Origin of the sequence: Sphingomonas phyllosphaerae (genome assembly GCA_036946405.1) — a bacterium.
GTDB lineage: Bacteria > Pseudomonadota > Alphaproteobacteria > Sphingomonadales > Sphingomonadaceae > Sphingomonas > Sphingomonas phyllosphaerae_D.
The window spans coordinates 3,245,873-3,303,543 of sequence record JAQIJC010000001.1 but is presented as its reverse complement, the minus strand read 5'-3'; the positions used below and the strand labels follow the sequence as shown (position 1 = coordinate 3,303,543).

At 69.0% G+C, this 57,671-nt stretch carries 48 protein-coding genes (1 of these 48 cut by a window edge); 18 read left to right on the top strand and 30 right to left on the bottom strand.

All coding sequences use genetic code 11. From position 1 onward, the window contains the following. Positions 1-1,620: the 5' portion of a TonB-dependent receptor gene (locus tag PGN12_15430; GenBank protein MEH3105277.1), read on the bottom strand. 1,173 nt of this gene lie to the left of the window's left edge; only the first 1,620 of its 2,793 coding nucleotides appear in the window; its start codon is at positions 1,618-1,620; its stop codon lies off the left edge, out of view. A gap of 334 nt (positions 1,621-1,954) precedes the next feature. Between PGN12_15430 and PGN12_15425 the strand changes: the two genes are divergently transcribed. Beyond that, on the top strand, positions 1,955-2,692 hold the full coding sequence (locus PGN12_15425) for a GntR family transcriptional regulator (protein ID MEH3105276.1): 738 nt from the start codon (positions 1,955-1,957) through the stop codon (positions 2,690-2,692). A gap of 281 nt (positions 2,693-2,973) precedes the next feature. On the opposite strand, the gene nagE is transcribed toward PGN12_15425, so the two are convergent. The 7 genes from nagE to PGN12_15390 form a co-directional block, all read right to left on the bottom strand. Further along, the gene (nagE, locus tag PGN12_15420; protein MEH3105275.1) at positions 2,974-4,680 is read right to left on the bottom strand and encodes an N-acetylglucosamine-specific PTS transporter subunit IIBC; all 1,707 of its coding nucleotides are present in this window, start codon (positions 4,678-4,680) and stop codon (positions 2,974-2,976) included. Beyond that, the gene (gene ptsP, locus PGN12_15415; protein MEH3105274.1) at positions 4,677-7,154 is read right to left on the bottom strand and encodes a phosphoenolpyruvate--protein phosphotransferase; all 2,478 of its coding nucleotides are present in this window, start codon (positions 7,152-7,154) and stop codon (positions 4,677-4,679) included. The genes nagE and ptsP overlap by 4 nt, the downstream gene beginning before the upstream one ends. Before the next feature lie 24 nt (positions 7,155-7,178). Then, positions 7,179-8,309 (bottom strand): N-acetylglucosamine-6-phosphate deacetylase, encoded by a 1,131-nt coding sequence (gene nagA, locus PGN12_15410; GenBank protein ID MEH3105273.1) that lies wholly within the window; start codon positions 8,307-8,309, stop codon positions 7,179-7,181. Next, positions 8,306-9,340, bottom strand: a complete 1,035-nt coding sequence (locus PGN12_15405; GenBank protein MEH3105272.1) for an SIS domain-containing protein — start codon at positions 9,338-9,340, stop codon at positions 8,306-8,308. Before PGN12_15405 ends, nagA begins: the two co-directional genes overlap by 4 nt. An 83-nt stretch (positions 9,341-9,423) precedes the next feature. Continuing rightward, the gene (locus PGN12_15400; protein MEH3105271.1) at positions 9,424-10,176 is read right to left on the bottom strand and encodes a copper homeostasis protein CutC; all 753 of its coding nucleotides are present in this window, start codon (positions 10,174-10,176) and stop codon (positions 9,424-9,426) included. Beyond that, positions 10,173-11,156 (bottom strand): N(4)-(beta-N-acetylglucosaminyl)-L-asparaginase, encoded by a 984-nt coding sequence (locus PGN12_15395; protein ID MEH3105270.1) that lies wholly within the window; start codon positions 11,154-11,156, stop codon positions 10,173-10,175. Before PGN12_15395 ends, PGN12_15400 begins: the two co-directional genes overlap by 4 nt. A 462-nt stretch (positions 11,157-11,618) precedes the next feature. Further along, positions 11,619-11,891 (bottom strand): DUF1488 family protein, encoded by a 273-nt coding sequence (locus PGN12_15390; protein ID MEH3105269.1) that lies wholly within the window; start codon positions 11,889-11,891, stop codon positions 11,619-11,621. A 212-nt stretch (positions 11,892-12,103) separates the two neighbouring features. Between PGN12_15390 and PGN12_15385 the strand changes: the two genes are divergently transcribed. Beyond that, a complete protein-coding gene (locus PGN12_15385) occupies positions 12,104-12,355 on the top strand; it encodes a hypothetical protein (GenBank protein ID MEH3105268.1) in 252 nt (83 codons plus the stop codon). Positions 12,356-12,522: 167 nt separating this feature from the next. Further along, positions 12,523-13,785, top strand: coding sequence for a L,D-transpeptidase family protein (locus tag PGN12_15380; GenBank protein MEH3105267.1), 1,263 nt, complete (start codon positions 12,523-12,525; stop codon positions 13,783-13,785). Between the two features lie 18 nt (positions 13,786-13,803). On the opposite strand, the gene PGN12_15375 is transcribed toward PGN12_15380, so the two are convergent. Both PGN12_15375 and PGN12_15370 read right to left on the bottom strand, forming a co-directional pair. Continuing rightward, a complete protein-coding gene (locus PGN12_15375) occupies positions 13,804-14,343 on the bottom strand; it encodes a (2Fe-2S)-binding protein (protein MEH3105266.1) in 540 nt (179 codons plus the stop codon). Between the two features lie 69 nt (positions 14,344-14,412). Continuing rightward, on the bottom strand, positions 14,413-14,769 hold the full coding sequence (locus PGN12_15370; protein MEH3105265.1) for a PilZ domain-containing protein: 357 nt from the start codon (positions 14,767-14,769) through the stop codon (positions 14,413-14,415). Between the two features lie 139 nt (positions 14,770-14,908). Between PGN12_15370 and PGN12_15365 the strand changes: the two genes are divergently transcribed. Further along, positions 14,909-17,041 carry a GAF domain-containing protein gene (locus PGN12_15365; GenBank protein MEH3105264.1) on the top strand — a complete coding sequence of 711 codons (2,133 nt, stop codon included), beginning with the start codon at positions 14,909-14,911 and terminating at the stop codon, positions 17,039-17,041. 36 nt (positions 17,042-17,077) lie between these two features. Here PGN12_15365 and PGN12_15360 read toward each other — a convergent pair whose 3' ends face one another. Genes PGN12_15360 through PGN12_15345 form a run of 4 tightly spaced genes read right to left on the bottom strand, consistent with a single transcriptional unit; the run spans position 17,078 to position 20,007 of the window. Further along, positions 17,078-17,596, bottom strand: a complete 519-nt coding sequence (locus PGN12_15360) for a biliverdin-producing heme oxygenase (GenBank protein ID MEH3105263.1) — start codon at positions 17,594-17,596, stop codon at positions 17,078-17,080. Between the two features lie 5 nt (positions 17,597-17,601). After that, complete coding sequence (locus PGN12_15355) at positions 17,602-18,834, bottom strand: M20 family metallopeptidase (protein ID MEH3105262.1); 1,233 nt, start codon at positions 18,832-18,834, stop codon at positions 17,602-17,604. Between the two features lie 52 nt (positions 18,835-18,886). Next, positions 18,887-19,489, bottom strand: a complete 603-nt coding sequence (locus tag PGN12_15350; GenBank protein MEH3105261.1) for a peptidylprolyl isomerase — start codon at positions 19,487-19,489, stop codon at positions 18,887-18,889. Next, positions 19,486-20,007 carry a hypothetical protein gene (locus tag PGN12_15345; protein ID MEH3105260.1) on the bottom strand — a complete coding sequence of 174 codons (522 nt, stop codon included), beginning with the start codon at positions 20,005-20,007 and terminating at the stop codon, positions 19,486-19,488. The genes PGN12_15350 and PGN12_15345 overlap by 4 nt, the downstream gene beginning before the upstream one ends. Before the next feature lie 143 nt (positions 20,008-20,150). Between PGN12_15345 and PGN12_15340 the strand changes: the two genes are divergently transcribed. Then, positions 20,151-20,489 (top strand): phasin family protein, encoded by a 339-nt coding sequence (locus PGN12_15340; GenBank protein MEH3105259.1) that lies wholly within the window; start codon positions 20,151-20,153, stop codon positions 20,487-20,489. 117 nt (positions 20,490-20,606) lie between these two features. Here PGN12_15340 and PGN12_15335 read toward each other — a convergent pair whose 3' ends face one another. From PGN12_15335 to PGN12_15315, 5 genes are all read right to left on the bottom strand, one after another. Further along, positions 20,607-22,175: an efflux transporter outer membrane subunit gene (locus PGN12_15335; GenBank protein MEH3105258.1), complete on the bottom strand. Its 1,569-nt coding sequence runs from the start codon at positions 22,173-22,175 to the stop codon at positions 20,607-20,609. Next, positions 22,175-25,480: an efflux RND transporter permease subunit gene (locus PGN12_15330; protein MEH3105257.1), complete on the bottom strand. Its 3,306-nt coding sequence runs from the start codon at positions 25,478-25,480 to the stop codon at positions 22,175-22,177. Before PGN12_15330 ends, PGN12_15335 begins: the two co-directional genes overlap by 1 nt. A gap of 6 nt (positions 25,481-25,486) precedes the next feature. After that, complete coding sequence (locus PGN12_15325; GenBank protein MEH3105256.1) at positions 25,487-26,704, bottom strand: efflux RND transporter periplasmic adaptor subunit; 1,218 nt, start codon at positions 26,702-26,704, stop codon at positions 25,487-25,489. 110 nt (positions 26,705-26,814) lie between these two features. Further along, on the bottom strand, positions 26,815-27,582 hold the full coding sequence (locus PGN12_15320; GenBank protein MEH3105255.1) for an enoyl-CoA hydratase/isomerase family protein: 768 nt from the start codon (positions 27,580-27,582) through the stop codon (positions 26,815-26,817). Continuing rightward, positions 27,579-28,745: an acyl-CoA dehydrogenase family protein gene (locus tag PGN12_15315; protein MEH3105254.1), complete on the bottom strand. Its 1,167-nt coding sequence runs from the start codon at positions 28,743-28,745 to the stop codon at positions 27,579-27,581. The genes PGN12_15320 and PGN12_15315 overlap by 4 nt, the downstream gene beginning before the upstream one ends. A gap of 293 nt (positions 28,746-29,038) precedes the next feature. Here PGN12_15315 and PGN12_15310 point away from each other — a divergent pair, with 293 nt between their 5' ends. The 5 genes from PGN12_15310 to PGN12_15290 all read left to right on the top strand — a co-directional run bounded on the left by PGN12_15310 (position 29,039) and on the right by PGN12_15290 (position 40,442). Further along, positions 29,039-31,243 carry a BamA/TamA family outer membrane protein gene (locus PGN12_15310; protein MEH3105253.1) on the top strand — a complete coding sequence of 735 codons (2,205 nt, stop codon included), beginning with the start codon at positions 29,039-29,041 and terminating at the stop codon, positions 31,241-31,243. Next, a complete protein-coding gene (locus PGN12_15305; GenBank protein MEH3105252.1) occupies positions 31,243-35,472 on the top strand; it encodes a translocation/assembly module TamB domain-containing protein in 4,230 nt (1,409 codons plus the stop codon). The genes PGN12_15310 and PGN12_15305 overlap by 1 nt, the downstream gene beginning before the upstream one ends. An 840-nt stretch (positions 35,473-36,312) precedes the next feature. Further along, positions 36,313-37,620 (top strand): EAL domain-containing protein, encoded by a 1,308-nt coding sequence (locus PGN12_15300; GenBank protein ID MEH3105251.1) that lies wholly within the window; start codon positions 36,313-36,315, stop codon positions 37,618-37,620. Then, positions 37,620-39,992, top strand: a complete 2,373-nt coding sequence (locus PGN12_15295; GenBank protein ID MEH3105250.1) for an ATP-binding protein — start codon at positions 37,620-37,622, stop codon at positions 39,990-39,992. The genes PGN12_15300 and PGN12_15295 overlap by 1 nt, the downstream gene beginning before the upstream one ends. 63 nt (positions 39,993-40,055) lie before the next feature. Further along, positions 40,056-40,442 carry a response regulator gene (locus PGN12_15290; protein ID MEH3105249.1) on the top strand — a complete coding sequence of 129 codons (387 nt, stop codon included), beginning with the start codon at positions 40,056-40,058 and terminating at the stop codon, positions 40,440-40,442. A gap of 6 nt (positions 40,443-40,448) precedes the next feature. Here PGN12_15290 and PGN12_15285 read toward each other — a convergent pair whose 3' ends face one another. After that, positions 40,449-41,285, bottom strand: coding sequence for a methyltransferase domain-containing protein (locus tag PGN12_15285; protein ID MEH3105248.1), 837 nt, complete (start codon positions 41,283-41,285; stop codon positions 40,449-40,451). Positions 41,286-41,333: 48 nt separating this feature from the next. On the opposite strand from PGN12_15285, the gene PGN12_15280 reads away from it, so the two are divergent. From PGN12_15280 to PGN12_15270, 3 genes are read left to right on the top strand one after another with little or no spacing between them, the layout of a single operon-like run. Then, entirely contained in the window at positions 41,334-42,062 is a 729-nt protein-coding gene (locus PGN12_15280) for a ComF family protein (GenBank protein ID MEH3105247.1), read from the top strand. Positions 42,063-42,093: 31 nt separating this feature from the next. Beyond that, on the top strand, positions 42,094-42,351 hold the full coding sequence (grxC, locus tag PGN12_15275; GenBank protein MEH3105246.1) for a glutaredoxin 3: 258 nt from the start codon (positions 42,094-42,096) through the stop codon (positions 42,349-42,351). Between the two features lie 7 nt (positions 42,352-42,358). Further along, the gene (locus PGN12_15270; protein ID MEH3105245.1) at positions 42,359-42,784 is read left to right on the top strand and encodes a DUF1178 family protein; all 426 of its coding nucleotides are present in this window, start codon (positions 42,359-42,361) and stop codon (positions 42,782-42,784) included. 286 nt (positions 42,785-43,070) lie between these two features. On the opposite strand, the gene PGN12_15265 is transcribed toward PGN12_15270, so the two are convergent. Both PGN12_15265 and leuA read right to left on the bottom strand, forming a co-directional pair. Continuing rightward, positions 43,071-43,730, bottom strand: a complete 660-nt coding sequence (locus PGN12_15265) for an HAD-IA family hydrolase (protein ID MEH3105244.1) — start codon at positions 43,728-43,730, stop codon at positions 43,071-43,073. After that, positions 43,727-45,385, bottom strand: a complete 1,659-nt coding sequence (gene leuA, locus PGN12_15260; GenBank protein MEH3105243.1) for a 2-isopropylmalate synthase — start codon at positions 45,383-45,385, stop codon at positions 43,727-43,729. The genes PGN12_15265 and leuA overlap by 4 nt, the downstream gene beginning before the upstream one ends. A gap of 239 nt (positions 45,386-45,624) precedes the next feature. On the opposite strand from leuA, the gene PGN12_15255 reads away from it, so the two are divergent. Continuing rightward, positions 45,625-46,014: a BLUF domain-containing protein gene (locus tag PGN12_15255; protein MEH3105242.1), complete on the top strand. Its 390-nt coding sequence runs from the start codon at positions 45,625-45,627 to the stop codon at positions 46,012-46,014. Positions 46,015-46,083: 69 nt separating this feature from the next. After that, positions 46,084-46,449 (top strand): hypothetical protein, encoded by a 366-nt coding sequence (locus tag PGN12_15250; GenBank protein MEH3105241.1) that lies wholly within the window; start codon positions 46,084-46,086, stop codon positions 46,447-46,449. A gap of 36 nt (positions 46,450-46,485) precedes the next feature. On the opposite strand, the gene PGN12_15245 is transcribed toward PGN12_15250, so the two are convergent. The 6 genes from PGN12_15245 to miaA all read right to left on the bottom strand — a co-directional run bounded on the left by PGN12_15245 (position 46,486) and on the right by miaA (position 52,930). After that, positions 46,486-47,103, bottom strand: a complete 618-nt coding sequence (locus PGN12_15245) for a YceI family protein (protein MEH3105240.1) — start codon at positions 47,101-47,103, stop codon at positions 46,486-46,488. 93 nt (positions 47,104-47,196) lie between these two features. Beyond that, positions 47,197-47,922: a hypothetical protein gene (locus PGN12_15240; GenBank protein MEH3105239.1), complete on the bottom strand. Its 726-nt coding sequence runs from the start codon at positions 47,920-47,922 to the stop codon at positions 47,197-47,199. Positions 47,923-48,319: 397 nt separating this feature from the next. Next, the gene (gene ilvC, locus PGN12_15235; protein MEH3105238.1) at positions 48,320-49,339 is read right to left on the bottom strand and encodes a ketol-acid reductoisomerase; all 1,020 of its coding nucleotides are present in this window, start codon (positions 49,337-49,339) and stop codon (positions 48,320-48,322) included. Positions 49,340-49,474: 135 nt separating this feature from the next. Further along, positions 49,475-49,990 carry an acetolactate synthase small subunit gene (gene ilvN / locus PGN12_15230; GenBank protein ID MEH3105237.1) on the bottom strand — a complete coding sequence of 172 codons (516 nt, stop codon included), beginning with the start codon at positions 49,988-49,990 and terminating at the stop codon, positions 49,475-49,477. Positions 49,991-50,175: 185 nt separating this feature from the next. Then, positions 50,176-51,951 (bottom strand): acetolactate synthase 3 large subunit, encoded by a 1,776-nt coding sequence (locus tag PGN12_15225; GenBank protein MEH3105236.1) that lies wholly within the window; start codon positions 51,949-51,951, stop codon positions 50,176-50,178. 64 nt (positions 51,952-52,015) lie between these two features. Beyond that, positions 52,016-52,930, bottom strand: coding sequence for a tRNA (adenosine(37)-N6)-dimethylallyltransferase MiaA (miaA, locus tag PGN12_15220; protein MEH3105235.1), 915 nt, complete (start codon positions 52,928-52,930; stop codon positions 52,016-52,018). On the opposite strand from miaA, the gene serB reads away from it, so the two are divergent. The 3 genes from serB to PGN12_15205 all read left to right on the top strand — a co-directional run bounded on the left by serB (position 52,929) and on the right by PGN12_15205 (position 55,354). Further along, positions 52,929-53,810 (top strand): phosphoserine phosphatase SerB, encoded by an 882-nt coding sequence (gene serB, locus PGN12_15215; GenBank protein ID MEH3105234.1) that lies wholly within the window; start codon positions 52,929-52,931, stop codon positions 53,808-53,810. The genes miaA and serB overlap by 2 nt on opposite strands. 78 nt (positions 53,811-53,888) lie before the next feature. Further along, positions 53,889-54,605, top strand: coding sequence for a ParA family protein (locus tag PGN12_15210; GenBank protein MEH3105233.1), 717 nt, complete (start codon positions 53,889-53,891; stop codon positions 54,603-54,605). Next, entirely contained in the window at positions 54,605-55,354 is a 750-nt protein-coding gene (locus PGN12_15205) for a hypothetical protein (GenBank protein ID MEH3105232.1), read from the top strand. The genes PGN12_15210 and PGN12_15205 overlap by 1 nt, the downstream gene beginning before the upstream one ends. On the opposite strand, the gene PGN12_15200 is transcribed toward PGN12_15205, so the two are convergent. Together PGN12_15200 and PGN12_15195 are read right to left on the bottom strand one after the other, a co-directional pair. Further along, complete coding sequence (locus PGN12_15200) at positions 55,351-56,571, bottom strand: dihydroorotase (protein MEH3105231.1); 1,221 nt, start codon at positions 56,569-56,571, stop codon at positions 55,351-55,353. The genes PGN12_15205 and PGN12_15200 overlap by 4 nt on opposite strands. Next, positions 56,568-57,557 carry an aspartate carbamoyltransferase catalytic subunit gene (locus tag PGN12_15195; protein MEH3105230.1) on the bottom strand — a complete coding sequence of 330 codons (990 nt, stop codon included), beginning with the start codon at positions 57,555-57,557 and terminating at the stop codon, positions 56,568-56,570. The genes PGN12_15200 and PGN12_15195 overlap by 4 nt, the downstream gene beginning before the upstream one ends. Positions 57,558-57,671: the final 114 nt, after the last annotated feature.

Sequence of the window (57,671 nt, the reverse complement as noted above, 5' to 3'; positions counted from 1 at the left end):
CAGATAGCTGTTGATGCCGCGCGCGTCGATCTTGTTGACGTGATCGGTGATCCGCGCGCCGATCAGCACCTGCTTGAAGAAGCCGTCACCCAGCGGCACGACCGCGTCGAAGCCGCCGAACGCGTCGCGATCGGTGGTGACGCTATAGTCCAGCCCGCCGATCTGCGCGGCGTTCAATTGCGTGCCGTTGACGAGGTACGGGGTGCCCTCGATCGTGACAGGATTGTTGCCCGGATTGGTGAAGTAATTGGCCGGGTTGGTGAGATCGCCGGTGAAGTTCACTTCGGCCGACGTCGGTGAGATCGCGTAGCTGAACGGCAGCTTGGTCTGCACGTTGAACAGATATTCGGGATTGCGCCCGCCGGTCGCCTTGCTCCAGCCGGCGACGAACGACACCTTGGCGCCGTTATCGCCTTCCCAGTCGGCGAAGAAGTTGAGGTTGTCGGTCTTCAGCTTGGTCGAGCGCACCAGCGTATCGAGCTGCGCATTGCGCTGGCTGGTCGCCGCGCCGAAGCTGGCGTTGGTGACCACGCCGTTCGAGATCGTCGCGGATTGCAGGTCGGCACCGCTCCACGCGACCGGGATCGTGTACATCGACTGGCTGTAATTGTTGTAATTGCCGTCGATGTGCAGGCCGTTCAGCGTGAGCGTCAGGTTGCTGGCCGGGCGATATTGCACCGTGCCCGACACGCTGGTGCGCTCGCGCTGTTGCTGGAAATAGGCGTAGTTGATCCCGAACGGTGCGACCGCGTTGATCAGGTCCTCGCGGGTGCCGCCGCTCAGCGTGGCGGACTGGTTCTGCAGGATGCCCTGTCCCGAGGCATCGCGCCTTACCGAGCCGTCGGCGTTCTTCTGGAAAAAGTCGGCACCGCTCTGATAGCCGAAGAATTCGACACCGGCGCGGACCAGCTGCTGCTTGTCGTAGGTACCGGCGACGAGGAAGCCGAACGTTTCGTCCGCATTCTTCCAGCTGTACAGCCCCGAGCCGCGGACGCTGCCCTTCTCGGAACGGTCGTTGTAGGTGTAGCCGCCCGACGCGAACAGCGAATTGGCGTCCAGCTCCAGCGGGCGACGCGTGCGGACGATCACCGTACCGCCGAGGCTGCCGTCCTCGAGCCGCGCCTCGGGCGACTTGTAGACTTCCAGCCGGTCGACCAGTTCGGGGGCGAGCAGCGAATAGTTGAAGGTCCGGCTCGACGGATCGTTGTCGTTGCCGCCCCAGTCGGCCGAGGCGAGCGCGTGGCCGTCGAGCAGCATCCGGTTGAGCGCCGGATCGGTGCCGAGGATCGCGACCTTCTCGCCCTCACCGAAGCGACGGTCGATCGAGACGCCGGGAATGTGCGCGAGCGATTCGGCGACGTTGCGGTCGGGGAACTTGCCGATGTCTTCCGCCGAGATCGCATCGACGACCGCATTGGCGTTGCGCTTGAGCTCGATCGCTTGACGGAGGCTGCCCGCATAGCCGGTGACGACGATGTCGTCGCCAACCGTGCCGTCGGCCTGCGTATTGTCGGGGGCGGTGCTCGACGGCGGCGTTGCGGGCGCCTGCTGCGCCTGCGCGCTGACGGCGGTGAAGCCGATCATGGCGGTGGAAACCAGCATCATCTGACGCAAGCGCATAATTGAACCCCCTCTGATGCCCGTCCGCATGGGCGTTGGGAAACGGACCGTGAACCAACCGCTTGCCGTCACGGGTCGCATCGGTTCTGGACTGGTCTTATAACCAATTTGGATCAGCCCGGACATACCTCGTTACGAAATTGTTTCATGTGCAAAAGCGATTTTTAGGTTTTTGTTCAGACCTGTGTTTTTGATGTGACAGTCGCCACGGCGGGCACGCGCGATCGGCTGGTATCATGCGGGTCGGCCCGCGGGGTTGCGTGGCGTGGGCGTTGGGCTACGGTTACGTCAACGTGATGGGTCCGCGTACCGGCGGCGACAGGAAGGAACGCGGATGGCCTTTTCGGACGAGGTGGGACGGTTTCGGGAGGGCAATGCCGCGCCGCTCTACCTCCAGTTGCAACAGGTGATCCGCGAGGCCATCGACGGCGGCATTCTTAACCAGGGCGACGCGATTCCCGCGGAGCGCGATCTGGCGGTCGAATATGACGTGTCGCGGATCACGGTGCGCAAGGCGATCGGCGGGCTGGTCGAGGACGGCTTACTGACGCGGCGGCGCGGGGCGGGGACGTTCGTCGCCGGGCGCGTCGAGAAGAGCTTTTCCAAATTGTCGTCCTTTTCCGAGGATATGGCCGCGCGCGGCAAGACCGCGTCGAGCAGCTGGATCAGCCGTGTCGCCAGCACGGTGAACCCGGAGGAAAGTATGGCGCTGGGCCTGTCGCCGGGCGCGCCGGTGTTCCGCTTCCAGCGCATCCGCCATGCCGACGATGAGCCGATGGCACTGGAGGTGTCGACGATCGCCGGTTACTGTTTGCCGTCGGTCGAGGCGGTCGAGGACTCGCTGTACAGCGCGCTCGACAAGGCCGGCTGTCGGCCGGTGCGCGCGCTCCAGCGGCTGCGCGCGGTGCCGTTCGGACCGGAACATGCCAAGATGCTGGGTGTCGACGCCGGCCATGCCGGGCTGCTGATCGAGCGCCGCGGATTTCGTCGGGACGGGCGCGCAGTGGAGTTCACCCGCTCCTACTACCGCGGCGATGCGTACGACTTCGTGGCAGAATTGTCCGATCTCTGACCACCATCCGTCGTCCCGGACTTGATCCGGGACCCCGCTTCTTCTTCACGCTTGAGGCAAAAGCGGGACCCCGGATCTAGAGCGTTACCGGACCAAGTTGAACCACCGTCATCGCCCTGCGGGCGACCGCTGCGCGGCGGGGCGCTTTCGGTGTGATGCCGCGTTGCTCGTCGGTCACGATGCTTTTGCATCGCTCCCTCCTCACGCCTCGCACCACACCAAAATCTCCTCCGTGCCGATGATCCAACTTGGTCCGGTAACGCTCTAGTCCGGGGTGACGTTCAATCGGTTAACGCTGCCGCATCCGCGACGAGCAGGTGCAGCGTGCCATCTGCCGGGCGCGCCACCGCGCGGACACCCAAGGTACGCAGCGCCGCTTCGTCGACCTTCGCCTCCGTCAGCGTCACCCGCACGCGCCCCGGATGGACGCTCGCCGCGCGCACGTTCGCTGCGCCGCCGAGCGCCGCCAGCGCGGGCCCTGACAACGCAACCGGTGCATCGGCGGCGTCATCGACGACGTTGACCGCCGCGACCGTCACCCCACCGGCCGCGAGCGCATCGCGGATCTCGACCGCGACGACATCGGCGATCGGGCCGAGCACGACCTGCAACGCGGTCGGCGAGGGGCGGATCAGCCCGCGTGCGCCGAGCGCCTTGAGCGCGGCATCGTCGACTGCCTGCTGGTCGCGGACGTTGAGCCGCAACCGCGTGGTGCACGCCCCGACCTCGACGAGGTTGGCCGCCCCGCCCAGCGCGCGGGCATAGGCCGCGCCGCGCTCGCCCGCCGCCACCGGCACCGCCGCCGCAGCCTCGCCCTCGACCGGCTCGCGGCCAGGTGTCTTGAGATCGAAGCGCGCGATGAAGAAGCGGAACAGCCCGTAATAGAGCGCGAAATAGACCGCGCCGACCGGGAGCAGCAGCAGCGGCCGGGTCGCGAGCCGGAAGTTCAGCACGTAGTCGAGCAGTCCCGCCGAGAAGCCGAAGCCGAGCTTCACCCCCAGCGCGTCCATCAGCGCCATCGACGCGCCGGTCAGCACCGCGTGGACCGCATAGAGGATCGGCGCGAGGAACATGAAGCTGAACTCGATCGGCTCGGTCACGCCGGTCAGCATCGAGGTGAGCGCGAGGCTGAACAGCATCCCGCCGATCGCCTTGCGCCGCTCCGGCAGCGCGGCATGGTACATCGCGAGGCAGGCGGCAGGCAGGCCGAACATCATCACCGGGAAGAACCCGGCCATGAACGCGCCCGCACTCGGATCGCCCGCGAAGAAGCGCCGCAGGTCGCCGGTGCTACCGTGATAGTCGCCCATCACGAACCACACGATGTTGTTGAGCAGGTGGTGCAAACCGGTGACGAGCAGCAGCCGGTTGAGCAGCCCGAACAGGAACAGCCCCGCGCCGCCCGACGCGGCGATGCCGTAGCTCAGCCGGTCGATCCCGCCCGCGATCGCCGCGAAGCCGGTGCCGATCACGACGGCGAGCACCAACCCGGCGAGCCCGCTGACGATCGGCACGAAGCGCCGCCCGCCGAAGAAGGCGAGATATTCGGGCAGCTTGATCGTCGAGAAGCGATTGTAGAACAGGCCGCCGACCAGTCCGGAGATGATCCCCGTCGGCACGTCGAGCCGTGCGATCGCCTTCGCCTTCCACGCCGCGATCGCCAGATCGGCCGAGGGGCCGGTCAGCCCGGCGGTGACCTCGGGCGGGACGACCAGCAGCACCTTGGCCGCTTCGGTCGCGACGAGGAAGCAGACCACGCCGGCCAGACACGCCGCGCCGTTGCCGTCGCGTGCGAAGCCGGTCGCGACGCCGATCGCGAACAGCAGCCCGAGGTGCGAGAAGATCGCGTCGCCCGCCGCGCTGACGAAGGCGATGTTCAGCAGGTCGGGCTGGCCGAGCCGCAGCAGCAACCCGGCGATCGGCAGCACCGCGATCGGGAGCATCAAGGCGCGGCCGAGCGGCTGTAGCGTGCCGAGGATCGACTTCATCGCGCAAACTCCCGTGCGAGGCGGCGGACGGCGGCGGCGTCCGGGCAGGCGAGCGCCGCGCGCGCATGGTCGCGCGCCGCCGACAGGTCGAGGTCGCGCACCAGCGCCTTGATCTCCGGCACCGCAGCCGGCGCGACCGACAATTCGGTGACGCCGAGCCCCAGCAGGATCGGCACCGCGAGCGGATCGGAGGCGAGGCTGCCGCATACGCCGGTCCAGCGATGGCGGAGCGCGCCGCCGCGCACCGTCTCGCCGATCAGCCGCAGCACGGCGGGGTGAAGCCCATCGAGCGCGCCGGCGACCGCTGCATTGCCGCGATCCATCGCCAATGTGTATTGCGTCAGGTCGTTGGTGCCGATCGACAGGAAGTCGGCCTCGGCGGCGAGCAGATCGGCACCGATCGCGGCGGCGGGCGTCTCGACCATCACGCCGAGTTCGATGTCTCGCGCGCCGTCGGTCAGCCGGTCGAGGACCGCGCGGACCTTGAGCAATTCATCGACGCCCGCGATCATCGGGACCATGATCCGGCAGCGCCCGCGCGGGCGGACCGCGAGGATCGCCTTGAGCTGATCCTCGAGGATGTGCGGATGCGCGAGCACGACGCGGACGCCGCGTAGCCCGAGCGCGGGATTTTCCTCGCCGTTGATCGGCAGATAGGGCGCGGGCTTGTCGCCGCCGATGTCGAGCAGACGGACGATCAATGGTCGCCCGTCGAGCGCGTCGACCACCGCCTGATAATCGACGGTCTGTTCGGCCACGTCCGGGGCGGTGTCGCGGTCGAGGAACAGCAATTCGGTGCGGAGCAGCCCGCAGCCCTCCGCGCCGTTGCGCACCGCGAACTCGGCGTCCGCGGGCGAGCCGCAATTGGCGAAAAGCTCGATCCGCGTGCCGTCGGCGGTGCGGCATTCCTCATTGGCGCGCGCGAGCGCATCGGCGCGGCGGGTCGCGGCGGCGGTAACGCGGGTCTGCGCCTCGGCGAGCAACGCGGGGGAGGGGGCGGGGTGGAGCCAGCCGGCGCTGGCGTCGAGCACCACTACCGTCCCGTCCGGGACCGCACGTAATGCGCTGCCGAGCGCGACCAGTGTCGGTACGCCGCGCGCCGCGGCGAGGATCGAGACGTGCGAGGTCGGCCCGCCATGTTCGATCGCGAGCCCGGCGAGACGGTCGAGATCGAGCGCCATGAACTGCGACGGCAACAGGTCGTCGGCGAGCAGGATCGCGCCATCCGGCAGCGTTACCGCTTCCTCTTCGGCGCCGACCAGCCGTGCGATCAGCTGTCGTTCGAGATCGAGCATGTCGTCGGCGCGTTCGGCGAGCCGCGGGTCGCCACCGGCACGCAACGCATCGGCCTGCGGGCGGATCGCCTCCCGCCAGGCGTGCGCCGCACTGTTGCCGCGCGTGATCGCCATCAGCGTGTTCGCGATCAACTTGGGATCGTCGAGGATCGCGGCATGCGCCTCGAGGATTGCGCGCGCGCCGGCCGGGCCAGCGGCGGCACGCTCGGTCAGTTCGGCGATCAGGCCGATGCGCGCGGTCTCGAATGCCGCTTCCTCGGCGGCGACGCCATTGCCGCTGGCGGCGACGGTCAGATCGGTCACCTGCCAGCGGTATGCCGGTCCGATCGCGAGCCCCGGTGCAGCGGTGACGCCGGCGAGCGCGCCTTCGGGCACGTTGCGTGGCGCAGGCGGGGCTGGGCGCGGCGCCGGGGGAGCGGCATCTTCCTTGATGCCGTGGAGGATCAGTTCGGCGACCGCTTCGACCGCCGCGTCCGCCTGTGCGCCGGTCGCGGCGATCGTGACGCGGTCGTTGTGCGCGACGATCAGCGACAGCAGACCGATCGGGCTGGTCGCGCCGACCGGCTCGCCGTCCTTGGCCAGCGTCACCACCGCGTCGAAGCCGCGCGCCACCTCCGAGATGCGCGCGGCGGGGCGGGCGTGGATGCCGTGCGGCAGCGGCACGACGATCGTGCGCGACGCCACGGGGCCGTCACCCGCCGCCTGCTGCGCCTGCGCATCCAGCACGGTAAGCGTCATGACCGGATCGCCGAGCGCGACGATCGCGCCGGTCGCGCGGCGCGCGATCGTGAAGCGGTCGCCATTGGTGACGACGATCGGCGTGACCGCCGCGCGCGCGTCGCGGACGATCCGGTCGAGGTCGAAGCGGATCAGCGGTTGCCCGCGCGTCACCGCATCGCCCGCCGCGACCAATGTTTCGAACCCGGCACCCTTCAGCCCGACAGTGTCCAGCCCGATGTGGATCAGCAGTTCCGCGCCCTCGGCGGTGCGCAGCGTGATCGCATGGCCGGTCGGCTGCACCGTTATCACTCGCGCGTCGCATGGCGCGACCAGCGTGTCGCCGGTCGGGTCGATTGCCACGCCGTCGCCCAGCATCCGCTCCGCGAACACCGCGTCGGGCACGTCGTCGAGCGAGCAGGCCCAGCCATCGAGCGGTGCGTAGAGCGAGAGGAAAGCCATGGCGTCTCCGGAAACGATCGTGGGTCAGGCGACCGGCTGCGCGCCGATCCAGGTGCTGGCGGGATAGAGGTCGCGGGTGAGGATCGCCCAGTCGGCGCGCTGCCCGATTGCGAGCGTGCCGCGTTCGTCGGACAGGCCGAGGAACGCCGCCGGGCTGGTCGCCGCCAGCCCTGCCGCTGCCTCCGGGGTAAGCCCGAGCCGCGTCACCGCGCCGCGCACCGCGCCCGCCATGTCGAGGTCCGATCCGGCGAGCGTCCCGTCGGCACCGACGCAGCGCCCGTCCTCGACGTGGATCGGCTTGCCCTGCAGCACGAAGTCCTTCGACGCCGCCCCGACGCACGGCATCGCGTCCGACACCAGCATGAAGCGGTCGGCCGGACGCGCGCGGAGCGCAATGCGCAGCGCGGCGTCGTCGACATGGAAGCCGTCGACGATGATCCCGCACCACGCATCGTCATTGGCGAGCGCTGCCCCGACCACACCGGGCGCGCGGTGCACGAGCGGCGACATCGCGTTGAACAGATGGGTCACCCCGGTCGCACCCGCGGCAAACGCCGCGGTGGCGGTGGCGTAATCGGCGTCGGTATGGCCGAGGCAGACCCGCACGCCCGCGGCGGCCAGCGCGGCGATCTGATCGGTCGTCACGCGCTCGGGCGCGAGCGTCACCATCACGCGTCCGCGGCGTGGCGCGGTGAGCAGCGCGAGCAACTCGTCGTCGAGCGGGCGGAAGCGCGCCGGATCGTGGATGCCCTTGCGTGCGACGCTGATGACAGGCCCTTCGACATGGATGCCGATCACGCCCGGCACGCCGGCCTCGATCGCGGCATCGACCGCGTCGAGCCCGCGCGCGATCACGTCGGGCGTGTCGCTGATGAGCGTCGGCATCGTGGCGGTCGTGCCGTAGCGGGCGTGCGCGCGCGCGATCGTCGCCAGCCCGTCGACGGTCGGCGTGTCGTTGAACAGCACCCCGCCGCCGCCGTTGACCTGGACGTCGATGAAGCCGGGCATCACCCAGCCGCCGTCGAGATCGGTGGCACCGGCATCGACCTGCGCGTCGATCGCGTTGATGATCTGGTCCGCGACCGTGATCGTCGCGGCGGACAAGGTGCCGCCGGGGGTGACGATATGGCCGTTGGTAAAGCTGTGCCGCGTCATAGCGTGCGGGTGACCTTGCTCAGATGACGGGGTGCGTCCGGGTCGAGCCCGCGCGCGACCGACAGATTGTTCGCCATGCGATAGAAGCTCTGAATCGTCAGGATCGGCTCGATCGCGGGGTGATCGGCGAGCGCGGGCGGGTGGCTGGCGGCATCCGCACGCGCATCGGCGAGCGCGACGCGCGCGCCGCGCGCCGCGAACTCCGCCGCCGCCTCGCGCACGCCGTCACCGGCCACATCGGAGGTGGCGAAGGCGAGCAGCGGGAAGCCTTCGTTCACGATCGCCATTGGGCCGTGGCGGACCTCGGCGGCGCTGAACGCCTCGGCATGGAGCGCGCAGGTTTCCTTGAGCTTGAGCGCGGCCTCCTGCGCGACGCCGAAGCCGAGCCCGCGGCCGATCACGAACAGGTTGTTGGCATCGACCAACAGATCGACCACTTCGCTCCAGTCGAGCGCCCATGCCGCGACAAGCCGATCGGGGAGCGTCTCCACGGCCGCGCGCAGCCGTTCGTCGCCCGACCATTCGGCAACCAGCAGCGCCAGTGCGGCGAGCGCGGTGATGTACGATTTGGTCGCGGCGACCGACTTTTCCGGCCCGGCCATCAGCGGCACGACCGTATCGGCGGCTTCGGCGAGCGGCGAGGTGGCGTCGTTGACCAACGCGACGATCCGCGCGCCCGCGGCCTTTTGCGCGGCGACGGTGGCGAGCAGGTCGGGGCTGCGTCCGCTCTGCGAGATCGCGATGCACAAGGGCGCGGCCGGGGTCTTCACCGCCGATTCGTACACCGACGCCACCGATGGCGCAGCCGAGGCGACCGGCACGCCGACGAAGGTTTCGATCAGATATTTGCCATAAGTGGCAGCATGATCCGATGAGCCGCGCGCGCAGGTGACGACCACCGCCGGCGGCGTTGCGCGCAGGTCGCGTGCCAGGTCGCGCAGCGTGTCGCGATTGGTGGCGAGCGTTCGCGCGACCGCGGCAGCGGACTCGCGCGCCTCCGCGAACATCAACGTCTGATCGGCGTCGGGCATGTGGTGGCGCTTCCCTCGCGAACGGTGCGGGCCGGTGTGCCGCTCCCCTGTTCCGACAGGGTTAAGTCATACATTGGTATTATTCAAGTCTCTGCGGCGCGAAGCATCGTTGCTAGAGCAGCGACGGTCGCCACATCGGTGGCTTTGGCGACGGGCGGACTGAAGCCGAAGCGCATGAGCGTCGCGTCCTGCTCGGCAAGCGCGGCGCGACACGATGCGTGCACTTCCGTGACGCCGCTCGTCAGGACTGCCGGCAGGGTTTTCGCCGACAGGCCGCTGCCGGCAAGGATCACGATCCGCCCTGCGGCACGTTGCACGAGTGTCGTCAGCATCGGCAGCGCATCGACGGCATGGGGCTGGCCACCCGAGGTGAGGATCCGATCGAAGCCCAGCGCGACCGCGACCTCCAGCGCGACAGTCATATCGGGTGCGAGATCGAAGGCGCGGTGCAGCGTCAGTGACAGCGGTTGCCCGCGCGCTGTGCCGAGATCGCGGGCGAGTGCGATCCACGCGGCGAGCGTTCCGGCGTCGAGGGAATGGTCGGAGAGGCTCGCGCCGATCACCACCCCGGCGAGCCCGGCCTCGGCAGCCATACGGATATCGTCGGCAACCAGGGCGCGCTCGGCGGCGTCATGGACGAAGCCGCCGGCGCGTGGGCGCGCGAGCAGGTGGACGGGCAGCGGTGCCTGTGCCGCCGCGCGCACCAGCGACGCAGGCGGTGTCAGCCCGCCGACATCGAGCGCCGCGCACAATTCGATCCGATCCGCCCCACCGGCGACCGCCGCTGCGACCCCGCGCGCATCCTCGACGCAGACCTCGAGCAGCCGGCGGGTCATGAGGCGAACAGCGACGGCGCCTTGTGGACGATGGTGCGCCCGGCGGTGTCGGTGACCGCATAGGTGAAGCCGGGCAGCAGGCAGAACGCCCCGACGTTGCCGCGCGGATCGAGCGCGAGGAACCCGACCTGCACGCCCTTGATCGCGTCGCCGCGCAGCGTCGCGATGTGGCGCACCACCTCCTCGCAGGCGCGCTGCGGCGACAGGCCGGCGCGCAGCGACGCCACGACCCGCGCGCTGCCCGAGACGCGCGTCACTTCCTCGCCGACCCCGGTCGAGGTCGCGCCGCCGATGCCGCGCTCGACGTATAGCCCCGCGCCGACCTGAGGCGAATCGCCGACGCGCCCGCGCATCTTGAACGCCATGCCCGAAGTGGTGCACGCCCCCGCCATCCGCCCGCCCGCGTCGCGCGCGAGCAGGCCGATCGTGTCGTGATCGAGCGCGCCGCCGGGGGTCACATGCCGCTGCGTACCGTACGTGCCGGTTTCGCTATTGGCGACCGGCTGGTATTTGGCGGTCTTCAGCCAATCGCGCCACGCCTGTTCCGCTTCGGGGGTCAGCAGCTTCTCCTGCGGAAAGCCCTGATCGCGGGCGAAGCGCGTCGCGCCTTCGCCGACCAGCAGGGTGTGCGGCGTCTTCTCCATGACGCGACGCGCGACCGAAATCGCGTGGGTGGTATTCTCCAGCGCTGCCACCGCGCCGACCGCCCCGGCATCGTCCATGATGACCGCATCCAGCGTGACGTGACCGTCGCGGTCGGGATACCCGCTATACCCGACCGAATGGTTGTTGGGATCCGCCTCCGGCACCTTCGCTCCGGTCTCGACCGCGTCGAGCAGCGAGCCGCCCGATTTCATCGCCGCAAAGGCAGCGTCGTTCGCCGCCGCACCGAAATCCCAAGTCGAGACGATCAGCGCCGGGCCGCTACGCGGTGCTGCTGCCCCGGGCGTCGCCGCACCCAGCGTGGCCAGTCCAGCCATCACCGATCGTCTGTCCGTCATTGCACCCGCCCTGTTCGTCTTGTCGCCTAGCATGCACGTCTGTCCGCTTGCCGCAACGGGAAGCTGCATTGGTCATGCGGAAGGTCCTACACAGGTCTCCGTGCGTCGAGCGATGCTGCGGCGGGTGAGCGGGTGACAGCAAAAAGGCCGCGGGATGGACCCGCGGCCTCCAGCTTTCGGTCGCGACGTCACCGGGCGACGCCCGCGATGACCGGCGACGGCAGGCGTTATCTCTGCGGCGCGCGACGGGCGAGAACCACGACCATCGCCAGCGTGCCCAATGCACCGACCGCGCCGACCGCGATCACCATGAAGCTCGGTACGTCCATCATCCTCTCCCTGCCGCATCGTGGCGGCTATTCATTTTGTACGTGGGAGAGTGGCCGGAAGCCGGTGGGACTGCAACCGGAAAGTCAGCTTCGCATCATTATTGCGCGCCCTTTATTCGAGATCGCTTTCGCTGACGATAATTGGCTGGGCATCGGCGTTGCGCGCCAGGGCGGACAGCGCCGCATCGTTGATCGTGTCCGAAAAGCGATTGAACATGTCGATCGCGTCACCATCCGGAGCGTCTCCGCTCAGCGCTTCCAGCACATCATATTGAACGGCAAACTCATATTCGTCGCCGTCCGCTTCACCGGTAAACTCCACCTGACGTTCGTCGATGTTGTCGAGCAGCGTGCTGAGATCGACTTCGAGCCGTTCGATCGCCATTCCTTCGTCCTTTCTCGTTCGTCAGCAGCCAAAAAACAGGAGCGGCGACGATGTTCCGCCGCGTCGGTCGGCCCGGCTTAACCATACTGGCGCGCGTCGCGCACGTCCGGTCGCAGCATGGATGGTCGGCGACGCGGCGATGGATCAGCGATATGACGTCAGGGGAGACGGCACAGCAGCCGCAGGTCGCTGATGTCAGAGGGAGAATTTTCATGCGTCATCGTTCGATCATGCTCGCCGCGTGCGGCATGTTGATGCTGGGGGCCTGCGCGAAGAAGGCGCCGCCGGCACCGTTGCCGCCGCCACCCCCGCCGGGTGCGGTTGCCGGCAGCCATGCCGCGGACCGCGACGGCGACGGAATCGTCGACGGCTATTACACGTCCGACGGCATCTACCACCCCTATGCGCCGCCGGCCCCGCCGCCGCCGCCGCCCGCGCCGACGCGCCGCGGGGAGCGGGGCTGATCACCCGGTCGATGGAGGGGCGGTGGTGCCGCTCCTGCCTGACCGGATTTGCGATCATATTGGCAGTCGCCGCGCCGATGACCTCGGCGTCGGCGGCTGCGTCGCGTTCGGCGAAGGCGAAGGCCGCTGCCGCAAGGATCGCGAAGCCGAAAACGACGAAGAGCCGGGTGCAGAAGCCCGGAGCCAGGCCTGCGAAATCCGCGGCCGATCTGGCGCGCGATCGCGTGGTCGCGGGCGCGATCCGCGCCGCAGCGGGCGGCTGGATGGCGCGCGTCTATGCACAGCGCAACTACGCACCCTTATGGGCCAGCGGCGGCCGCATCGGCCCGGCCGCGGACACGCTGATCGGTTATCTAAGCGACGCTGACCTCGATAATCTCAAGCCGTCGTCCTACGATGTCGGCAAGTTGCGCGAACGACTGGGTGCGGCGCGCGGCGGCGACCCTGCGGGGGTGGCGGCGGCGGAACTGGCGCTGTCCGAGGCGTTCGTCCAGTTTGTGCGCGATCAGCGCAAGCCGCGCGACGTCGGGATGAAATGGGCCGATCCTGTGCTCAAGCCGAAGCGGCCGAAGCCGGAGGCGGTGCTGCGCGCGGCGAGCTTCCCCAAATCCTTTGCCGGTTATGTCAAGGACATGGGCTGGATGAGCCCGCGCTACGTCGAATTGCGCGACCTGTCTGCGCGGGCGCGTCGTGGCGGGATCACCCCCGCTGCGTTGCTGCGGTTGCGGCTCAACCTCGATCGCGCACGTCTGCTGCCGGGGCCGTGGACGCGACATGTCGAGGTCGACGCCTCGTCCGGGCGGTTGTGGTTCTATGAGGCGGGCGCGACCAAGGGCACGATGCGCGTCGTGGTGGGCACGCGCGAGACGCAGACGCCGATGCTCGCCGGCACGCTGCAATGGGCGATCCTCAACCCCTATTGGAACGTCCCAGATTATCTGGTGCGCAAGAACATCGCGACCAAGGTGCTCGGCGGGCGCACGCTGGCGTCGCTGAACATGGAAGCGCTGAGCGACTGGACCGCCGCCGCGCGCCCGATCCCGGCGAGCGCGATCGACTGGCCGGCGGTCGCCGCGGGCAAGCGCGAGCTGCGGTTGCGCGAGCTGCCGGGGCCGGCGAACTCGATGGGCAAGGTCAAATTCCTGTTCCCGAACGACGAGGGGATCTATCTGCACGACACCCCCAATCGTGCGCTGCTGACGAAGGACGATCGTCATTTCAGCAACGGATGTATCCGGCTGGAAGATGCGCCGCGGCTGGCGCGCTGGCTGATGGGTAAGCCGCTCAATCCCGGCAAGAAGCCGGAGCAGGCGGTCGCGCTCACCGCACCGACGCCCGTCTATCTCACCTATCTGACCGCCACCAGCGGCGGGCCGCGGAGCATTGCGTTCCGTGATGACGTCTACGGGCGCGACGGCCGGACGAGCTAGCCCCGACCGGCTCGCCGACTATTTTCCCGGGTTGAGCGCCGGCACACGCCGCGCCGCGTCGGCAGGTTCGATCCCCGGCCGCGGCGCGGCGGGCAGGCGTTCGTCGCCGCGGATCGCGCGGCCGGCGCGCTGGATCGCCTCCACCAGCCGCGGATAGATGCCGCAGCGGCAGATATTGGTGATCGCGGCGCGGATCGTGTCGTCGGACGGCATCGGATCGCGCTTGAGCAACGCCGCGGCGGCCATGGTGATGCCCGGTATGCAATAACCGCATTGCGGCACGTTCGCCGCGATCAGCGCAAGCTGGACGGGATGCGCGCGCTCGCGTGACAGGCCTTCGATCGTCGTGACGAACGTTCCCTCCACCTGCCGCAACGGCACCTGGCACGATCGTACCGCATGGCCATCGATATCGACGGTACATGCACCGCAACTTCCGGTGCCGCAGCCATGTTTGGTGCCGGTCAGATTGGACGCGTCACGCAGCGCCCATAACAATGGCGTGTCGGGCGCCATCCGAAATTCGACGGCCTCGTTGTTGACGGTCAGGCGGGTCATATCGCCGACCTATCGTCGCGCGGGCGGTGCAACAACCCGCTGGTGCGGAGCGCCCGCCCCGACAAAGGGTCAGGCGTCGCGTCGGCGGTAGGCGTGATGAAGGTTGTCGATCCACCCGGCGCTCGCCTTGGCCGTGGTCGCGCCGCGATCGCGCGGCTTGCGCGCCTCGGCCAGATCGATCGCCCCTTTGGTGAAATGCAGCCCCGTATGATTCGCCGACGTCCACATGACCTCGGCGGGCAGATCGACCAGCGACCCCATCGTCACCTCGACATGGTCACCCTTGGTCAGTTCGCCGGGATTGTCGATGCATGCGCCGGTCGCGGAGAGATTGCGCACACGTGCTTCCGTCGCGCGGTCGCGGTGAGCGATACGCGCATAGAGGATGACGCTGCTGCGCGGTTCGCGGGGAGGAGAATCGGACATCAGGCATCTCCCTTGGCACGGGCATGGCAAACAGGTGGTTAAGGCGGCCCTTTGACCCCCAACCGCCGGACGCGGTTTAATCGGTTGATCTGCGTAAGAACGGTTGCCAGTCGTCGCGACATTGCCATAGTGGCATCGGATGGATCCGCAAACGGCGTCGAGCGACGCACTTCTTTCGGCGGTTAGTGCCCTCACGCCTTGCGATCGCGAGCCTATTCACCTTTCCGGCGCGATACAACCGCATGGTATCATGCTGATCGCCGATCCGCAGACGTTGCGGATCACCGCAGGCGCGGGCGCGATCGAGCAGGTCCTGAGTGCGGACTGGCTCGGCGCGAATCTTTCGGCGCTGTTGCAACAGGACGTGGCCGCAATGACCGATGCCGCGCCTGGACCCGGCGGTACGGTACTGGGCATGCCGGTTTCGGGGCATGACGTGGCCCTGCACCGCGCCGGGTCGTGGCTGATTGCGGAACTGGAGCCGATCGAGGCGGAGCCGGGCTCCGTTGCCACCACGCTCAGCTGGCTCGACGCGATCACCGCCGGTTTCGAGCGGGCGGGCACGTTGCGCATGCTGGCCGATCGCGCGGCGGTGGCGTTCCGCGCGCTGACCGGGTTCGACCGCGTCATGATCTATCGCTTCCTTGATGACGAGGCGGGCAGCGTTATCGCCGAAGATCGCGACCCCGCACTGCGGTCGTTCCTCAACCATCATTTTCCGGCCAGCGACATCCCGCGGCAGGCGCGCGCCTTGTACGTCCGCAATCGTACCCGCGTGATCCCCGATGCCGGCTATGTCCCTGCCCCGATACGTCCCGCGGGGTTCGAGCAGGTCGACCTCAGCGATGTCGCGATCCGCAGCGTGTCGCCGGTGCATGTGGAATATCTCCGCAACATGGGGGTTCAGGCATCCGCGTCGATCTCGATCGTCAAGGACGGCTTGCTGTGGGGTCTGGTCGCCTGCCACAGCATGACGCCGCGGTTGATGCCGCGCAGCGTCCGCGCCGCGGCCGCGGCGATGGCCGGCGCGCTGGCCCGTCAGATCATCGCCAAGGAGGAGGCGGAAGCATATCGCGTCCGTCTTGCGCTCCGCAGCGAGGAGGACGCGCTGCGTCCGCTGCTGCAGGAGGACGATCCGTTCCGGGTGCTCGGCGAGCGTGGCGACGAGCTGCGGCGGATGCTCGATGCTGATGGGCTGGCGCTGGTCCGCGACCAGACCGTCACCACATCGGGCATCGCACCGGCCGATCTCGATCTATTGGACCTGCTACGCTGGGCTGCGCTGCGCGAGGACGGGCCGGTGTTCTCGACCCGCGAGCTGGCGGTCGACTGGCCCGATGCCGGCACGTTCGGCGCGATTGCGGGTGTCCTGGCGCTGCGCATCGACGAGCGGCACACGCTGATGTGGCTGCGGGTCGAGCAGATCGAGGAGATCGAATGGGCGGGCAATCCGCATAAGGCGATCCCGCACGATCCCGCCGCGACGCTTCACCCGCGCGCTTCGTTCGCATCGTGGCACGAAACGGTTCGCGGACGCGCGCGGCGCTGGACGCTCGAGCAGATTGAGGGGGCCAACCGCCTGCGCCGTCTGCTCCGCGAGGCGCGGGCCTCCAACGAACTGCGACGGCTGAACCAGGAGCTGGAGCGGACCGGCGCCGAGAAGGACGCGCTACTGACGCAGAAGGACCTGCTGATGCGCGAGGTCGACCACCGCGTGCAGAACAGCCTGCAACTCGTCTCGTCGTTCCTGGCGATCCAGGCGCGCGACGCAGGGCCGGGGATCGTCGCGGACCAGCTGCGCGAGGCGCGCTCGCGGTTGTCGGCGGTCGCGCTGGTTCACCGCCGGCTATATCGCGAGGATCAGATCAAGACGATCGATCTCAGCCGCTACCTCGGCGAACTGCTCGAGGACCTGAAGGCGTCGTTGGGCGACGAATGGTCGCGGCACATGATGCTGTCGATCGCGCCGGTGCTGATCCCGACCGACCGCGCGGTTAACATCGGGCTGGTCGCCGCCGAGCTGGTCATCAACGCGACCAAATATGCCTATCCCGGGCAATCGGGCGGGCCGATCGAGATCACGCTCGAGCAATATCGCAATCGACTGAGATTGATCGTCGCCGATCAGGGCGTCGGCAAGCAGGGCAATGGCGAGGGGTTCGGCAGCCGCATGATGCGCGCGGTGATCCAGCGGATCGATGGCCAAATGGATTATCTCGACAACGACCCCGGCCTGCGCGCGGTGCTGACCGCGCCGATCGAGGCGGCCTGAGCTTCAGCGACCGAATCGCGGAACAGACGGACTTGGTCAGTCTTTTCCCGCCGCCTCGGCGTAGAGCGCGAACGTGGCCAGCGCGCCGGCAATCATCCGCGCGGTCCAGTCGGTGCCCTCGCCAGACGCGGCCTCGTCCAGCGCGACCCGGATCGCTCGCCACTGGCCGGATGCGTGCACCGCGCCGAGATACCGCCCCGGCAGCTCCGGCGGCACCTGTCGCGCGAGCATCGCGCCACCCAGTCGCGAGCCTTCGACGACATAGAGCACACCCCACAAGGTCGCCGCATCGTCGCCCGGCGCAAAGGGCAGGGGGGCGGGCGCCGCGACGCCCAAGTCCGTGAGATCGGCCGCCAGCAACGGCGTGCGTACCGGCAGATTCTGCGTAAACGGCAGTGCTGCCATTATCCGTTCCGCCGCCGGCAGCGCACGCGCATGTGCCAGCAGGAAGCGTCGATACGCGTCGGGGGAGGCCAGATCGTGCGCGCCGAACGCCGCGTCGACCGCCTCATGCGCCGCGCCGGTCGCGTCGCGCAGCATCGTCATTGCGGACATCGGCGTCAGTCCAGCCCGCGCTCCAAAAAGCGCTCCGCCACCGCGCAATGCATCGCCACGCCGGTGGCGAGCACATTCTCCTCGATCGTCATCCGCGTATTGTGGAGCGGCGGGTTGGTGCGCCAGTCGCTGCCCGGCGCGGCGACCCCGACGAACGCCATCGCGCCCGGCACCTCGCGCAGCACGTAGCTGAAGTCCTCGCCGCCCATCATCGGCGCAGGCATCGCGGTCCAGCCTGCGCCGCCCGGCACCTCCGACGACAGTTCGCGCAGCAGCCGCGTCGCGCGCGCGTCGTTGACCGTCACCGGATAGCCTTCGTCAATCGTCGTTTCCGCGACGCAGCCGTGCGCGGCGGCAATTCCTTGCGCGATCTGGTGGAACGCCTCACGCATTGCGGTTCGGGTCGCCTCCGACAAGGTGCGCAGCGTCCCCATCAGCTGCACTTCCTCGGGAATGATGTTGTGCGACGATCCGGCGTGGATCTGAGTCATCGTCAGCACCGCCGGATCGGCGACGGGCACGCGGCGCGCGACATGCTGTTGCAGCGCGGTGACGATCGCGCAGGCGACCGGGATCGGATCGATCGCCTCGTGCGGCATCGCGGCGTGGCCGCCCTTGCCGCGGATCGTCGCCAGCACCGTATCGGTCGAGGCGAGCATCGCGCCCTCGCGGCCCACGAACATGCCTGCGGGCGCATTGGGGAGGATGTGCAGCGCGAACGCCGCTTCGGGCCGCGCGACGTCGAGCAGCCCGTCGGCGATCATGTGCCGCGCGCCGTGATGGCCTTCCTCGCCGGGCTGGAACATGAAGACGATCGTTCCCGACAATTCGTCGCGTCGCGCGCTCAGCGCCTTGGCCGCGCCGACCAGCATCGCGGTATGCGCGTCATGCCCGCAGGCGTGCATCTTGCCGGGGACGGTCGAGGCGAACGGCAGCCCGGTCTCCTCGCTCATCGGCAGCGCGTCCATGTCGCCGCGCAACAGCACGGTGCGTCCGTTCGACCCTGTGCCGCCGCTCCGCCCGCCGCGCAGGATCGCGACGAAGCCGGTGGTGCTGGTGCTGTCGTGGATCTCGAGCGGCAGGCCGGCGAGCGCTGCCTTCGCCTTGGCGGTGGTCAGCGGGCAATGCAGCCCGACCTCGGGCTCGGCATGGATCGCCCGGCGCAGCGCGATGACGTCCGCCAACTCGGCGGCGCCGATCGCGGTCCAGTCGGTTCGGGTGGCGAGCGTGCTGGTCATGACGGACTCCTTTGGTCACCGCTGTAACCGATCCGTCATGCCGGCGGAAGCGTCAGGGGGCGCGGCGCGCGCTGGTGATGCGGATCGCCGGAGCGAGCATCTGCCCCTTCATCGCGCCGTCGCCTATCGTCGGGGACGTGGGGGAAAGCAGGATCTTGCGGATCACGTCCATCCCCTCCAGCACGCGCCCGAAGGCTGCGAAGCCGGGCTGTCCGTCCTTGGCGTCCATCGACGTCAGGTCGCCGACCACGACGAAAAAGTCGCCGGTGGCGGTGTTCGGCGCGGCCATCGCCATCGAGATCGTGCCGTCGGTGTGGCTGAGCCCGGTCTGCGTGGTCGGCTCGAACTTGATCGGCGGCAACGTGCGCTTGGCGTCGTTGCGGGTGCCGAACTGCACGATCCCGTAGCCGTCCGCGACCTTCACCGCGCGGTAGAAGGACACGCCGTCCAGCTTCTTACCATCGATATATTTCAGGAAGTTGGCGGCGGTGATCGGCGCGGCCTTGGTGTCGACGCCGATCGTGATCGGGCCGGCGTCGGTGGTCAGCACGACCCGGGTCAGCGTCGCGGGGACAGGGGCCGCCGGCGCGGCGGAGGGCGGGGTGGCGGCGACTTGCGGCGCGGCGAGTGCCAAGGCGATCAGCGCGGCGATCATGCCGCGCCCCGCTGTGCCGGCGCGATCAGTACCGGGAGCGTATTCGCTGCTGCGCCAGTGAGTTGCAGGACGTAGCGACCCGGCGCGAGGCGGTAGTCGACGATCTTGCGGATGCCGGTGCACGCCGGGCCGTGGCTATGCGCCGCCGACGGCAGGGCGCGGCCGCCGCGTACGACCTCGATCCACGCCGGCGCGCCGAGCGCGATCCGGTAGGTGCCGGGACGAAGTACCTGAAACAGCGCCATTCCCGCGTTGTTTCCGGTGCCCGGATCGCGGGTTGGCGGGGCGGCGGGGGCGAGGCGGGCAAGCGGGACCAGCCGCAGTTCAGCGGCGCGGCCGACCTCGATCACCGGCGCGCCGCGCGTTGCGGCGCCCGCCTCCAGCGCGACCCGCGTGCCCCAGTTCTCGAGCCCGACCGGCATCGCCGGGCGCGCGGCGGTGCAGGATGGTTCGGGCGGGGACACGTCCTGCGCCGAAAATAGCGCCGACGCGAGCAGCAGGGGGAAGGCGAACGACATTCTGGGGCTCCGATAATGCCGTTCCATACCGTCCCGTGCGCGTCGCCACCAGCCCGGTGTTCGATCCGCCGAGGCAACCAACCGCCGGCTTGCCGGGTTCAGCCGGAACGTGCAGCCTGACGCCATCGATAGGGAGAGCGACGATGACCGATCAACGCAACGACATGGGCCGCGCCGCCGCCGACGCGGCGCAGCAGGCCACCGACCGTCTCCGCGCGTCGGGCCAGCATATGATGGAAAGCGGCCAGACGATCAGCACCAAGATCCTCGATCAGGTCGAGGCGAACACGCAGGAAGCCTTTGCGGCGATGCGCGCGGCGGCGCAGGCGAAGGATCTGTCGCAGGTCATGCAGATCCAGAGCGACTTCCTGCGCAGCCAGGGCCAGCGCTCGATGGAGCAGGCGCGGGAGATCGGGCAGCTCATCATGCAGTTCGGCCGGGCGGCGGTGGCGCCGGGTAGCGGAAACGACTCGAACGGTTAATCCTGCGAGGCGAGCGGCGCGATCATCAACCGCCGTTCGCCCTGAGCTTGTCGGAGGGCGTGTGACGCGGCCCGTGCTTCGACAGGCTCAGCACGAACGGGCTTTTTTTCGTCATCGTCAGGGGCGCGTGCTGTTGATGTCACCACCCACCGGTCGCGGCGCCTGATCGGTGACGTCGAGCATCGAGTCCCCGCCCAGCGTGCGGTACAGCGTGACCAGATTGGTCGCACGCACCAACTGAGTCGCCACCAACGTCCGTTGCGCCGAGTACAATTGCCGCTGCGCATCGAGCGAGGTCAGGTACGTGTCGATCCCGCCGCGATAGCGCGCGTTGGTCAGGTTCAGCGTGTCGACCGCCGCGGTATAGAAGCGCTGGTTGGCGGCAAGCTGGTCGGTGATCGTCCCGCGCCGCGCGAGTGCGTCGGAGACTTCGCGGAACGCGCTTTGAATCGTCAGTTCGTAATTGGCGAGCGCCGCATCGCGCTGTGCCACGCTGTAATCCACGTTCGCGCGTCCCGCACCGGCGCGGAAGATCGGGTAGCTGGCGTTGGGCGCCACCGACCAATTGAACGAATCGCCCGAGAACAGGGTGCGCAGCGCGGTGCTCGCAAAGCCGACCAGCCCGGTCAGCGAGATGCGCGGGAACAAGGCCGCGCGCGCCGCGCCGATCTCGGCATTGAAGGCGCGCAAGGAATATTCCGCCTGCACGACATCCGGGCGCCGGAGCAGCACGCCCGAGTCGATCCCGGCGGGCAGCTCGCCGATCGTCTGCGCGGCCTGTTCGATCCCGGCGGGCAGTTGCGCGGCATCGACCGGCGCGCCGACCAGCAGCTGCAGCGCGTTGACGTCCTGCGCCAGCAGGGTGCGCTGCTCGGCGAGATCGGCCTCGGCCGTGGCGAGGATCTGCTCGGCCTGCCGCACGTCGGTGCGCGGCGAGACGCCGCCCTGCCGCCGCGCATCGGTCAGTCGCACGCTGGCGCGCGCCGCGACCGCGGTCTGCTCGGCGACGGTCAACAGGCTCTTGTCGGCGGCATAATTCAGCCACGCGCTGGCGATGTCGCCGATCAGCGTCAGCCGCGTCGCACGCGCCGCCGCCTCCTGCGCGAAATAGCGCGACAGCGCCGCGCCGGTCAGCGAGCGGACGCGCCCGAACAGGTCGATCTCGAACGCGGTGACGCCGAGCTGCGCCTGGAAGGTGCTGTTCGAATTGGACACGACCGTCGTGCCGCCGGTGCCGGTGCCGGTGCCCCCGGTTCCGGTGCCACCCGTTCCCGTGCCGCCTGTGCCGGTTCCACCGGTCCCGGTGCCCGTGCCGCCGGTGTTGACGCCGGTGTTCACGCCCGATCGGCTGTTCTGGCGATAGCTGTAGGCACCGGTGGCGTTCAATTGCGGAAACAGATCGGCGCGTTGGATGCGATATTGCGCGCGCGTCGCCTCGATATTGGCGACCGCGACGCGCAGGTCACGATTGTTGACCAGCGCCTGTTCGATCAGCGCCTGCAATCGCGCGTCGCGGAAGATGTCGCGATAGGTGACGCTGGGCAGCGCTGCCTCGCTCTGGCGCAGATAGGCGTCGCCGACCGGCCATGACGTCGGCACCGGCGGGGTGGGGCGCACATAGGTGGGTGCGAGCGAGCAGCCCGCAAGCGCGACCGTGGCGGTCAGTGTAGCGAAACGGCGGACCATTATGCCCCCTCCGGCGCAGGCAGCGCGGGCTTGTCGATCGGGCGCGGCAATCGCTTCGGCGCGTCGGGTGTCGCATGACCGCCATGGTCGTGCGGGCCGTCGTCGTCGGGGCCAGAATCGGGGCTGGGATCGGCACCGCGCCGCAACCCCTTCCAGCCGTCGCGGAAGCCGCGGCGGACCAGCACGAAGAAGAGCGGGATGTAGAAGATCGCCAGCACCGTCGCAGTAATCATCCCGCCGATCACCGACGTGCCGATCGCGATGCGGCTGTTCGCGCCCGCGCCGGTCGAGATCGCCAGCGGCAGCACGCCGAAGATGAACGCGAGGCTGGTCATCAGGATCGGGCGCAGCCGGATCCGCGCCGCCTCCAGCGCGGCGTCGATGACGCGTTTGCCCTTCTTCTCCTCCTGCTCGGCGAACTCGATCATCAGGATCGCGTTCTTCGCCGCCAGCCCCATCGTCGTCAGCAGCCCGATCTGAAGATAGACGTCGTTGACCAGCCCGCGCAGCGTCGTGAACAGGATCGCCCCGATCAGCCCGAGCGGGATCACCAGCAGCACCGCGAACGGGATCGACCAGCTTTCGTACAGCGCGGCGAGGCACAGGAAGACGACGAGGATCGACAGCCCGTACAGCAATGGTGCCTGACCCGACGACAGCCGCTCCTGGAACGACAGCCCGGCCCAGGACACGCTGGTGCCCGGCACCTGACCCGCCAGTTCCTCGATCCGCGCCATCGCGTCACCCGAACTCTTGCCCTCGGCCGCCGCGCCCTGGAATTCGTAGGACGGGATGCCGTTGAAGCGCGACAGCGTTACCGGCGCCTGGCTCCAGCCGATCTGCGAAAAAGCCGCGAACGGCACCATCTGCCCGTTCGAGCCGCGCACGAACCACTGGTTGAGGTCGGTCGGGGCGGCGCGGTACGGCGCATCGCCCTGCACGAACACGCGCTTGACGCGCCCGCGATCGACGAAGTCGTTGACGTAGCGGCCGCCCCAAGCGGTCGACAGCGTCGTGTTGACGTCGGCCTGCGTCAGCCCGAGCGCGGCGAGCTTCTGCTGGTCGATATCGATCTTGAGCGTCGGCGTATCGGGCAGTTCGGTCAGCCGCACCGAGGCGAGCGCCGGATCGGCGTTGGCGGCGGCGAGCAACTTGTCCTTGGCGGCGGCGAATTGCTCCTGCGTCAGTCCGCCGGAATTTTGCAATTCCATCGTGAAGCCGTTCGACTGGCCCAGCCCGCGCACGGCCGGTGGCACCAGCGCGAAGACGCGCGCGTCACGCAAGCCGCGGAACGCCGCCGAGGCGCGCGCGACGATCGAATCCGCGGTATTCTCCTTGCCTTTGCGGTCGTCCCATGGCGCAAGATTGACGAACCCCTGACCGGTGTTCTGCCCACTCGCACCACCACCGCCGCCGCCGCTGACCGTGAACATCGTGCGGACGTTCTTGCCCTCGCTGGTGGCGAGATAATTTTCGACCTGATGCTGCACGTCCTCGGTGCGCGAGCGCGTCGCGCCGGCCGGCAGCTGGAATTGCACGATCGCCGCGCCCTGATCCTCGGTGGGCAGGAAGCCGGTCGGCATCCGCAGGAACAGCACCGCCAGCAAGGCGACCGTCAGCAGATAGATCAGCAGGAACAACGCCTTGCGGTCGATCACGCGCCGCACGCCCGCGACGTAGCGCGCCACGCCGCGATCGAAGGTGGTGTTGAAGCCGTCGCGCGCGCGCTCCAGCCCGTGCGCGACCCGCGGGAATTTGCGGCCGATCCAGCTTTCCTCGATCGGATCGCCATGCTGGTCGTGGGTCTGCTTGAGCAAGGTTGCGGTCAGCGCGGGCGACAGGATGACCGCGACCAGCACCGACAAGACCATCGCCGACACGATCGTCAGCGAGAACTGGCGATAAATCACGCCGGTCGAGCCGCCGAAGAAGGCCATCGGCATGAACACCGCCGACAGCACCAGCGCGATCGCGACGAGGGCGACCGTAATCTCCTTCATCGATTCGATCGTCGCCTCGCGCGGGGTCATGCCGGGGTTTTCCTCCAGCAGCCGCTCGACGTTCTCGACCACGACGATCGCGTCATCGACTAGCAGGCCGATCGCGAGCACCAGCCCGAACAGCGTCAGCGTGTTGATCGAGAAGCCCGCGACATAGAAGACCGCGAACGTGCCAAGCAGCACCACCGGCACCGCGATCGCCGGCACCAAGGTAGCGCGCCAGCTTTGCAGGAAGACGAACATGACGATGACGACGAGGATGATCGCCTCGATCAGAGTCTTGACCACTTCCTCGATCGACAGCTTGATGAAGTCGGTCGTGTCGTTGGCGAAGGCATAGGTAAGCCCGGCCGGGAACGCCTTCGACGCCTGCTCGACCTGTGCCTTGACCAGCTCGGCGGTCTTCAGCGCGTCGGCGCCCGGCGCGAGGAGCACCGCGATGCCTGCGCCGGGATGGCGGTTGACGCGGCTGAACGCATTGTAGCTTTCCGCGCCCAGCTCGATCCGCCCGATGTCGGCAAGGCGGACGGTGCCGCCGTCCTGTTCGGTCTTCAGGATGATCTGCGCGAATTGCGCGGGCGTCTGAAGCCGCGACTGCGCGGTGACTACCGCGTTGAGCATCTGCGTCGACGGGCTCGGCTGCCCGCCGATCTCGCCCGCCGCGACTTCGGTATTCTGGTTCTGGATCGCGGTGATGACGTCGCCGGGCATCAGCTGGTAGCTGTTGAGCTTGGCGGGATCGAGCCAGATCCGCATCGCATATTGCGAGCCGAACACGTTGGTGTCGCCGACGCCCTGGATACGCCCGAGCGGGTCCTGCAGGTTCGAGACGAGATAGTCGGAGACGTCCTGGTTGGTCAGCTTGTCGGTGGTGTCATAGACGCCGACGATCAACAGGAAGTCAGGGTTCGACTTGCGGACCACCAGCCCCTGTTGCTGCACCTGCTGTGGGAGGCGGCTGAGCGATTGCTGGACCTGGTTCTGGACCTGCACCTGCGCGATGTCGGGATCGGTGCCCTTGTCGAAGGTGGCGGTGATCGTCACCGAACCGCGGCTCGACGAACTCGACTGGAAATATAGCAGTCCGTCGATGCCGGTCAGCTGTTGCTCGATGACCTGCGTGACGCTGTTCTGGATCGTCTGTGCGTTCGCGCCGGGGAAGGTGGCGCGGATCGAGACCTGCGGCGGCGCCACGTCGGGATATTGCGCGATCGGCAGCGACAGGATCGCGCCGACCCCGGCCAGCATGACGATGATGGCCAGCACCCATGCGAAGATGGGGCGGTCGATAAAGATGCGGGACATGCCGGCCTAGCCCGCCTTGCCCTGACCGCCGGATTGTTTCTTCATCTCCTCGGGCGAGGGGGCCTTCACCGGCTGCGGTGCATTGGCGGGCACTGCGCGGATCTGTGCGCCGGGACGCAAATTGGCGAGGCCCTGCGTGATGATTTTCTCGCCGGGTTTCAGCCCGTCGGTGACCACCCAATAGGCGCCCTGCGTGCGATCGGCCTTGACGTTGCGCTGCTCGGCCTTGCCGTTCGCGCCGACCACGAACAGCGTCGCATTGCCCTTGGCATCGCGGCTGATCGCCGGCTGCGGCACGAGGAACGCGTTCTTCAGGATCGACTGCGCGAACTCGGCGCGGACGAACATGCCCGGCAGCAGCAGACCCTGTGGGTTGGGGAAGCGCGCGCGCAAAGTGACAGTGCCGGTGCTCTGGTCGACGACGACCTCGGCGAATTCGACCGTGCCCTTGATCCCGTAATCGGTGCCGTCTTCCAGCTTCAGCGTTACTTCGGCGCGCGCGGGCGCAGCGCCGCCGCCCGCGAGTGCGCGACGCAGCGCGAGCAGGTTGGTGCTCGATTGCTGGATGTCGACGAACATCGGGTCGAGCTGCTGGATCGTCGCCAGCGGATCGGCCTGCGTCGCGCTGACCAGCGCACCGACGGTGAACAGCGAGCGCCCGATCCGCCCGGTAATCGGCGCGGGGACGGTGGTGAAGCGCAAATTGACGCGCGCGCTGTCGAGCTGCGCGCTGTTGACGCCGATCTGCGCCGCGGCCTGCCGCTGCTGCGCGACCGCGTCGGTATAGTCCTGCGCGCTGATCGCCTCCATCTCGGCGAGCGGCTTGTAGCGGTCGGCGCGGATCTTGGCGGCGGCGAACGTCGCCTGCGCGTTGGCGACATTGGCCTGTGCCTGATTGGCGGCGGCGCGATAGAGCGACGGGTCGATCTGGTAGAGCGGCTGCCCGCGCTTCACCAGCGCGCCCTCGGTGAAGAAGCGCTTCTGGATCACGCCGGTGATCTGCGGGCGGACCTGCGAGCTTTCATAGGCGACGGTCCGGCCGGGCAGTTCGCTGATCGTCGGCACGGCGGTCGGCTGGACGACGACATAGCCGACCGTGGTCGGCCCGCCACCGGGGCCGCCCGGGCCGCCTTTGCCCTTGGCCTGATCGCCGCCGCTGCCGCCGCCGCACGCGGACAGGGCGAGCGCCGCCGCAAGGCTCGCCAGCCCGGCTGCGTCGCGCATCCGCCGTACCATCAAACGTTCTGTCACTTTATGCCTTGTCCGACCGCGGGGGTGCCGATGGGCTAAGCGCTATTTGTCGCAAATGTTTCGCACCGGCGAACATTTATTCGTCAGCCGCGCCGGAACTGTCCCGGCCGCCGCTCGGCGACGGCGCGCAAACCTTCCCGGAAATCGTCGGTTTGCATCAGCCGATCCTGCTCGGCGCGCTCATGCTCGGTCCGCTCGCGCACCGCCTCGGACAGCCCCGCGCGCAGCGTCGCGCGCGTCGCCTCGACCGCGAGCGGGGCGTTGGCGGCGATCTCGGCAGCCAATGCCTGCGCAGCGGCGCGAGCGTCGGCGGCGATCTGGTCGACCAATCCGAAACGCAGCGCCTCGTCCGCCTTCACGCGCCGCCCGGTGAGCAGCATCAGGCTGGCGTGCTGCTTTCCGACCACGCGCGGCAAGGTGAGGCTGATCCCGAACCCGGCATGGAAACCGAGCGTCACGAAATTGGCGGAGAACTTCGCCTCGGGCGCGGCGACGCGGAAGTCCGCGACCAAAGCGAGCCCGAGGCCGGCCCCGACCGCCGCGCCCTGAATGGCGGCGACGATCGGCTTTTGCGCCGAGAACAGCCGGTATGCGCCCCGGTAGAGCGCCGGCGTCTCGCTCTCGCCGTCCTCGGTGGTGAGCGGCTTGTCGCCGGTCAGATCGGCCCCGCCGCAGAATACGCGGCCCTCGGTGGCGAGCACCACCGCGCGCACGTCCGCATCGGCGTCCAGCTCATCCAGCACATCGGCCAGCGCATGGATCAGCGCGGCGTTGACGTGATTGTGCGGCGGGCGATCGATCACGACGGTGGCGACATGGCCCTCGCGGGTGACGGACAGATGCTGCTTCATGCGCGGGTTCCCAGAAGGTTGCGGGCCACGACCCAATTGTGGATCTCGGTCGGGCCGTCGTAGATCCGCATCAGGCGGATGCGCGCCGCCATCTGCGCCAGCGGCAGCTCGCGGGTCATCCCCATCGCGCCGAACGCCTGCATGACATGGTCGAGCACCTCCCACGCCATCTCCAGCGCGAAGCTCTTGAGCATCGACACCTCGGTGCGCGCGTCGCGACCCTGATCGATCTTCCACGCACAATCATAGGCCATCAGCCGCGCGGCATGGATGCGGATCGCGGCGTCGGCGACCCAGTTCTGCACCGTCTGACGCTCGCTCAGCGGCTTGCCGAAGGTCGTGCGCTGGGGGGCATAGTCGACCAGCATGTCGAGCGCGCGCGCCGCCATCCCGATCGCATTGGCCGCCATCTCGGCGCGGCGCGTGTTGAGGCGCAGCTGCATCGGCGCGAAGCCCTGCCCCTCGGTGCCGAGCAGCTTCCACCCCGGCACGCGGCAATCGTCGAGCGCAACCTCATAGGTCGTCTCGCCGCCGATCATCGGGATCGGGCGCACCACCGAGAAGCCCGGCGCGTCGCGATCGACCAGAAACGCGCTCATCCCGCCGCGCTGGCGCTTCTCCTTGTCGGTCACCGCGATCACGATCGTGAAATCGGCGCGGTCGGCCTTGGTGATCCAGATCTTGCGGCCGTTGAGCACCCAGTCGTCGCCGTCGCGCACCGCGGTCGTCTTCATGCCGGCGGGGTCGGAGCCTGCGCCCGGCTCGGAGATGCCGATCGCCGAGATCGTCTCGCCGCGCACATAGGGAGCCAGATACGCCGCGCGCTGGCGATCGTCGACGGTGGCGGCGAGCATCCGCAGGTTCGGGCTGTCGGGCGGGAGCGTCCACGGCACGATCGTCCGCCCCAGCGCCTCGTTGACCGCGACCATCGCCACCGCGGGCAAATCGGTGCCGCCGACATCGGCCGGCGCATCGAGCCCCCACAGCCCCAGTTCGCGCGAGATATGATCGACCGTGCCGCGCTCGTCGGCGGTCAGCTCCAGCCCATGCCCGGCGGCGTCGCGCTCCAGCAGGCCGTTCTCCAGCGGCACCAGCTCGTCATCGACGAAGCGTCGCACCAGCTCGGCGATCATGCGGTGATCGTCGTCGAGATCGAAATTCATGCGCTCTCCCAGCGTTCGTTGCCGCAGTTCCTAGGCGGTCGGCGTGGCGGGCGCCAGCGGTGTCGGCTACTGGAATGCCCCATCGTCATGCCGGACTTGTTCCGGCATCCACGGCACCGCGAACACGTAAGCCGTTGCTCCTGCGGGACAGTGGACCCCGGAACAGGTCCGGGGCGACGACAGGAGCCTCGCCCCGGCTCACCACGCGCAACCGTTTCGCCGGTGGATCGTTGCCGTGGGACGGGAGATCAAAACCGGATTGCCGGACTCTCCCGCACAAAGGGGCGTTGTTCTTGGTTTCTTCGGTTCGTCACTCCCGTCTGCTCCTGGCCAGCGCCGGGATCGCGTTGATCGCCGGACAGGCGCAGGCCCAGATCCAGACGCCCGGCACCGCACCGGCGCGGGGGCCGGATGCGCCGCGCGACACGCCGCCGGCCGCCGATCCGCAGGGCGACGCGCCGATCGTCCCCGATGCCGAGTTCGACAAGGCGCTGCCGCCGCTGTCGGGGGACATCAACGCGCCGCTCGAGCCGATGGCTGCCGACACTATTGCCCCCGCGACCACGCCCGCCGCAGACGCCGCCGCGCAGCAACCGATCACCCCCGGCACGTTGCCGCCGCCGCCCGCGGTCGACCCGGCACTCGCCCAGCCGCTCGAACCGCTGTCGACCTTCAACACCGAGCCGCTGCGTTCGGTCGCTGATGTCAAGGACGAGGACGCGCCGGATATCCGTTACGCCAGCGAGGTGCGCGGGCTCGACCCGCTGGGGCTGACCGACGAGTTCAACTCGCTGTCGGCGCTGCGCGAAGGCAAGGGCAAGGCCGACAACGCCACGCAGGTCGCGGCGCGCGGCCGCGAGGACGAGCAACTCGCGGTGCGGCTGATGAAGTCGTTCGGCTATTATGACGCGACCGCGATCTCGACGATCGAGACCGTCCCCGGCGGCGAGCAGAAGATCAAGGCGATCGTCAGCGCGACGCCCGGCCAGCAGTACAAGCTCGGCACGATCACGGTGCAGGCGAACCAGACCACGCCGCCCGATCTGGTGCGCCGCGAATTGCCGCTGCGCACCGGCGACCCGATCGAGGCGCTGCGCGTGCAGGGCGCGGAGGCGAACGTCAGCCTGAAACTGCCGCAACAGGGCTATCCGTTCGTCAAGGTCGGCGAGCGCGACATCCTGCTCGACGAGCAGACCGCGCGCGGCGACTATACGCTGCCGGTCGACACCGGCCCGCGCTCGTCGTTCGGCGTGTTGCGGACGGAGGGCGATCCGGTCTTCGACCTCAAGCACCTGAACGTCTTCCCGCGCTTCGATCAGGGCGAGCTGTACGACAATCGCAAGACCGACGACCTGCGCGAGGCGCTGGTCGCGACCGGGCTGTTCAACGGCGTCGGGGTCGAGCCGGTGCGCACCGGCACGGTCCTTCCCGACGGCACCGAGCAGGTCGACCTGATGGTCCGCCAGACGCGCGGGCCGGCCAAGAGCCTGTCGGGCGGCGCGGGGTTCCAGACCGGGCAGGGCGTGACGATCGAGGGCACGTTCACCAACCGCAACCGCTTCCCGCCCGAAGGCGCGCTGATCCTCGGCGCGATCGCGGGCACGCAGCAGCAGGGGCTGTCGGCGACCTTCCGCCGCCAGAACGCCGGCAAGCGCGACCGCACCGTGACGCTGGTCGCGAGCGCCTTGCGTGCCAATTACGACGCGTTTGAGGCGTTCACCGGCACGCTGTCCGGGCGGATCTCCTACGATTCGACGCCGATCTGGCAGAAGAAGTTCACCTATGCCTATGGCTTCGAGCTGGTCGGGACGAACGAAAGCGTCTTCGACTTCGCCGAGAACGACCGCGTCCGCCGCACCTATGGCGTGCTGGCGCTGCCGGGGCAGGTGCAGTTCGACACTTCGGACAATCTGCTCAACCCGACGCGCGGTTATCGCCTGAAGCTGAGCCTCAGCCCGGAGACGTCGGTGCAGGGCTCGGTGCGGCCCTATGGGCGCAGCCTCGTCGAGGCGACCGCTTATTATCCGGTATCGGACAGCCTCGTCATCGCCGGCCGCGTTCGCGCGGGCAGCATCTTCGGGATCGCGCGCGACGATATCGCGCCGTCGCGGCGCTATTACGGTGGCGGTGGCGGCTCGGTGCGCGGCTATGGCTTCCAGCGGCTCGGGCCGCTCGAACCTGAAAGCTCGCTGGTGCCGGGCGACGAGGATCGCGACGAGGTGAAGGACCTGCGCCCGATCGGCGGGCGCAGCCTCAACGAATTCTCGATCGAGGCGCGCTACCGCTTCGGCAATTTCGGGATCGTGCCGTTCATCGACGGCGGCAACACCTATGAGAGTAGCCTGCCGAACGGCAGCGACCTGCGCTTCGGTGCGGGCATCGGCGGGCGCTTCTACACCAATTTCGGCCCGATGCGCGTCGACGTGGCGACGCCGCTCAACCCGCGACCCGGCGATGCCAAGGTCGCGCTCTACATTTCGATCGGGCAGGCGTTCTGATGACTGACGAGACGCTGACGCCGGGCGAGGACACGATCGCGACGGAGCGCCGCCCCTTGTGGCTCCGCATCCTTAAGTGGATCGGCATCGCCATCCTCGGCCTGCTCGTGCTGGTCGTGGCGATCGTGCTGGGGATCAACACCGATCCCGGCCGCCGCTTCGTCGCCGACCAGATCGGCGGTTACACCACCGCCTCGGGGCTCAACATCAAGGTCGGGCGGATCGACGGCTCACTCTACGGCCAGATGCGGCTCAGCGACGTGCGGGTCAGCGATCCCAAAGGCGTGTTCCTCACCTCGCCGCGGCTCGATGTCGATTGGCGGCCGTTCGCCTTCGTCAACAACCATGTCGACGTGCGCTCGGTCGCCAGCCAGCTCATCACGCTGCGCCGCAATCCCGAGCTGAAGCCGTCGACCGAGCCGACCGACCCCAATGCGCCGCTGCTCCCCGACCTCGATATCGATATCAACCGGTTGCAGGTCGCGCGCTTCGTGATGGAGCCGGCGGTATCGGGCGCGCGGCACATCGCGCGCTTCGACGGACAGGCGCATATCGCCGACCGCCGCGCGCAATTGCAGGTCGATGCGGTCGCGTTGCGCGCGCCCGGCGTCGCGGGCGGTGACGTCGCGCGCGTCAAGATCGACGCAGTGCCCGACGACAACAAGCTCGACGTCGACGTGCGGCTCACCGCCCCGGCGGGCGGGATGGTCGCGCAATTGGGCGGGCTGAAGGCGCCACTTACCGCGACGGTCACCGGGCGCGGCAGCTGGGCGTCGTGGCAGGGCCGTGCGCTCGCCACGCTCGGCGGCGGGCAGCTTGCGGACCTCGCGCTCACCGCGCGCAACGGCCATTTCGAGGTGCGCGGGCCGACGCGCCCCGGCCTCTATCTCGAAGGCCCGGTCGAGCGGCTGACGGCGCCGGCCTTGCAGGTCGCCGCCGACGTCACGCTTGGCGAGCGCAGCGCCGATACGCGCATCAAGCTGATTTCGAACGCGTTGGCGGTCGACGCCGGCGGGATGCTCGACCTCAAGAACAGCCGCTTCGGCAATTTCGCGGTCGACGCCAAATTGCTGACGCCCGGCGCGATCGCCCCCGATTTGCGCGGGCGTGACGTGCTGGCGCGCGTGGTGCTGAACGGCGCGTTCGCGACCCCGACCGTCGACTATAAGGTTCGCGCCACCTCGCTCGGCGTTGGGGAGATGAGCGTCGAGAATTTGTACGCCGAGGGGCTGGCGCGCGTGAACAGCGACCGCATCCTCGTGCCGGTCCATGCGCGTGCGAAGCGGATCGCGGGGCTCAACCCGGCGCTCGGCGGCCTCACCACCAATGCGCGGATCGACGGCGATCTGGCGATCCAGATGCCGAACATCCTGTCGGACAATCTGCGCATCCGTTCCGACACGATCGACGCCACCGCGATCATCGCCGCCAATATGGAGACCGGCCGCTACACCGGCGGGTTGCAGGGGCGCGTCAACAACTTCCGCGTCGACAGCGTCGGCATCCTCAACATCCAGACCGATGCGAAACTGGTCCCCGGCGCGCGCGGTGGGTTCGGGATCACCGGCCGGGTCGCGGTGCAGACCAAGCAATTGTTCAACGAGGGCGCGCGCAACTTCCTCGGCGGCAATGCGGTGCTCAGCACGCGCTTCGGTTACTCGCCAGAGGGGGTCGTCACCTTCGAGAGCCTGAAGATGAACGCGCCGCAGTTCCGCATCACGCGCGGGCAGGGGCGGTTCGATCCGGCGAGCGGCGCTTTGCTGGTCGATGCCGACGCCTATTCGACGCAATACGGCCCGCTGTTCGCGCGCGTCACCGGCTCGGCGACCGCGCCGGTCGTGCGGCTGCGCGCACCGCGGCCGGGGGTCGGGATCGGGCTCGCCAATCTCGACGCGCGCGTGGTTGGGCGTGGCGGGTCGTATCAGGTCAACGCGACCGGCGGCACCAATTACGGTCCGTTCACCGCCGACGTGCTGGTCACGCCGGGCAAGCAGCTCGCGGTCGACATCCGCCGCGTGCTGTTCGCGGGCGTCCAGTTCGCGGGGCGTGTCGTCCAGACCGCCGCCGGACCGTTCGCGGGGCAGGTGCGCTTCAACGGTCAGGGGCTCAACGGCCTCGCGACGCTGGGCGCCGAGGGCAAGTATCAGCGCGCCAGCGTCAACGCGCGCGCCCTGGCGGCAAAGATTCCGGGCGCGGTCGATTTCACGATAGGGCGCGCGCTCATCAACGCCGACGTCGTCCTCTACGACAGGCCGCAGGTCCGCGCCGACGCGCAGATCGCCGACATGCGCTACGGCGCGACGATGATCGAGGCCGGGCGCGTGCGCGTGAACTACGCCAACGGCTCCGGCACCGCGCAGGCGCTGCTGACCGGCTCGAACAACGTGCCGTTCCGCCTCGCCGCCAATGCGCAGCTGTCGCCGTCGCAATATCTGGTGGCGCTGCAAGGCGCGGCGAACGGCGTCAATTTCCGCACCGCCGCCCCGGCGCGGATCGTGCCCGAGGGCAAGGGCTATCGCCTCGATCCGGCGCGGCTCGACTTCGACAAGGGGTCGATGCGGCTGGCAGGCAGGTTCGGCGGCGGCGCGACATCCGCCCAAATGCGCCTCGACCGTCTCGACCTTGCCTTGCTCAATGCGCTGGTCCCCAATCTCGGGCTCGGCGGGCAGGCGACCGGCAGCGTCGATTACGTGCAGCAGGCGGGTCAGGCGTTCCCGACCGCCGATGCGCGCGTCAATATCGCCAACTTCACCCGCTCCAGCCTGACCTCGGTGTCCGAGCCGGTCGACGTCGTCTTCCAGGGCCGGCTGACCAGCGCGGCGGGCGAGGGGCGTGCGCTCATCAAGCGCGGCGGCACCCCGGTCGGCCGGATGGTCGCGACGCTGACGCCGAGCGGCAGCGGCAGCTGGACGACGCGGCTGATGCAGGGGCCGCTGTCGGGCGGGATCCGCTACAACGGGCCGTCGGGCGTGCTGTTCAGCCTCGCCGGGCTCGCCGAACAGCAATTGTCGGGGCCGATCGCGATCGCGGCGGACTTCGGCGGGACGGTCGGCGCGCCGCGCATCAATGGCCTGATCCGCGCCGACAACCTGACCTACACCAACGAGACCTATGGCACCCGCCTGACCAACATGCGGATCGCCGCGCGCTTCAACAACGACCGGCTGGAGCTGTCCCAGCTTCAGGCGAAGGCCGGCGACGGCAGTGTGCAGGCGCAGGGCAACGTCAGCCTCGCGGCGGCGCAGGGCTTCCCGCTCGACGTGCGCGTGGCGATGCGCAACGCGCGGCTCGCCAAGTCCGACGCGCTCGGCGCGACCGCGACCGGCGACATCCGCATCCAGAACAATGCGAATGGCGGGCTGATCTCGGGCGACATCCTCGTCCCCAATGCGCGTTACGAGATCATCCGCCAGGGCGCCGCCGAAGTGCCCGAGCTGACCGGTATCCGCCGCAAGAGCGATGCGCCGCGTCCTGCGAAGCCGACCGATCGGCCGGAAGCACCGGCGGTGGGGCTGTTCAAGCTCGACCTGCGCGTCCACGCCGACAACCAGCTGTTCGTGTCGGGCATGGGGCTGGAGAGCGAATGGTCGATGGACCTGCGGATCGGCGGCACCAGCGCGGCGCCGACGGTCGGCGGCGGGCTTGATCTGGTGCGCGGCACCTATTCGTTCGCGGGCAAGCGCTTCGAGGTGTCGCGCGGGCAGGTGCGCTTCCGCGGCGGCGCGGCGCTCACCGACCCGGACATCAACATCCTCGCCACCACCAGCAACGATGGCGTGACGTTCAACATCAACATCACCGGCACCGGGCAGCGCCCGCAGATCGCCTTCACCTCGACCCCGTCGCTGCCGCAGGACGAGGTGCTCAGCCGCCTGCTCTTCGGCACCAATCCGGAGAATCTGTCGGCGACCGAGGCGCTGCAACTCGCCTCTGCGCTCAATTCGCTGCGCGGGTCGGGCGGCGGGCTCAATCCGCTCGGCAAGCTGCGTTCGGCGACCGGGTTCGACCGGCTGCGCATCCTTGGCGCGGATGAGGCAAGCGGGCGCGGCTCGGCGCTGGCGGCGGGCAAGTATCTGACGAACGATATCTATATCGAGATCGTCACTGACGCCCGCGGGTTCACCGCCACCCAGCTGACGATCGCGCTGACCAAGTCGATCAGCCTGTTGTCGCAGGCCGGCTCTTTCGGCGGATCGAACGTCCAGCTCCGCTACTCGCGCGACTGGTAACGGAAGGGGATGTGATGTCGCCTCGGACTTGTTCCGAGGCGATGCGCGGCCCGACAGGTCGGCACGAACGACGGCGCTGGCGGTCGTGCCGCGCCTGGGGCCGATCGACGTTCATCGTGGTCCTGCTGCCCTCGCCCCTGGACAGGGGAGAGGGATAGCGGAGCTTGCCAGCTTGCTGGCGAGCGCAGCTTGGGTGAGGGGTCGAGCGAGCCGAAGGCTCGTGCGCTCGCTTGCGCGAGCGCCACCCCTCACCCAGCTCCGACTAAGACTTTGCTGCGCAAAGCCCAAGTCTGCGCAGCCCTCTCCCCTCTGCGAGGGGCGAGGGCAGGGAAGGCAACAATGAATGTCGATCCGTCCTGGCGCGTCATCCATCAAAGATGAAGCGGAGCCACCACCCGTCATGCCGGACTCGGTCCGGCATTCACTGTTCCGCCAGCAAATGGGCGGTTGCTCTTGCGGGACGGTAGACCCCGGAACCAGTCCGGGGTGACGGCTTGAGGTGGTTCAAGGGCGATGGATCACACCCTGAAGCTCAAGAATTTCGCTGGAAGACCCGATATCGGCCAGCTGTCGCCGGCCGTCTCACTGCTTGATCGGGAGCGCTGCGCTCCCGCTTCATCGCTGGTTCGGCGATCCGACCCCGGGCCGGACCGCCGCTGGAATTACCAGGGCTTGACGACGAGACCGACGGCAAGCGCGATGATGAAAGCGAGCATGGGTTTCTCTCCCTTATGTGTCCCCCCGAAGGGTGACTTCTACTTAAGGGATCGTTAGGCATGGCTCAATGGCGTTAACCCTTTATTCACCAACAGGAACGACCACTTAAGCCATTCTTCAAGAGTGGGTTCTACCAACGGCAAGGACATGGCCAGCCTGTACCATCTTGCCCCGCCAACGCCGCTCGACGGCGACATCGTGCCTCCGGCGCGGCGGAAGGGATGCGCCTTAATAAAACTGGTCAATTTCAATGTCTTACGGCGTGAGGTTGGTGTCGCGGGCGTGCGCCGGCTGGTCGACGTGATGGCCACGCGACTGCGGCAGGCGATCCCGGAGGCGGTCGTATCGGCATCGGGACGCGACGTGATCGAGGTCGATTTCACCTCCTCCGCCCCCGATGCGCTGGCGCGAATGACCGCCGATTGTCGCGCCGCCTGTGCCGCGCCGGTGCAGATCGACGATTTTTTTTGTGCGCCCAAGTTCCTGATATCGGGTGCGATCGGCGCGGCCGACGCCGATTCGGCGCTGTTGATCGAAGAGGCCGAGGCGGCGCTTGCCGAGGCCGGGCAGGCGGCGGCCTCACCCCTCAGGCAGTCGGGCGGGGTCGAGGACATCGTCGTCGCCGGGCTGGAGGGTGCGCTCGACCGCGGCGAGATGGTGCTCCATTACCAGCCGAAGGTGCATATTCGGCGTCAGGCGATCGACTGCGTCGAGGCACTGGTCCGGTGGCAGCATCCGGAGCGCGGACTGGTGCTGCCCGGCGACTTCATCCCGGCGACCGAGCGCGCACAGCGCATGGAGCGGCTGACGTTATGGACGATCGCACAGGCGATCGCCGACCAGCGCGCGCTCCGCGCGCAGGGGCATGACCTGCGCATCTTCATCAACATGTCGGGCCATCTGCTCGCCGATGCCGAGTTCGTGCGGCTCGCCTGTGCCGCGATCACCGCCGCACCCGACGCGCGGCTGGGGTTCGAGGTGACCGAAACCTCGGTGATCCGCGATCCCGACGGCGCGATCGCGCACCTGCGCGAGTTCGACCGCATCGGGGTCCGCATCTCGATCGACGATTACGGCGCGGGCCTGTCGAGCCTCGCCTATCTCAAGCAGCTTCCGGCCTGCGAATTGAAGATCGACAAGCTCTTCGTCACGCAGCTTACCAGCTCGAACCGCGATCCGCTGATCGTGCGCTCGACGATCGACCTCGCCCATGCGCTCGACATGGAGGTGGTCGCCGAGGGGGTCGAGACGCAGGCGGCGCTGGCGCTGCTCTCGGTGATGGGCTGCGACATGGCGCAGGGTTATTTCATCAGCCCGCCGCTCGCCCCCGCACCGCTCGCGGCGTTTCTTGCCGCCGAACAACATCGTCAGGCGACGCAGGACGTGCGCGGCACCTTCACGCGCCGCGCCGCCGGATGGAAGCGCGGGTGATGCGGACGGCGCGGATTGCGCTCGGCGCCATCCTCGCCGCACTGCTGGCCGGCAACGCGCCCGCCGCTGCAACGCCCGCGGATGCCGCGGCGATCGAGCAGCGCATGGCCAGCGATCCAGAGGCGGCGCTGGCAATGGCGCAGAAGGCGCGTGCGCGGCTGTCGCCCGCGATGCTGCGCTCGGCAGACGGTGCGACGTTGCTATGGCTCGCGGGGGAGGCGCAGGTTCGCGTCGGCGATCCCCGCGGCGGGTTGCGCACACTCGAACAGGCGCGCGATATCGCCGCCCGCGTGCCGGCGCCGGCGCGGTTGCTTGCCGACATCACGCTTTCGCAGGGTAGCGCGTTGACCGACGCCGGGCAGGTCGCCGACGCACTGACGACGTTGCAGCGCGCGCACCGGATGTTCGTCGCGCTGCACGACCTCCGCAGCCAGTCGCGCGCGTTGATCCTCATCGCGCTGCTCTATGCCAGCGCGCAGGATCATCCGACCGCGCTGCGCTATTTCGATCAGGTCGAGGATGGTCATCCCACCGACCTCGGGCTGGCGATGGCGGTCGACAGCGGCCGCGGCAACGCCTTGCTCGCGCTCGGACGCTTTACGGAGGCGCAGGGCGAATTCAGGGAGGCACTGGCCGCGGCGCGTAGCCTGCGCAGCGCCCCGGTGATCGCGCAATCGCTGGGCGACCTGTCGCTGGCGCAGTTGCGCAGCGGCGATCTCGCCGGTGCGGCGCGCAGCGTCGAGGCGGCGCTGGCGGTCGCGCGCCGCCCGGACGCGGCGGTGATCCGCCCGCAATTGCTCGCCGCCGCGGCAGATGTCGCATTACGTCGCGGCGACGTCGCTCGCGCGCGCCAGCTCGTCGAGGCGCGTTTTGACAAGGTAGACCTGACCCGGACGACGCTGACCGATCGCCATGCGCACGATGTCGCTTATCGTACCTTCGTTGCGGACCGTGACCCGGCCGCGGCGCTGCCGCATCTCGCCGCGGTCCAGCGGCTCGACGCGCAGGCGACCGAGATCGCGCGGTCGACCAGCGCCGCGCTCGCCGCCGGGCGTTTCGATTATGCCAATCAGGAGTTGCGGATCGCCCGGCTGAAGGCGGCGGCACTGGCGCGCACGATCGCCTATCAGCGCGCCACCGCGCGGTCGCAACGGCTGATCCTGTACGGTGTCGCCGGTACGACGCTGCTGGTGATCCTCATGCTCGCGACCGGGCTGGCGCTGATCGGGCGCAGCCGCAACCGCGAGCGTGCCGCCAACCGCGACCTGGCCGCGAGCAACGCGCAGCTGGAAAAGCTGTCGCAGGCGAAGACCGAGTTCCTCGCCACCACCAGCCACGAGATCCGCACGCCGCTCAACGGCATCCTCGGCATGACGCAGGTGATGATCGCCGACAAGGCGCTCGATCCGACGGTTCGCGAGCGGCTCAACGTCGTGCATGGCGCCGGGCAGACGATGCGGGCGCTGGTCGACGACATCCTCGACATGGCGAAGATCGAGACCGGGCGGCTGACGCTGGAGAGCGCGCCGTTCGATCTTCGCGCGACGATCGACGACGCCGCGCAGCTGTGGCGCGACCCTGCGCTGGCGAAAGGCTTGCGGTTCGAGGTCGACGCGGGCGGGGCGCCGCACTGGATTGTCGGCGACGCGGCACGTTTGCGGCAGATCGTCTTCAACCTGCTGTCGAACGCGGTCAAATTCACCGAGAGCGGGCTGGTCGCGCTGCGCGTCGCGTCGGTGCAGGGACGGTTGCGGATCATCGTCACCGATCACGGCATCGGCATGGACGGCGCGACGCAACGGATCGTGTTCGAATCGTTTCGTCAGGCGGACGCCAGCACCACGCGCAGGTTCGGCGGCACCGGGCTGGGGCTGTCGATCTGCCGCAATCTCGCACGCGCGATGGGCGGCGACGTGACGGTCGAGAGCCGGCTGGGCGAGGGCTCGCGCTTCACGCTCGACCTGCCGCTGGTCGTTGCCGAGGCCCCGGCCGCCGTGACAGCGCCGGGCGGCCTGCTGATCGTCGAGCGCCAGCCGATCGCGCGGGCGATGCTGCGGTCCTTGTTCGCCGCGGAGCCGAATGTCGCCTTCTGCGATGCCGATGACGCGCTCGCCCGCGCCGCCGAGGTGCGGCCGCAGGTGCTGCTGATCGATGCCGGCACCTTCGGCCGCGCACCGGCCGACCTCGCCGCGCTGGTGGACGCCGCCGGCGGCGCGCGCGTCGCGTTGCTCGCGCCCAAACTGACCGACGAAGAGCGCCATGCGCTATGTCACGTCGGCATCACAAATGTTATCGAAAAGCCTGTTCCCAAACGGGCCTTGGTGGACGCTATAGGTGCCATGCTCAGGCACCCTGTCAGGGATGCCGCGTAACGGGCGTGAACGGCTGGCGCCTTCGCCACCGTTCATCATGTAGGAAGACAAGACATGGCGGCAATGACGGTGCTGTTCATCGAGGATGACAGAATGAACCGTCGGGTCGTGCGCGACATGCTGGACGTCGCCGATGTCGAGATGGTCGAGGCCGAGAGCGCCGAGATCGGGCTTGCGCTGATCGACGAGCACGATTTCGCGATCGCGCTGATCGACCTCAGGATGCCCGGCATGGACGGGCTCACCGCGATCGGCCACATCCGCGCGCGCACCGACGCCAAGGCGCGGCTGCCGATCATCGTCGTCACGGCCGACACCGCCGTCGACCTGCGCCAGCGCTGCGTCGCGGCGGGCGCGAACGACGTGATCTTCAAGCCGGTGGCGATGGACGAATTGTTCGACGCGATGGGCCGCCTGCTCGCAGAAGACGGCGACGCCGCGCTGATCTGATCGCGCTTACCCCTGCGGTCGCAGCGCAGCGGCCAGCGACGCGCCCGCGCTGCCGCGCCGTGCCGGCTTGGGCTGATCGGGCGAGGGCGACCAGCCGGTCAGAAAGACCAGATCGAACCGCTCCGCCGTTCGCCCGTCCGGGTCCGCGCGCGCTGCGAACGCCGCTGCCGCGCGTGCCAACGCGGTGCGCGATAGCGGATGCCGCGTCGCGAGCACGTTGCTCCCCGCCATCCCGCGCAGATCGTCGAGCAAGCGCCCGAACGCGCCATAGCGCACCGTCAGCGTCTCGCTGTCGGCGACCGGCAGCGTCAGCCCGGCGCGCACCAGCAGATCGCCCGCCGAGCGCAGGTCGACCTGCGGATGAAGCCGCGCGACCGGGCGCTCGCCTTCCGCCGCGCGCAGCACCGCGCGCAGCGTCGAGAGGCTGTTCCCGCCGACGAACGCGCCGAGGAACAGCCCGTCCGGACGCAACGTCCGCCGGATGAGCGTCAGCGCGCCGGGCAGGTCGCCGACGCTGTCGAGCGTTCCCGCCGCGACGACCAGATCGAACGCGCCGTCCGCGAACGGCAGCCGGTCCTCGTCGCCCTGTACCCCGCCGGCCGCCCGCGCGAACGCGAAGCCGGGATCGAAACGCGCGACGCGTGCACCCGCCGGCGGCTCGAACGAGGCATCGAAACATCCGAGATCGAGCACGTCGGTGAAGTCGCGCTTCACCGCGCCGAGCCGGTCGACGATCCCTTCGATCATCGCGGCGCGAAGGAAATCGTGCCCGGCATAGCCGGCGACGGCACGGTCGCGGCGAAGGCGGCGGGCGGCGCGATCGAAGATGTCGGGGGAGGCCATGATGCGCGTGGCTTGTGCCCGTTCGCGGGGCGCGCCACAAGGCCGGGCGTGTCGCCCCGCCTGCTCCTGCCCGGCCTGCTCGACCTCGTGCTCCCGCCGCGCTGCCCGGGGTGCGGTGCGACCGTCGCGGCGCAGGGACGGTTCTGCGCCTCCTGCTGGTCGAGCCTGCGCTTCCTGGGGCCGCCCTGGTGCGCGGGCTGCAACATGCCGTTCGCGTTCGATCGCGGTGAGGGTGCGCGCTGCGCGACGTGTCTGGCCGAGCCGCCCGTTCATGGCGGTGTCCGCGCAGCGGTCGCCTATGGCGAGGTGGCGCGAACGGTCGCGCTGCGGCTCAAATACGGCGGTCGCCCGTTCTACGCCGCGACGATGGCGGCGCTGATGCTGCGGCATCTGCCCGCCGAGGCGACGTTGCTGATCCCGGTGCCGCTCCATCGCCGCCGCTTGTGGTCGCGCGGCTACAATCAGGCGGCGCTGATCGCGGCGGCGCTGGGCACGCGCGCGAAGCTGCCGGTCGACGCGCATGCGCTGCAACGCCACCGCGCGACCCCGCCGCTCCGCGACCGTTCCGCGCAGGAGCGGCGCGCGACCGTCGCGGGCGCCTTCCGCGTCACGCCGCACGGGCGGCGGGCGGTGCACGGCGCGTCGCTGGTGCTGGTCGACGACGTTTATACCAGCGGCGCGACGGCGGAGGCGTGCGTCAAGGCATTGCGTGGCGCCGGCGCGGCATCGGTCACGATCCTCGCCTGGACGCGCGTGATCGAGGGGGCAAGCGATTGACAGCGCGGGTCATCGCTCACACCTAGGGGCGATGGCACAGGTCGAGATCTACACCAAGGCATTCTGTCCCTATTGCGCGCGCGCGATGAACCTGCTGGCATCCAAGGACGTCGCGGTGGAAGAGACGGACATCGGCATGAACACCGCCAAGCGTGGCGAGATGATCGAGCGCGCGGGCGGTCGCACCACCGTGCCGCAGATCTTCATCGATGGCACGCACGTCGGCGGCTCCGACGATCTCGCGGCGCTGGAACGCGCGGGCAAGCTCGACGCGCTGCTCGGCCGCTGACGATGCGATGATTGTCTTCGACCTGCGGTGCGCGCGCGACGGCCATGTGTTCGAGGCGTGGTTCGCCTCGTCGGCCGCCTATGACGATCAGCGTGCGCGCGGATTGCTGGCATGCCCGTCGTGCGGTGCGGCGGAGATCGACAAGGCGCTGATGGCACCCAATGTCGCGCCCAAGGGCAATCGCGGTGTCGCGCCATCCGAGGCCAAGGCGCTGCTCGCCAGGATCGCGGAGGCGCAGCGCCGGGCGCTCGCCGGGTCGCGCTGGGTCGGGGGCGATTTCGCCGCCGAGGCGCGCGCGATGCACGCCGGCGACAAGCCGGACGCGCCGATCCACGGTCAGGCCAGCCTCGCGGAGGCGAAGCAACTCGCCGAGGAAGGCGTCCCGATCGCACCGCTCCCGCTGCCGGTCACGCCGCCGGAGACGGTGAACTGATTGATTATCGAGCGGTTCAGCCAACGCCCGTTCGTGCCGAGCCTGTCGAAGCACGTGCCCCGCGACACGCCCTTCGACAGGCTCAGGGCGAACGGTAGATGTCGGCTTGGGCCGAGGGAGGAAGGCGCGGGCGGGCTGAAGCCGTCAGCCGGCGTTCGTTTCTGCCGGGTCGTTCAAATCGTCCTTCCCGCGAAGGTGGGAATCCAGAACCTCTGACGGCGCGACCTTTGCGAGGACCTGCGGGTCTGGGTTCCCGCCTTCGCGGGAATGACGAAGGAGGCGCTGGTTATTCCGCCGCCACCCGCTCGTGCAGCAACAACGCGCCGTCCTCGGCGACCTCGACCGACAGCGTGCCATAATCCTCGACGCTGCCATGCGCGGTTTCCAGTCGTGCATGATGCGTTGCGGTAATGACCATGACGTCCGCGCCCGCCGCTTCGCCAGCGGTGATCCCCGCCGGCGCATCTTCCCACACCAGACAGTCGCTGGCCGCCACGCCCAGCCGCTCGGCGGCGAGCAGGAAACAGTCGGGTGCGGGCTTGCCGCGCTCGATATCGTCGGCCGTCACCATCACCGCGGGTGCCGCCAGACCCGCGGCGCGCAAGCGCACCTCCGCGAGCGAGCGCGGGGCCGACGTGACGATCGCCCAGCGATCCGCCGGCAGCGCGCGGGTGAATGCCGCCGCGCCCGCGATCTCGACCACGTCGGTGACATCGTCGATCTCGGCCTGCAACAGCGCCTCGAACTCGGCCTGTGGATCGACGCCGGGCGGGGCGAAACGGCGGATCGTCTCGATCGCACGGACGCCGTGCATCACCGCCATCAGCTCCCCGACATTGATGTCGTGCTTCTCGGCCCAGGCGGTCCATGCCCGGACCGCGGACGGGATGCTGTTGATGAGCGTCCCGTCCATATCGAACAGGAAGGCGGCGTAGCGGCGCGTCATGCGCGGTTCGCCGCGGAGAGCACCGCGCGGACGCTGGCGGTGGCGATGTCGCTGTCGATACCGACTCCCCACACGGTTCGCCAGTCGCCGGTGCGGCATTCAAGATAGGCGACCGCCTGCGCGCCCGCGCCGTGCCCGATCGCGTGCTCGCTATAATCGACGACGTCCAGCGCCGGCCCGGTGCTGTCGGCCAGTGCGGCGATCACCCCCGAGATCAGGCCGTTGCCGCGTCCCGACAGCGAGCGTTCCTCGCCGTCGATCGCCACCCGCCCGACGAACACGCGCTCGCCGGTCGCGCCGGTTTCCTCATAGTCGCGCAGCACGAAGCGGTCGCCGTCGCACGGCAGATACGCCTGCTCGAACGCGCCCCAGATATCGGCGGCGTTCAGCTCGCGGCTGCTCTCGTCGGCCAGCGCCTGCACATGGCGGCTGAAATCGGCCTGCATCCTTTTGGGCAGCTTCAGCCCCTTGTCCTGCTCCAGCACCCAGGCGACCCCGCCCTTGCCGCTCTGCGAGTTGACGCGGATCACCGCCTCGTAGCTGCGACCCAGATCGGCAGGGTCGATCGGCAGGTACGGTACCTCCCACAACGTGTCGTTGCGCGCGGCCTGCGCGGCGAAGCCCTTCTTGATCGCGTCCTGATGGCTGCCCGAAAAGGCGGTGAACACCAGATCGCCGGCATAAGGCGTGCGCGGATGCACCGGAATGTTCGTCGCATATTCGACCGTCTTTACGATCTCGTCGATGTTCGACAGGTCGAGTTGCGGGTCGGTCCCTTGCGTGTACATGTTGAGCGCGACGGTCACCAGATCGCAATTGCCGGTCCGCTCGCCATTACCGAGCAGGCAGCCCTCGACGCGATCCGCGCCCGCCATCAGCCCCAGTTCGGCAGCCGCAACCCCGGTGCCGCGATCGTTGTGCGTGTGGAGCGAGATCACCACTGCCTCGCGGTTCGGGATGTTGCGCCCGAACCATTCGATCTGGTCGGCATAGACGTTCGGCGTCGCGCATTCGACGGTTGCGGGCAGGTTGAGGATGATCGGTGCCTCGGCCGTCGGGCGCAGCACCTCCATCACCGCCGCGCAAACCTCCACCGAGAAATCCAGCTCGGCGGTCGAGAAGGTCTCGGGCGAATATTCGAACTGCCAGCGCGTGTCCGGGCGCTTGGCGGCTTCGTCGCGCAGCACCTTCGCGCCCTCGACCGCGATGTTCCTGACCTCGTCGCGCGTCATCCCGAACACGATCTTGCGCCACGCCGGGCTGACCGCGTTGTAGACGTGGACGATCGCGGTCTTCGCGCCATCCAGACTCTCGAAGCTGCGTTCGATCAGGTCGCGGCGCGATTGCGTCAATACCTGAATGGTCACGTCGTCGGGAACGCGCCCGTCGCGGACCAGCCCGCTGATGAAGTCGAATTCGGTCGCGCCCGCGCTGGGGAAGCCGACCTCGATCTCCTTCAACCCGACTTTCACCAGCAGGTCGAAGAAGCGGGTCTTCTTCTCGGCGTCCATCGGGTCGATCAGCGCCTGATTGCCGTCGCGCAGGTCGGTCGACAGCCAGCGCGGCGCGCGCGTGATCGTGGTCGACGGCCAGCGGCGGTCGGGCAGGTCGACGGTGGGGAAAGGACGGTATTTCTGGCTAGGATCGCGCAACATCACGGGCTCTCTTGTGCAGGAGCGTCAGGGAAAGTCGGAACAGCCCTTAGGCGCGTCGCGCGTGCGATGCACGCGTCGGAGAGGTCGCGCCTAAGGGCGCGTAAGTCGCAGAAGGAGGGCCGGGTGGCGCGTCATCGCGGCCGTGCCTAGCCCGCGCACCGGCCCGCTGTCCAGTGCGGCGCGATGATTGAGGAAAAAGCAAGACTTCACGGTCATTTACAGGGCTTACGGGAGTTTCGATGCTACAGATCGTCTATATCAGCACGGCAATCGGCGCGGTCGATACCGCCGCAATTCTGGCCGTTTCGCGCCGCAACAACACGCGCGATGGTCTGACCGGCCTGCTGTACACCAACGGCAAGCGCTTCCTGCAGGTTCTGGAGGGCCGGCCCGCCGACGTCGAACGGGCGCTGGCGCGGATCGATGCCGATCCGCGGCATCGCGCGATGGTGGTGCTTTCGTCGCGCGACGTGAGCACGCGGGAGTTCGGCGCATGGGCGATGGCCGAGCGCATCGCGGGCGACGATGCCGATGCCTTCGTGGCACACGTCCGCACGCTGATCGCGCAGGCGTCGCCCGCGGTGCGCGCGACCTTCGACAGTTTCGTCCAGCTGCACCGCGCCGCCTGAGATCGCCGCTTGCCCGGCGCCCGGCCCGGCGCAATAACCCTCTTTGGAAACAAAAGGGGGAGGGTGACGATGCGGACGATCATCATGGCTGCGGCGATCGCGACGACGGCCGCAAGCGGCGTGTCGGCGGCGGAGACGGGTAACTATGCGCCCGCGCTGCGCAAGATGTTGACCGACGCGGCGAGCGGCCGTTGTCCCGACGATCTGATGGCCGAGCCGCTGCTCTCGGCATGCCGCGCGCAATTGCCGCAGATGCAGCCCGGCCTGACGGCGCTCGGCGCGGTCGGCGATCTGTCGTTCATCAAGGCCGAGGGCGATGGCGACACGCGCGTCGAAACCTATGCGGTCAAGTTCGCGGGCGGGACGACCGCGATCTGGAGCATCGGCCACCGCAAGGACGGCAAGTTCGGCGCGGCGTACTCACTGGGGCAATGACGCCCGGCCCCGCGCGTGGCGGGGCCGGGACGGCGGTCAGGCGGTGAACGCCGCCTGCACCGTCAGCTTGACGTTGTCGGACACGACCGGCGCGGCATAGCCGAGCCCGAAGTCGCTGCGCTTGATCGTGCCGGTGCCGGTGAAGCCGAAATTGACCTTCTTGCTCATCGGGTTGGTGCCCGCACCGACGAAGGTGACGTCCAGCGCGACCGGCTTGGTGACGCCCTTGATCGTCAGATTGCCGTTCAGCGTCGCGCGGTTCGGTCCGCGCGCCGTTACGGAGGTGGAGACGAAGCGCGCGGTCGGGTTGGCGGCGGCGTCGAAGAAGTCGCCCGACTTGAGGTGCTTGGCAAATTGCGCCGAGGTGGTGGACAGCTCATCGATCGCGAAGGTGACGTCGACCTTGGTCGCGGCGGGCTTTTTCGGGTCGATCGTGATCGATCCGCCCTGCGCGCCGAACTGACCCTGCAGCATCGAGAAGCCCATGTGGTTGACTTCCCACGTCACCTGCGTGTGCGCAGGGTCGACCTGATAGGTGCCGGCGGCGACGCGCGCCGCCTGCGGCTGGCCGGGCTGCTGCGGGGTGGTCGCGAGCTGCGCGACGGCCGGGACGGCGAGCGTCATGGCGAGAACGGCGGCGATGATCGGACGCATGTTGTTGATCCTCCTGTTGTGGTTCGGTTGCACCACAGTTTCGCGTCGTTGCGAAGACGCCGCGCGCGAAACGGATCATTTCGCCGCGGGCGGCTATTCGCCCGCGGGTTCCTGATCCGGATCCGGGCCGCCGGTGGGGATGATATCGAAGCGGATCCGCACCCACGCGCCGATCAGTTCGGTCCCGCCCTTGCGCGGCGGACGGACCAGGAACTGCCACGCCGCCTGCCGCAGCGCGCGCCCGATCCCGGAACCGGGCGTCTCGCCCAACTCGCGGCAATCCTCGACGTGGAAGCGCGGCGCGGTGCGGCACGCGACCATTCCCCAGCCGGTCTTGCCACGCGGCATGTACGGCTGCGTCTCGGCGGGGCGGGGGCGACGATACCATTCGGCGGCGTAGAGCGGCTCGCCGCCCGGCCCCAGCCCGACGGTCTGCGTGTCGTCGCCGCGCCCGCTGTCGCCGCGGCCATTCGCGGGCGGACCGGCGGTGCCCTTGATCGTTCCGATGTCCGAGGCGGCGAAATCGGCGCGGTTGAGGATCATCACGCCGGGCAAGTGCAGCGGCTGTTCGGGGAGTGGCGGCGCCGGCACCGGGCGCGGGGTGACGACGCGCGGCGGCGTGATCTCGCTACGGGTCGGCGCGGCCTGCTGGCGCTCGGCCTTCTGCGTCTCCGACTTCTGTTGCTTCGCGCCCTCGCTGCGCACGTCGAAGGTCGTCAGCCGGCGGCCGTCGCCGAAGTCGCCACGCACCACGCCGCCCATGGTGAGCAGCGCGAGGATGATCGCGATCGCGATGCCGACCGCCAGCAGCACCGACACGATTCGGCTGCCCGTGTCTTGGCGGGTCCGGTACGACGAAGCTCGGTACGTCGCCGTCCGCATCTGCGCGCGATTACAGGAGGCGGTCGCGGGCGGCAATCGGGTTCGGGGTTACAAAGCGGTTAGGTGGGGGGTGGCGGAGGAAAGCCCTTCCCTTTCAAGGGAGGGGTTGGGGTGGGTGGCGTCCGGGTGAATACGGCGGCCGGGAACGCCGGGGGTGACCGGATCATGAGCACGCGACCCACCCCCAGCCCCTCCCTTGAAAGGGAGGGGAGCGATGACCCACCCGCCGGCCCGTCGGACACGGCAAAGCCGTGCCCTATGGGCCGGCTCTGTCGTGCCGGCCGCGCTGGGGCGAGTCAGGCGATCGGCTTCGCCGACGCCTGCCGCCCGGCGCTTAGTTCTTCTCCTTGTCCACCAGCTTGTTCGCGCCGATCCACGGCATCATCGCGCGCAGTTCCGCACCGGTCTTCTCGATCTGGTGCGCCGCCGCGGCCTTGCGCGCCGCCTTCAGCTCGGGCTGCCCGGCGCGGTTGTCGAGCACGAAGTTCTTCACGAAGCGGCCCGACTGGATGTCGGCCAGCACGCGCTTCATTTCCTTCTTCGTCTCGTCGGTGATGATCCGCGGACCGGTGACGATGTCGCCATATTCGGCGGTGTTCGAGATTGAATAGCGCATGTTCGCGATCCCGCCCTCATACAGCAGGTCGACGATCAGCTTCGTCTCGTGCAGGCACTCGAAATACGCCATCTCGGGCGCATAGCCGGCCTCGACCAGCGTCTCGAACCCGGCCTGGATCAGGTGGGTGACCCCGCCGCACAGCACCGCCTGCTCGCCGAACAGATCGGTTTCGCACTCTTCCTTGAAGTTGGTCTCGATGATCCCCGAGCGACCGCCGCCGACGCCGCTGGCATAGGCCAGCGCGACGTCATGCGCGTTGCCGCTGGCGTCCTGGTGGATCGCGATCAGGCACGGCACGCCGCCGCCGCGGACGTACTCGCTGCGCACGGTGTGGCCCGGACCCTTGGGCGCGATCATGATGACGTCGATGTCCGCCGGCGGCTCGATCAGCCCGAAGTGGACGTTGAGCCCGTGCGCGAAGGCCAGCGCGCTGCCGGGCTTCATCCGGCCCTTGATGTCCTGATCGTAGATCGCGGCCTGATGCTCGTCGGGGGCGAGGATCATCAGGATGTCGGCCCATGCCGCTGCCTCCCTGGTGCTCATCACCTTGAAGCCGGCGCCCTCGGCCTTCTTGGCGGTCGCCGAGCCCTCGCGCAGCGCGATCGCGACCTCGGCGATCCCGGAGTCGCGCAGGTTCTGCGCATGGGCGTGCCCCTGCGAGCCATAGCCGACGATGGCGATCTTCTTGCCGGTGATGAGATTCAGATCGGCGTCGCGATCGTAATAGACCTTCATTGCTTGCTTCCTTTCAACCGATCGTCATCCCGGCGAAGGCCGGGATCCAGAGCCGCGGACGGCGGCGCTTGTGGCTCTGGACCCCGGCCTGCGCCGGGGTGACGGTTAAGAATGTATACGACGAAGACGCTTCGCTTACGCCGCGTCCTTGCCGCGGGCGATGGCGACGATGCCGGTGCGGGCGACTTCGATCAGGCCGACCTCCGCCATCAGTTCCAGAAACTTGTCGATCTTGCTCGTGCCGCCCGTCACCTCGAACACGAAGCTGCTGGTGGTCGCATCGACCACGCGCGCGCGATAGACCTCCGCGAGCCGCAGCGCCTCGATACGCTGGTCGCCAGTGCCGCGCACCTTGACCAGCGCCAATTCGCGCTCGACGTGATCGCCCTCGGCAGTCAGGTCGTGGACGCGGTGGACGGGCACCAGCCGGTCGAGCTGCGCGACGATCTGCTCCAGCGTCGCGGGGCTGGCGCTGGTGACGATCGTGATCCGGCTGACTGCCTTGTCGGCGGTGATCTCGCTGACCGTCAGGCTCTCGATATTATAGCCGCGCGCGGTGAACAGACCGGCGATCCGGGCGAGGATGCCCGGCTCGTTGTCGACGATCACCGCCAAAGTGTGGCGTTCGGCTTTCTCTTCACGGATGTGCATTTCAGCTCTCACTCCCCTCCTTTTAAGGGAGGGGTCGGGGGTTTCTCACTCCCCTCCCTTTCAAGGGAGGGGCTGGGGGGGGGGCGTGCACGTGATACGGTGGACCGCGACGCGTGCGCCGCCCGTACCCCGCCAGGACGCTACCCACCCCGACCCCCTCCCTTGAAAGGGAGGGGGAGGGTGCGTCAAACCAGCGCCTTGGCCTCGTCGTCCATGGTCCCGCTGACCTCGTTGGCCTGCAGGATCATGTCGGTGTGCGCCGCGCCGCTCGGGATCATCGGGAAGCAATTGGCGAGCTTCGCCACCATGCAATCCACCATCACCGGGCCGTCGTGGGCGAGCATCGCCGCGATCCCCGCCTCCAGCTGGTCCGGCCGCTCGATCCGGATGCCCTTCCAGCCATAGGCTTCGGCCAGCTTGACAAAATCGGGCAGCGAGTCCGAATAGCTCTCGGCATAGCGGCTCTCATAGGTCAGCTCCTGCCACTGGCGGACCATTCCCATATATTCGTTGTTGAGGATGAACACCTTGACCGGCAGGCGATATTGCGTCGCCGTCGCCAGCTCCTGGATGTTCATCTGGATCGACGCCTCGCCCGCGATGTCGATCACCAGCGCATTAGGATTGCCGAGCTGCGCGCCGATCGCCGCGGGCAGGCCATAGCCCATCGTGCCGAGCCCGCCGCTCGTCAGCCACTTGTTCGGCAGATCGAACCCGAAATGCTGCGCGGCCCACATCTGGTGCTGGCCGACCTCGGTGGTGATGATCGGCTGGCGGTGATGCGTGGCGTCGTACAGCGCGCGGATCGCACGCTGCGGCATGATCTCGCCATGGTTCTCGTTCGGGCCGGTTTCGGGGAAGTCGAGGCACTTGCGCGCCCGCCAGCCCTCGATCCGCCGCATCCATTCGGCGATGTCGGGCCTGGGATGCTGGCGCGCCTTCCATACGTGCACCATGTCCTGCATCGCATGGCCGGCATCGGCGACGATCGGAAGATCGATCCGCACCGTCTTGTTGATGCTCGACCGGTCGATGTCGATATGCACCTTGCGGCTGTTGGGCGAAAAGGCGTCGAGCCGCCCGGTGACCCGGTCGTCGAAGCGCGAGCCGATCGCGACGACCAGATCGGCCTGGTTCATCGCCATATTGGCTTCATAGGTGCCGTGCATCCCCAGCATTCCGAGCCATTGCGGCCCGCTGGCGGGATAGGCGCCGAGTCCCATCAGCGTCGACGTCACTGGCGCGCCGGTGATCTTCGCCAGCTCCTGCAACAATTGCGACGCCGCCGGGCCGGAGTTGATGACCCCGCCGCCGGTATAGAGCACCGGGCGTTCGGCGGCGGCCAGCATGTCGACGACCTGCTCGATCGCGGCACGATCGGCCTTCAGCTGCGGGCGATAGGTCTTGTGCTGGATCGGGCCGGGCTTGGCATAGCCGGCGGTCGCGACCTGCACGTCCTTTGGGATGTCGACCACGACCGGGCCGGGGCGGCCCGAGGTGGCGATGTGGAACGCCTCGTGGATGACCGCGCCGAGCCGCGCCGGATCCTTCACGAGATAATTGTGCTTCGAGCAATGCCGCGTGATGCCGACGGTGTCGGCTTCCTGGAATGCGTCCGAGCCGATCAGCGCGGTCGGGACCTGCCCGGTGATGACCACCATCGGGATCGAATCGAGCAGCGCGTCGGTGATGCCGGTGACCGCGTTGGTCGCACCGGGGCCGGAGGTGACCAGCACGACGCCGGGCTTGCCCGTCGAGCGCGCATAGCCTTCCGCGGCATGGGTCGCGGCCTGTTCGTGACGCACGAGAATGTGGCGAATTCGTTTCGACCGGAACAAAGCGTCGTAGATCGGCAGGACGGCACCACCCGGATAGCCGAACACGACCTCCACGCCGAGATCGCACAGCGCCTCGACCAGGATGTCTGCTCCGCTCTTCTCGGTCACGTCACGTCTCCTCATTGGGGAAAGGGCAAACGTCTTAGCCTGCCGGGTCCGGGCGCGCTACGGCATAGAAAGTTACGCGTCAACCGCTTTCAGAGAAATAAAATTGCAAATTTGGCGCGGTGCAGCATTGCCAGTCGTGGGGTAACTGATTGCGAAACCACGTATATTGGCGCTTGGCGTAGCGCCGTGTCGCCAGTTGCGCCGCCGCCATCGCGTCCGCGCGCGACAACGAGCCGGCGAGCATCGCGGCGATTTCCGGGACGCCGATCGCGCGCCGCACCGGCGCATCCCCGGGCACGTCGTCGCGCGCCAGCAGCGCGGCGACTTCCTCGACGCCCCCCTCGTCGAACATCTGCACCAGCCGCGCGTCGCAGCGCGCCATCAACGTCTCGCGGTCGGGTAACAGCACCGACCCGCGCACCTCCACCGTGTCGCCGATCCCGCCGCTTCGGTCGGCCTGCCACGTCGCCAGCGTCCGCCCTGTCGATCGCACCACCTCCAATGCGCGCGCGACCCGCGTCGTGTCGCGGGCGTTGAGCCGCGTCGCCGCTTCCGGGTCCTCCCGCGACAGCGCGGCATGGGCCTCGGCGACCGGCATCGCCCGCACCGCCGCGCGCACCTCGACGTCGATCTCCGGCACCGGCGCGATCCCATCGAGCAAGGTGCGCAGGTACAGCCCGGTCCCGCCGACCAGCACCGGCACGCCGCCTGCGTCGTGGATGCGCCTCACCTCCGCCGCCGCGTCCGCCGCCCAGCGCGCCGCCGAACACGCCTCCGCGCCGTCGACATAGCCGAACAGCCGGTGCGGCACGCGCGCTTCGTCGGCGGGGCAGGGGCGCGCCGACAGCACGCGCAGGTCGCGATACACCTGGCTGGCGTCGGCGTTGATGACCGTCCCGCCGATCGCTTCCGCCAGTTCGATCGCCAGCGCGCTCTTGCCGCTGGCGGTCGGCCCTGCGATGAGCGCCAGCCTTGGCTTTGCGGGGTTAGGCATGTTCACGGCGACGCTGATAGCAGCAGGGCGGCTGACGCCCAACATCATGGCGGCGGCGCACGAGCGCCTCGCCGCGGCGGGCTGCGCGCCGACGACGCTGGCGTGGATCGACGAAGGCGACGCCGCCGACTGGCAGTTCGAACTGGCCCCGGCCGACGCCCGTGCCGCGCTGGAAGGCGCGTTCGAGCGTGTCGACGTGGTCGTCCAGCCGCGCGACGGCCGGCGCAAGATGCTGCTGGTCGCCGACATGGATTCGACGATGATCACCGTCGAGTGCATCGACGAACTCGCCGATTATGCGGGCCTTAAGCCGAAGATCGCCGCGATCACCGAGGCGGCGATGCGCGGCGAGCTGGACTTCGAGGCCGCGCTCGACGCGCGCGTCGCGTTGCTCAAGGGGCTCGACGCCGCCGTCATCGACACCTGCCGTGCCGAGCGCGTGCACCTGATGCCCGGCGCGCGCGAACTGGTCCGCACGATGCGCGGCTGGGGGGCGAGCGCGGTTTTGGTGTCGGGCGGCTTCACGCGCTTCGCCGAGCCGGTCGCGGCCGAAATCGGCTTCGATCGCGCGATCGCCAACGTGCTGGAGATCGACGGCGCGATGCTGTCGGGCACCGTCGCACGCCCGATCGTCGGCGCCGCGACCAAGCGCGAGACGCTGCTGGACACCCGCGCCGCGCTCGGGCTCGCCGATGCCGCCACGCTGGCGGTCGGCGACGGCGCCAACGATCTGGCGATGATCGAGGTCGCGGGACTGGGTGTCGCTTATCGTGCCAAGCCGATCGTCGCCGCGGCGGCGGCGGCGCGCATCGAGCACGGCGACCTGACCGCGCTGCTCTGGGCGCAGGGCGTGCCACGCGCCGAATGGGCAAGCATTTGATCGAGCGTCTTTAACGCTTCCTCCACCATCCGCGTGGCAAGCAGCCGCACTGATCAACGGGGGACATCGGCAGCCGACATGCGCGTACTCGCGGTGGCATCGCAGAAGGGCGGGTCGGGTAAGACGACGCTTGCCGGGCACCTCGCGGTGCAGGCGGAGCGCGCCGGCGTCGGACCGGTCGCGTTGCTCGATCTCGACCCGCAAGGCACGCTCGCGCCATGGGCCGGTGCGCGCACCGACCGCTGGCCCTCCTTCGACGTCACCGGGGTCAACCGGCTCGCGACCGACCTCGAGGGCCTGCGCGACAAGGGCGTCCGGCTGGTCGTGATCGACACGCCGCCCGCGCTGACCGTTGCGATCCAGGCCGCGATCCATCTGGCCGAGCTGATCGTGGTGCCGACGCGGCCCAGCCCGCACGATCTTCACGCGGTCGGCGGCACCGTCGACCTCTGCGAACGCTCGGGCAAGCCGCTGCTGTTCGTCGTCAACGCCGCCACCGAGAACGCGCCGATCACCGCCGACACCACGGTCGCGCTGTCGCAGCACGGCACGGTCGCCGCGGTCACCGTTCACCAGCGCACCGAATATGCCGCATCGATGGCGGACGGTCGCACGGTCATCGACACCGACCCGGACGGCCCCGCGGCGGCGGAGATCGCCGCACTTTGGAACCATGTTTCCGACCGGCTCGAGAAGAACTTCCGCCGCACCGTCTTCACGACCGGCACCCTCGGCGGCGGCTACGGTGCGGTGCGCGCGACCGCGAACAGCTTCGGACGGAGGGTGCTGGGCTGATGCGCGGGGTCTTGCTCCGCGCCGGCACCACTTTGCTGCTCGCGCTCGCGCTGTCCGGGTGCAGCGTGTGGCGCTTCGACTTCGGCCGCACGTCGGTGGCACGCGCCGACCCCGTCGCGGCAGCCGAGCGCGCGCTCCGGCAACGTCGCTGGCCGATCGCGGTGGCATATGCCGAACAGGCGGTCGCGGCGAACGCCAGCGACGGCGCGCGCCGTGTCCTGCTCGGCACCGCATACCTGCGCGCGGGCCGTTTCCGCTCGGCCGCGCAAGCGTTCGAGGATGCGGTCGCGCTCGACCAAGCGGACGGCGCAAGCGCGCTTCACCTCGTGCTCGCGCAGATCGCCAGCGGGCAGCAAGCCGCGGCACGATCGACCCTGTCGCGCCACGCCGCGCTGATCCCCGCCGCCGACCGCGGGCTGGCGCTGGCGCTCGCGGGGGAGCCGGGGCAGGGCGTCGAGGTGCTGATGGCCGCGATGCGCGTGCCCGGCGCCGACGCCCGCACCCGGCAGAATCTCGCGCTTGCGCTCGCGTTGGCCGGAGAATGGTCCGACGCCTTCTTCCTCGTCGGGCTCGATCTTCCGCCCGCGCAGGCGCGTCAACGCATCCTCGACTGGATGCGCTTCGCCCGGCCGCAAGGGGCCGCCGATCAGGTCGCCGCGTTGATGAAGATCACCCCCGCGCTCGACCCTGGCCAGCCTGAGGCGCTCGCGCTCCACCGACCCGAGCCCGTGGCGGTCGCGGCACGCTAACCCGCGATCGCGCGGCCGCCTTTCCACATCGACACGACGCGCCCCTGCACCGGCAGGCCGTCGAACGGCGTATTGCCTGCCTTGCCGGGCAGCCGGTCGGCGTCGATCTGCCACGGCGCACTCTCGTCGATCAGGATCACGTCGCCCGGCATCCCCGCCGCCAGCGTCCCCGTCTCCAGCCCGAGCAGCGCCGCCGGCCCGGTCGCCAGCAGCGCGAAGAGCCGCGGCAGCGTCACCCGCCCGTCGCGCGCCAGCCCCAACGCCAGCGGCAGCAGCGTCGCCGCATCCGCCGCGCCCGCGCTGGCGTCCGCGAACGGCAGGCGTTTCTCCTCCGGCCCGCGCGGATCGTGTCCCGAACACAGCAGGTCGATCGTCCCGTCGGCGAGCGCCGCCAGCGCCGCCTTGCGATCGTCCTCGCTGCGCAGCGGCGGCGAGAGATGCGCGAAGGTGCGGAAATCGCTCATCGCATTGTCGCTGAGCAGCAGATACGCCGGGGTGACGCCGCACGTCACCCGCACCCCGCGCGCCTTGGCCGCGCGCACCAAAGCAAATCCCGCCGCGGTGGTGACGCAGCGCAGGTGCAGCCGCGCGCCGGTTTCCTCGGCCAGCATCAGGTCGCGCGCGATCGCCAGCGGCTCGGCGAGCGCCGGGGCGGACGGCAGCCCGAGCCGCGTCGCGGTCTCCCCCTCGGTCGCCACCGCGCCCGCTGCCAGCCCGCCGTCCTCGGCGTGCGTGACGACCACCACGTCGAGATCGCGCGCATACATCAGCACGCGGTGCATCACCCCCGAATCGGCGATCCAGCCGCGCCCGGTGCCGACCGCGCGCGCCCCCGCCGACAGGCAGATCGCCATCTCGGCGAGGTCCGTGCCCGCCAGCCCGCGTGTCGCCGCGGCGATCGGATGGATCCACAGATCGGGGCGCCCGATCAGCGCCAGTCGCTGCACCGCGCCCGGCTCGTCGAGCACCGGCACCTGATCGGGCATAGGCGCGACCCGCACCACGCCGCCCGCGCGCGCCGCCGCGCGGTCGATCCGCGCCACGCCGACGTCGATGATCCCCGGCGCGAGCAATTTGCCGCGACAATCCACGCGCTCGGCACGGCTCGGCGCCTCGCCCGCCACGATCGTGCCGTCGACGATCAGCACGTCGCCGTCGCGCTCGCCGCCGGCTGGGCAGACCAGCCGCGCGTTGGTCAAGTGCAGCGCCTGCGTCATGCCCAGCCCTCCACCTTGCGCGCACGCCGTGTCAGCACATCCAGACAGGCCATCCGCACCGCCACGCCCATCTGCACCTGCTCCGTGATCGCCGATTGCTCGACATGGTCGGCGACCGCCGAATCGATCTCCACCCCGCGGTTCATCGGCCCGGGATGCATCACCAGCGCCCCCGGCGCGCGCGCGTTCAGCCGCTCCAGCGTCAGCCCGTAGCGCAGATGATATTCGCGCGTGGACGGCACATAGCCGCCCGCCATCCGCTCGGTCTGGAGCCGCAGCATCATCACCACGTCCGCGCCCTCGATCGCCTTGTCGAAGTCGGTGAAGGCGGTGACGCCGAACCGCTCGATCGCCGGCGGCATCAAGGTCGAGGGCGCGCAGACCCGCACCTCGGCGGCGAGCGCGGTCAGCGCGAGGATGTTCGACCGCGCGACGCGGCTGTGCAGCAGGTCGCCGCAGATCACGACGCGCTTGTTGGCGATCCCGCCGAGCCGCCGCCGGATCGTCAGCGCGTCGAGCAACGCCTGCGTCGGATGCTCGTGCCGCCCGTCACCGGCGTTGAGCACCGGGCAATCGACCTTGTCCGCGATCAGCCGCACCGCGCCCGAGGACATATGCCGGATCACGATCACGTCGGCGCGCATCGCGTTGAGCGTCATCGCGGTGTCGATCAGCGTCTCGCCCTTCTTCACGCTCGACTGTGCGGCGTGCATGTTGACGACATCCGCGCCGAGCCGCTTGCCCGCGATCTCGAAGCTCAGCAGCGTGCGCGTGCTGTTCTCGAAAAAGGCGTTGATCTGCGTGAAGCCGGCAAGGCGCTGGTCGGGCGCGGCGCGGGTGCGGTTCGCCTCGACCCAGGTTTCGGCCTCGTCGAGCAGGAAGGTGATTTCATGGGGCTCCAGGCCCTCGATCCCGGTCAGATGGCGGTGCGGAAACACCGCGCCTCCGGGGATCAGCGTGGCGGGGCGGTGGTCCGACTGGGTCATCGAAGCCGCTGCCTAATGGCGGAGTGGGAAGGGGGCAAGCGGGCGATATGGCCCTTGCAGACTCACGTCATCCTCGCGGAGGCGGGGATCCAGACGCGCAGGTCTTCGCAAGGG

Bases quoted from the DNA above. Each gene is read 5' to 3' on its own strand.
- PGN12_15425 (MEH3105276.1), top strand. From the start codon at position 1,955: ATGGCCTTTTCGGACGAGGTGGGACGGTTTCGGGAGGGCAATGCCGCG.
- nagE (MEH3105275.1), bottom strand. From the start codon at position 4,680: ATGAAGTCGATCCTCGGCACGCTACAGCCGCTCGGCCGCGCCTTGATG.
- ptsP (MEH3105274.1), bottom strand. From the start codon at position 7,154: ATGGCTTTCCTCTCGCTCTACGCACCGCTCGATGGCTGGGCCTGCTCG.
- nagA (MEH3105273.1), bottom strand. From the start codon at position 8,309: ATGACGCGGCACAGCTTTACCAACGGCCATATCGTCACCCCCGGCGGC.
- PGN12_15405 (MEH3105272.1), bottom strand. From the start codon at position 9,340: ATGCCCGACGCCGATCAGACGTTGATGTTCGCGGAGGCGCGCGAGTCC.
- PGN12_15400 (MEH3105271.1), bottom strand. From the start codon at position 10,176: ATGACCCGCCGGCTGCTCGAGGTCTGCGTCGAGGATGCGCGCGGGGTC.
- PGN12_15395 (MEH3105270.1), bottom strand. From the start codon at position 11,156: ATGGCTGGACTGGCCACGCTGGGTGCGGCGACGCCCGGGGCAGCAGCA.
- PGN12_15390 (MEH3105269.1), bottom strand. From the start codon at position 11,891: ATGGCGATCGAACGGCTCGAAGTCGATCTCAGCACGCTGCTCGACAAC.
- PGN12_15385 (MEH3105268.1), top strand. From the start codon at position 12,104: ATGCGTCATCGTTCGATCATGCTCGCCGCGTGCGGCATGTTGATGCTG.
- PGN12_15375 (MEH3105266.1), bottom strand. From the start codon at position 14,343: ATGACCCGCCTGACCGTCAACAACGAGGCCGTCGAATTTCGGATGGCG.
- PGN12_15370 (MEH3105265.1), bottom strand. From the start codon at position 14,769: ATGTCCGATTCTCCTCCCCGCGAACCGCGCAGCAGCGTCATCCTCTAT.
- PGN12_15365 (MEH3105264.1), top strand. From the start codon at position 14,909: ATGGATCCGCAAACGGCGTCGAGCGACGCACTTCTTTCGGCGGTTAGT.
- PGN12_15360 (MEH3105263.1), bottom strand. From the start codon at position 17,596: ATGTCCGCAATGACGATGCTGCGCGACGCGACCGGCGCGGCGCATGAG.
- PGN12_15355 (MEH3105262.1), bottom strand. From the start codon at position 18,834: ATGACCAGCACGCTCGCCACCCGAACCGACTGGACCGCGATCGGCGCC.
- PGN12_15350 (MEH3105261.1), bottom strand. From the start codon at position 19,489: ATGATCGCCGCGCTGATCGCCTTGGCACTCGCCGCGCCGCAAGTCGCC.
- PGN12_15345 (MEH3105260.1), bottom strand. From the start codon at position 20,007: ATGTCGTTCGCCTTCCCCCTGCTGCTCGCGTCGGCGCTATTTTCGGCG.
- PGN12_15340 (MEH3105259.1), top strand. From the start codon at position 20,151: ATGACCGATCAACGCAACGACATGGGCCGCGCCGCCGCCGACGCGGCG.
- PGN12_15335 (MEH3105258.1), bottom strand. From the start codon at position 22,175: ATGGTCCGCCGTTTCGCTACACTGACCGCCACGGTCGCGCTTGCGGGC.
- PGN12_15330 (MEH3105257.1), bottom strand. From the start codon at position 25,480: ATGTCCCGCATCTTTATCGACCGCCCCATCTTCGCATGGGTGCTGGCC.
- PGN12_15325 (MEH3105256.1), bottom strand. From the start codon at position 26,704: ATGCGCGACGCAGCCGGGCTGGCGAGCCTTGCGGCGGCGCTCGCCCTG.
- PGN12_15320 (MEH3105255.1), bottom strand. From the start codon at position 27,582: ATGAAGCAGCATCTGTCCGTCACCCGCGAGGGCCATGTCGCCACCGTC.
- PGN12_15315 (MEH3105254.1), bottom strand. From the start codon at position 28,745: ATGAATTTCGATCTCGACGACGATCACCGCATGATCGCCGAGCTGGTG.
- PGN12_15305 (MEH3105252.1), top strand. From the start codon at position 31,243: ATGACTGACGAGACGCTGACGCCGGGCGAGGACACGATCGCGACGGAG.
- PGN12_15295 (MEH3105250.1), top strand. From the start codon at position 37,620: ATGCGGACGGCGCGGATTGCGCTCGGCGCCATCCTCGCCGCACTGCTG.
- PGN12_15290 (MEH3105249.1), top strand. From the start codon at position 40,056: ATGACGGTGCTGTTCATCGAGGATGACAGAATGAACCGTCGGGTCGTG.
- PGN12_15285 (MEH3105248.1), bottom strand. From the start codon at position 41,285: ATGGCCTCCCCCGACATCTTCGATCGCGCCGCCCGCCGCCTTCGCCGC.
- grxC (MEH3105246.1), top strand. From the start codon at position 42,094: ATGGCACAGGTCGAGATCTACACCAAGGCATTCTGTCCCTATTGCGCG.
- PGN12_15270 (MEH3105245.1), top strand. From the start codon at position 42,359: ATGATTGTCTTCGACCTGCGGTGCGCGCGCGACGGCCATGTGTTCGAG.
- PGN12_15265 (MEH3105244.1), bottom strand. From the start codon at position 43,730: ATGACGCGCCGCTACGCCGCCTTCCTGTTCGATATGGACGGGACGCTC.
- leuA (MEH3105243.1), bottom strand. From the start codon at position 45,385: ATGTTGCGCGATCCTAGCCAGAAATACCGTCCTTTCCCCACCGTCGAC.
- PGN12_15255 (MEH3105242.1), top strand. From the start codon at position 45,625: ATGCTACAGATCGTCTATATCAGCACGGCAATCGGCGCGGTCGATACC.
- PGN12_15250 (MEH3105241.1), top strand. From the start codon at position 46,084: ATGCGGACGATCATCATGGCTGCGGCGATCGCGACGACGGCCGCAAGC.
- PGN12_15245 (MEH3105240.1), bottom strand. From the start codon at position 47,103: ATGCGTCCGATCATCGCCGCCGTTCTCGCCATGACGCTCGCCGTCCCG.
- ilvC (MEH3105238.1), bottom strand. From the start codon at position 49,339: ATGAAGGTCTATTACGATCGCGACGCCGATCTGAATCTCATCACCGGC.
- ilvN (MEH3105237.1), bottom strand. From the start codon at position 49,990: ATGCACATCCGTGAAGAGAAAGCCGAACGCCACACTTTGGCGGTGATC.
- PGN12_15225 (MEH3105236.1), bottom strand. From the start codon at position 51,951: ATGAGGAGACGTGACGTGACCGAGAAGAGCGGAGCAGACATCCTGGTC.
- serB (MEH3105234.1), top strand. From the start codon at position 52,929: ATGTTCACGGCGACGCTGATAGCAGCAGGGCGGCTGACGCCCAACATC.
- miaA (MEH3105235.1), bottom strand. From the start codon at position 52,930: ATGCCTAACCCCGCAAAGCCAAGGCTGGCGCTCATCGCAGGGCCGACC.
- PGN12_15210 (MEH3105233.1), top strand. From the start codon at position 53,889: ATGCGCGTACTCGCGGTGGCATCGCAGAAGGGCGGGTCGGGTAAGACG.
- PGN12_15205 (MEH3105232.1), top strand. From the start codon at position 54,605: ATGCGCGGGGTCTTGCTCCGCGCCGGCACCACTTTGCTGCTCGCGCTC.
- PGN12_15200 (MEH3105231.1), bottom strand. From the start codon at position 56,571: ATGACGCAGGCGCTGCACTTGACCAACGCGCGGCTGGTCTGCCCAGCC.
- PGN12_15195 (MEH3105230.1), bottom strand. From the start codon at position 57,557: ATGACCCAGTCGGACCACCGCCCCGCCACGCTGATCCCCGGAGGCGCG.